The sequence below is a fragment of the Pontixanthobacter aquaemixtae genome (assembly GCF_009827395.1).
Taxonomy (GTDB): Bacteria; Pseudomonadota; Alphaproteobacteria; order Sphingomonadales; family Sphingomonadaceae; genus Pontixanthobacter; species Pontixanthobacter aquaemixtae.
Genome location: NZ_WTYX01000001.1, coordinates 1,796,626 through 1,854,296 on the forward strand (window position 1 = coordinate 1,796,626; position 57,671 = coordinate 1,854,296).

A 57,671-nucleotide genomic window follows, 5' to 3' on the forward strand; every position below is an offset into this window, starting at 1 on the left:
GCCTGTACAGCCTCGGTCTTGGATGTTTTCTTGTCCGCCAAACGCTGCTGATCGAGCATATTCATGAAGTCGGTATTGCCGCCGGTGTTGAGCTGGTATGTCCGTTCAACATCCACTCCGCGCGTCGTGAACAAGCTGGACAGAGCGCGGTGTATGATTGTCGCGCCGATTTGCGCTTTGATATCGTCGCCGACAATGGGCAGGCCGCGCTCGCGAAAGCGCGCTTCCCACTCCGGATCGCTCGCAATAAAGACAGGAATGCAATTGACGACCGCGACACCGGCTTCGAGCGCACACTCCATGTAAAACTCGGTCGCCTGCTGCGATCCTACCGGCAGGAAATTGACCAGAATCTGCGCTTTTGACGCCTGCAGTGCGGCAACAATATCTTCCTTTGTCGCGTCCGGACCATTGGCGATCTGAAACCCGCGTTCCCCTGCCACGGTCATGTGCTCTGCTACACCGTCAAGCACCCGCCCGCGGATCACTCGCGCACCACAAGCGGGTACATTATCACAAAAGACCTTAGTGTTATTAGGAGCCGCAAAGATTGCTTCGCTCAGGTCCTTGCCCACCTTGCGCGCATCAACATCAATGCCGAGTACAAATCGCACATCCCCGGGCGCATATCCGGCAATCCGGTGATGGATCAGTCCCTGGACCGTATCATTCTGCGAGTAGTGCGCAGCGCCTTGAACAAGCGAGCTTGCGCAGTTCCCGATGCCCAGAATGGCTACGCGGACAGGAGTCATATATTCGTAAGCCTCAATCTTGTTCAGCCCGCAGGTTACGGGAATGCCTGGTCAATAAACGCCGCTGCAAATGGCGGGTCACAGGATATATCCTCTGCCCCGCCATTGGAAGAGCCAAGCGGCCAATCTACAAATTATACAGATACCTAGCGGCCAATCAGAACAAACATGCTTTCAATTGGAGGAAGCTGGAAACTATATTACAGATTTCGGGTTCATGGCTGCCGTTTGCTCCGTCAAAGGTGACTTTCCCCATGAAGCTGGTTTTTGCACTCTGTCGGAGATACGAGTTGACCAGGCCATGAACAGGGGCCGCCAAAGTGAAGCAAAGCGCTGAGAGGCACCCAATATGCCAACCGTGTGTCTCGATTGCCGTTATATCAAGCCCAGGCCCAGCGGGATTGCTGGAGTGGTCAGCGCATTGGTGGACCATTTGCCGGCGCTGGCACCGGACTGGCGTTTCCTTTTCCTGCGACACGCATCGCTTAGGCGCGCGCTTTCCGACGCGCCGAATGTGACCGAGATCGAACTTGCGGCTGAGGTCAACGGGCCCGCCGGAATGTGGTTTTTGCCGCAGCTTGTCGATCTGCGAGGGATCGATTTGTTCCACGCTCCCGCCAATATTTTGCCGCGCGGGCTTGATATGCCGTGCGTTACGACCATTCACGATTTGATGTGGCTGACACATCCCAATCTTTGCAATGCGGGGCCGTGGGGACGGGTTGAGCGGTTTTTCTACCGCCATGGGATCAATCGCGCATTGGAACAGTCCGACGCAATCGTAACGGTTAGCCAATCCACGCGGGATTCGATTGTTGAGAGGAGCGCGGGGCTAGCAGGAAAAACCCGCGCAATTTTGCCCGGCGTTTCAGCCGGTTTTCAGCCGCAGGATGTGAGCCAAGCCATGCTCCAACACCTTAGCATCGGCGCAGCGCGATATGTGCTCGTGGTGGGACAAAATGCCCCCTATAAGAACCACGAAGGCGCCCTTCGCGGGTTTGCCCGCGCCTTTGCAAATGAGCCGGATATTGATCTGGTATTTGTGCAGCGCCGCAGCGGATCTTCGGGGCCAGTGCGGCGGCTAGCAAACACATTGAACCTGTCGGGCAGAGTCCACTTTCTGCCTTCTCTTGAAGAACGTGATCTGGCGACATTATACAGTGGCGCAATGGCCTTGCTGCATCCTTCCTTCCAAGAGGGATTCGGGATGCCACTGGCCGAAGCTATGGCGAGCGGCCTTCCTGTGATCACCAGCAAATGTTCTGCCATGCCCGAAGTAACGGGTGGGGCAGCATTGTTGGTTGATCCCGAAGATTCTTCTTCGATTGCGTTTGCTTTGAAACGCGTCGCAGACGAACCGGGTCTGGCGGACAAGCTCCGGAACGATGGTCTCGCCAGAGCCAAACAACTCGATTGGCACGATTTTGCGGTTGGCAATCTCGAAGTGTACAAGCATGTCCTTGGACAAAACTAAAGCGCGGCGCGCAGGGACCGCATCGTTTTGCGTGATCGCCAAATTGCATGGGCCAAAGCGAGATTTAGCACGGTTATTTCGTACAGGAAATACCAAACCGGCGATCCGGCCAACATCGATAATCCCAATGCTACTGTCCGATAGGTGGCACCAAGAAGCCCACTTCCTGCCAATGGAGAAGGGCCCAATTCAAGCAGTCGAGAGCGGAGCTGTTCGCGTTTCAGCGGGTCGACAGCGGCACCTTCAAGCTCTGCATCACCCGGCGCGAGTTTATCGGCTATGCCAATATAGAAACTGCCGATGGATCGCGCCCAAGCGGGGCTGGAAATACCCGCCGATCGAAGCCACGAAACACCATGCACCCAATCGAGATATTGCCTACGCTGTGCTTCATGAAAGCTTGCCTGCGCGATGCGGCTTACTGCCGCCGCCGCGGCAAGGAGCCACGCCAATGGACCGAAGGCGGCAAAGGCTGCGCCGGCTAATAGGCAGTATAGGATGAAGTGCGAGAAATAGTCACACAGCCCGTCGACAATCTCCCCTTTAGGGCTTGATTGACCCGTCAGCCGCGCCAAATCGCCATCTGCCCCATCGAACACATGCCAGGCCATATGTAAGGCAAGGCCCAACAGCACGGAGCCGGGCCATCCCGGCTGGAGGTAAGCGATGCCCGCAAACACCACCATCAATCCGCCCGCAACCGATACCATGTTGGGTGTTGCCCGCGTTTGCGCCAAAACCCGCGCCAGCCGCGCCGCTATGGGATGGAAAATGACGCGGTCCAATGGCGACTGCATCGACATCACTCGCCCCGCATCCGGTGCATTCTTGGCGCGGGAGGATTGGCCGGGAATTCGAGTGGTCACTTGGTCGCTCACTTTTGCGGAAGGCCCAGCGCAGGCTGGCCCGCCATCTTGTAATCATCCCTCATCCCTATAGACCTCACTGTGATCACCAGCCCTTTTTTGCAAGCCGCTTGAAAGCAATGCCCGCTTCATCACCTATTCCCATCCTGTTTGAGAGCGAAGCCGCAGCCAACTCCTTGGTGGCAGGCATTCCCGCCGCAGCGCGCGCAGCTAGGCATGCCAGTTCGCTAAAAGACCGGGCAGAAGAATCCGCTTCCATCCATATCGGCGTTCGCGGCGGATGGGTACCAAGCGCGCTTTGCGAGCGAGAGGTCGAGCGCCTTACGGCGGGATTGCAATGGAAAGCCGTCGATGCCGCGGCCTCGGACAATGCGGAGTGGATTCCCGGAGTGGACCTGCAGTGCGAAACAGAAGGCAATTGTCTGGAGCCATCCAAGCACCCTGGCTCGTCCGGCGCGGACGACATCGCCAATCTGAAGATTCAGGCGCGCCGTATAATTTCGTCAACGGGAAAGCCGGGTGACGGGGTTATCTCGCGCCACATCAACCGGCCCATCTCGCAGACAATATCGCGCTCGCTGCTCCATTGGCCCGGTATCCGGCCTTGGCATGCAACTATGGCCGCAGCGATCATCGGGCTGGGTATGTTTGCCGCCTTGGTTTTTGGTGGCTCTGCAGGATTGATCGTTGGGGCAATTTTGTTCCAGACTGCCTCGATTGTCGATGGCGCAGACGGCGAAATCGCCCGTGCCACCTTTCGCACCTCAGCGCGCGGCGCCATGATGGATAGTGTAACCGATGCAGCCACCAATCTGGGGTTTGTTGGCGGGGTGAGTTTCAATCTTTATATGGCCGGGCAGCAACACGCGGGAATTGCCGGCGCAATCGGTTTCGCGCTCCTGACCTTTGGCAGTGCCCTTCTGGCCATCCAGTCCAGACGCGACGGCGGGCCGTTCACCTTCGATGCCCTAAAAACCCGTTTCCGCGAGAAGCCATCACCGTTGAAGCAGTGGCTGACCTATATCACCATGCGCGATTTCTACGCTTTTGCGGCTTTTCTGGCCATTCTGGCCGGAGGGGCAACCTATTTGCTGTTCGCCTTCGCGACGATTGCAAGCGGATGGTTCGTGGTGCTTTGCTGGACATTGGCACAGACAAACACTGCCTCTGCACCACCGGATTGACGATTGCCTTGTGGCATCAATAGTGCCATTTTTGGCTCGCATTCAAGGGGATCGTTTGGTGAGGAAAATCCTAATCGGAACTGTCGTGCTGGCTGGAGTGCTGATTGCGTCTGGCATTCTATTGCAGACGCAAATTGGAACCGCCTTGTTCAAACGGGGATTCGAGCAGAATATCGACAATAACACGGTGGCCGGCTTGCCGGATGGATTGCATGTCGGACTATGCGGTACCGGATCGCCCATGCCCAATCCGCAGCGCGCTGGCCCTTGCAACATTGTGATCGCCGGAAATCAGGTTTTTGTCGTCGATATCGGTGAAGGCGGCGCGCGCAATATGGCGCTGATGGGCTTTGATGCATCGCGGATCTCCGCATTGCTGCTGACCCATTTTCATTCCGACCACATCGACGGAATGGGGCCTTTGATGCTCAATCATTGGGTGCGTGGGGCCAGAACTTCTCCTCTCCCGGTCTATGGCCCGACCGGCGTTGAAGCCATCACTGACGGGTTCAATGCCGCTTACTCAACCGACAACACCTATCGCACCGCACATCATGGTGAAGCTGTCGCGCCGCTCAGCGGTGGCGGAGCGCAGGCCATGCCCTTTGAGATGGAAGGCCAAAGCGCCGTTGTGCTGGAACGCGGCGAATTGAAAATCACCGCATTCAAGGTGCCACACAATCCTGCGGACCCCGCTGTCGGATATCGTTTCGACTATAAGGGCCGTTCGTTTTGCATCAGCGGCGACACCGCAAAATCACCCAGTCTCGAGCGGGTTTGCAAGAATGTCGATGTGCTGGTCCACGAAGCATTGCAGCCAGCCTTGGTGAAGGAAATGCAGAGCGTGCTGGAAGCGCGCGGAAATGCATCGGCGGCCAAGATCATGTTCGATATTCAGGATTACCACGCCTCTCCCGAAGAGGCCGCTGAAAGCGCGCAAACTGCGGGGGCCGAAATGCTGGTCCTGTCGCACCTCGTTCCGCCCTTGCCGCTATCCTATCTCTATCCGGCATTTTTGGGTGATGCGGCAAGTCGCTTTGACGGACCATTGATCGTAGGGGAAGACGGCATGCTCTTTAGCTTGCCCGCTGATAGTAACGCGATTGAACAATCCCGACTGATGTAGGGACAAACCGCGATGTACACTATTCACGGCGCGGTGGGCTCTTCCTGCTCGATGAAAGTGCGAGCATTACACCGCCATAGACGGAGGCAACAATCAAGTTGGCAATGGACGCATCGTTCAACGAATGCGGCAACGCTATGCCATGCTCAAAGCGGACACGCGAGCAAAACGCGGCCGTAAAGGCTTAGTCCGGCGCGGAGCGTTCATTGTCGACCAGACGGAAACCGATGTGATCTGTCCCCAAACCACGTTCCTGAAACTGGCGAGCCGCAGGGCGGTAGCGCGCGCAGTAATTGGCAGCGCATAAAAACGAACCACCCTTGATGACTTTCACCGGCTCAACAGCGTCCGCGCGTCCCGCATTTGTTGTGGTCCATTCCCAGACATTGCCAATCATATCATGCAAACCAAAACCGTTCGCCTCAAAGCAGCCAACCGGCGCGCGTGATGTAAATCCGTCTTCGCCCATATCCTGGGCAGGAAAAGCGCCTTGATAGGTATTCGCTAACGCTTTGCCGGAGGAATCGACCGGCTCGGGCAAAGCCGTTTCCCCTGCACGGGCTGCATATTCCCATTGCTCTTCGCTGGGCAAACTCATCCCTGCCCATTCGGCATAGGCCTGCGCATCCTGGTATGCGATCTGGACAACCGGGTCGTTGCCACGACCATCTATCGCGCTTTCTGGACCAGAGGGGGTTCGCCACATCGCCCCCGGCACCCATACCCACCAGTTTCGATCGTCCGGAGTGGGGACGCGAAAAACCGCGGATCCGGGCACCAACATGTCTGGCGGCGCGCCGGGCATAGGCGGAGGGTCCATTTCCGCAGCGGTTACATATCCGGTTTCTTCGACAAATCGCGCAAATTGCGAATTGGTGACTTCTGTCGTACCGATCCAGAAACCATCAACTTCGACCAAACGCATTGGTCCTTCCTCGGGATAATTCGGATTTTCCCCCATCGGGAAAGTCCCGCCATCAACCCAAATCATCCCGCCATCGGAAATCCCTCTGCATGATACGGCATCCGGCTCATCGTCTGCTGCGGTACAGCTCGCCAGCAACAGCGCCAGACCAATCACCCCTCGCATTGTCAGCTCTCGATCTGGTCCAGAATGTCGCGGAGCAATTGGGTGATCACTTCCACTGTTTTGGTTTTTGATAGTCCCTCGTCCTGCCGGAAATGGCGCCAGCAATCAAAGCTTGTGGCAAGAACGATGGCCCGGCCGCGTTCGCTGTCCCGCTCGATTGTTGGAGGCAAGATACCACGCAGCAGGTTGCGTTCTCCCTTGAGCAAACGATCGTAGTTCTTTTTCAGCATCGGTGACTGGAATCTCCGGATACTGGTCGAAAGCCTGTATGGCGCAGTATGCTCGTAAATCTTCGAGCGCCGTTCGATCAGCTCAACCAGCTGTTCACGCCAATCGTCCGACCGGAAGGGAGCGGTGATTCTCGGCTGATATGCGTTCCAGAGAATCTCATCCATCTCGCGATAGATCGATTCCTTGTCATCGAAATGCCGGAATACGGAGCGCAGGCCAACGCCTGCTTGCTCAGCCACTTTGGCTGCGCTCGGGTCAATATCGCCCTGTACGATCAGATCCATCATCGCCTGAATGATCTTCTTGCGGCTCGACCTGCTGCGTTCGCGGCGACCGTCCGCAAGCGGCCCTTCACCATCGATCACTTTCTCAACTGCAACGCTTTGGTCTGCCATTCTTACCCCGATTTCGTATCAAGCGAGACATTGCCAGCGAAAATCGATGAATTCCAGAGCGCCAAAGTATTGTGGCGGCAAACGCCTGCGCTCTTTATCAGCCGATGGAACGGATGACCCCTTCCGGGCGGCCCTCGGCTTAGGTGTCAAAGGCTTCGCGCACTTCCGCGGTCGAGCAGCCGAACCGGAACCCTGCGCTTTATGTTCGCCTCATCCTGTTTCTCAAGGACAGTTTGAACCAGCATAGCGCCTGCTACATCGAAATCAGGTTCGATCGTGCTGAGCGGCGGGCGGGTGTGATTACCAGCCATGATCCCGTCAAATCCGATAAGGGAGCATTGGGATGGAACGTCAACATTGCGATTGCGCAGTTCGTTCAACGCCCCCAAGGCAATCGAATCACACACGGCAAATATGCCGTCGAACGGTTGTTTGCGATCGAGCAAGTCCGAAACCGCTTTGCGCCCTTGCGCATCGCGGTCCAGCGCCCCGTCAATTTCGACGAAATGTGGCTCCAGCCCCGCTTCGTCCATTGCCGCGAGAAATCCTTCGTAGCGTTCATGGAATTGCAACTGCGGAGAGCCGGTGGCGCCGATATGAACGATATCGCGGCAACCGGCATCAATCAGCCTGCGCGTGGCCAATATTCCGCCTTCGTAATTGTCTGAACGGATCCAATCGAGATCCTCATAAGGTGACCCCCAGAACGCGGTGGCGTGATCATCGCTTAGCGCGCGAAAATGTTCCCACGCCGCATGATTGGATGTCGTACCGATGACGATCAATCCGTCGGCCTGGCCGCGATCCTCATATCGACCAAAGAATTCCTCTTCCTTCGACTGGAACGACACAATCGTTTCGATATCCTGTTTGGAAGCCGCCGCGCACACACTGCCCAACAGGGAAAAATAGAACGGGTTGATATCGCTGGCCATTTCGCCAGGGCGACAAATGACCACAACCGCGAGCGTTCCGGTCGATCCCTTGCGCAACCGGGCGGCCCGCGTGTCGACCATGTAATCGAGCTCCTTGGCGGCCGCCAACACACGGTCGCGGGTTGCAACCGTAATGGCTGTTGAGCCCGCAAGCGCTCTGGAAACAGTCGATTGGCTAACGCCTGCACGCTCTGCCACATCGAAGGAAGTCGCGCGTCTGCGCTCTACGGGGTCCGCCATTGTCACCTAGTCGTAAATCAATCTCCGGTCGGCAACGCTAACGCATTGCCGCGCCAAAGTACAACCGGGTGCCTACCAAAGCCAAAGATAGAGACCGACCAACATCGCGATGACAATCACCGACAAAGTGTTGAACAGCATGGTGGTGGCAAAGCCGATATCTTTGAGCTCGACAGTCTGATCTTCCGAAGGCGGCGCGGTCAATCGCGAGACAACGGCTGCTGCCACAAGCGAAACGAGGAAGACGATCCAGATGCGGATAATAAACGGAACATCGGGAGCCACGAATTTGAGTGTGATATTGATCGCCAGCGACCCCAGCAGCGCAACCAGCGCGCCTGCCGTGTTGGCCCGTTTGTCAAAGAAGCCCAGCAGGAATACGACGACGATGCCCGGCGCGATGAAACCGGTATATTCCTGAACCGTCTGGAACCCGCTTTCGAACCCACCGATAAAGGGTCGCGCCAGCAGCAATGCGATCAACATTGCAGCGAAGGCCGCTACTCGGCCAACCGTGACATAATGCCGCTCGGGCTGCTCGGGCTTCCATGCGCGATAGAGATCCATCGTAAAGATTGTCGAGATCGAATTCATCATTGACGCGAGCGAGCTGACGACTGCTGCGATCAATGCCGCGAAAACCAATCCGCGCAGGCCCGCGGGCGCGAAGCTCATCAATTCGCCGTAAGTGCGATCCGATTTTTCAGCCAGCGCTGCGCCATCCAGCATTCCCTGCTGAGCCAGTACGACGGCCGCGATCCCGGGGATCACGACGATAAAGGGCACAAGGATCTTGAGGAACGCGGCAAAGGCCAATCCCTTTTGCGCCTCTCCCAGATTTTCAGCGCCCAACGCTCTTTGAATGATATACTGATTGAAACCCCAATAGCTGAAATGCAGCACCCACAATCCGCCCAGCAAGGTCCAAATTCCCGGGAGATCGCCATAGGCCGGATTGCTTTCGTCCAAGATCATTTCGAAGTGACCCGGCATCTCTTGCATCAGATAGCCAAGCCCCCCGAACGCTCCATCAGCTGGAAGTGCGTTCAGTGCGATGTAGGTTATCGCCAAACCACCGATAATCAGGATCACAACCTGGATAATGTCGGTCAGCGCCACGGCTTTCAATCCGCCATATAGCGAATAGAGCGCCGCAAATCCGGCGAGCGCCATCATCGCAGTCATAACGCTCCAACCGGTTAATGATGTTACTGCCAGACCGCCTAGCCATAGCACCGTGGTCAGGTTCACTGCCGTGTACAACGCAACCCAGAACACGCTCATCAAGGTCTTTACGCCCTCGCCGTAACGCTGTTCAAGGAATTGCGGCATCGTATAGATGCGGCGCTTGAGAAAGATCGGCAGGAAGTATTTTGCCACGATAATGAGGACGATCGCTGCCTGCCATTCATAGGCCGCAATCGCGATACCCACGACAAACCCTTGGCCCGATTGGCCGATAATTTGTTCGGCAGAGATATTGGACGCGATAAGCGAGGCACCGATTGCCCACCACGGCAATGCGCGACCGGCAAGAAAGTAGTCCTCGGTATTCTTGTCATGCCCTTTGGGCTCGCGGCTCACCGCCAAGGCAATACCCAGCAAAGCCAGAGCGTAGCCAATAATGATGACGATATCGATCGTTTCGAGTGTCACGATTTTTCCTCCCTGCCGAACAGTGTTTCTTATTTTCTGCCCGGTCCACGTTTATCTGTTTACGCCCGCTTTAAAACGAGCATTGCGCACCCTCGGGCATGCTCTGCCTCTTTATCCGCGCGATCTTCATCTGCATTGGCGCGTCGCTGCTGATGGAGAACGACTCTCCAAGACCAGGCGCGCAGTTTTCGGTTATCACCATTTCGCGCCACCCCTTGCCCGCGCTGAGCCGCAGTTGCGGGGTGATATCGATTGCCGTTTCGCCCAGTGTCAACGTCACCGTTCCGGCGGGTTGATCTTCAAGATTGTACAGCACCAGATAATCGCCAGTGCCCGCACCGGCTTGCGACAATGTCAATTTGGCATTCGGGCCAAAGGTAATCTCACGCGCATCTTCTTGCCGCTGATAGTCAAAACCGCGCGCCGCAATACCGCCGGCTTCACCTCGCAGATTCGCCAGCTGCGTTTCGCCGGCAGTTGCGCTTATGCCCGGTGTGAGGCGGCCAAGATCATACCACATCGCCGATTTGCTCTCCGACAGATAGCCGCAGTTCTCGTCCAGCTTTGCAAGCGGTGATTTGTCCGTCAGCGAACGCCCATATCCCACAGCAAACAGCGCACCTTCGCCATTAACAGGAGCGCCGCCGCAATCGGCGGGCCAACTAAATGACAGGCGCCCGCTCGCATTGTTTTTGCCGTAAAGAACATCCGCAATACCCGCGCCTTCGCTGCCCGGAAGCCAAGAGGCAACAAACGCATCTGCCGCGTTTATTTCCCTGTTCATCCATAGCGGCCGGCCCGAAAGGAACAGCGCGACGGTAGGAACACCCTCTGCATCGAACTTCTTGAGCAGACCCAGACCTTCCTCATCGGGAAAGACCATCGTCTTTTGGTCACCGACAAATTCAGCGTAGGGTTGTTCGCCGAATACGACGATCGCGATGTCCGGCTTGGCGGAAAAGGAGCCATCTTCGGATAGAGTTGCAGAACCGCCCGCTTCTTCGGCTGCCTGTGACAGACCCGCCCAAATCGATGTCGCCCCGGGAAAATAGTCGTTGGTCAGCTCATTGCCGCCTTGCCATGTCAGGGTCCAGCCGCCTGCTGCTTGGGCGATACTATCGGCCGCTTTGCCCGCAACGAGTATCGAAGCACCATCCTTGATCGGAAGCACCCCGTCATTCTTCAGAATGACCTGCGATTTGGCCACCGCTTCGCGAGCAATCGCGCGATGCTCAGCCGAACCAAGCAGGTCATAGTCGCCTGCATTGGGTCGGGCAGATGGCTTGGCTGCATTGGGGTCAAGCATTCCAGCGTTCTGCTTCACGCGCAAGACACGCGCCACAGCCTCGTCGATCCGCGCCATCGGGATCGAGCCATTCTTTACTTGTGCGACCAGACTGGCGTGCAGCGCCTTCCAATCGTCGGGGACCATATAGATGTCGAGGCCTGCCAAGAGCGCTTGCGGACAGTTGGAAGTGGTGCAACCCTTGATCTGCCCGTGGGCGTTCCAGTCACCCACAACCAATCCCTCAAAGCCAAGCTCCTCGCGAAGCACGCCGGTCAACAAGTCCTTGCGACCGTGCATTTTTGTGCCGTTGATCGAATTGAAGCTGGCCATGATCGTTTCGACACCGGCTGATATCGTTGCCGGATAGGGGGCAACGTGGATCGCTTTCAGCTCTTCCAGATCGCCATTCACATCACCTTGATCGACACCCTGATCGGTGCCCCCGTCACCGAAGAAGTGCTTGGCCGTCGCAATGACGCGGCCTTTGCCCAAATAGTCTTGTGCGTCGCGCTGACCTTGAAGCCCTTCGACCAGCGCAGCGCCCAGCTCTGCAACCAGTCCGGGCTGTTCGGAATAGCTTTCATAGGTCCGCCCCCAGCGATCATCGCGCGCGACCGCCACTGTTGGCGAAAAATTCCAATCGATTCCCGTAACTTCAATTTCGGTTGCCGTCGCAGCGCCGATGCGGCGCACCAGATCAGGATCGCGCGTTGCACCAAGCGCGATGTTGTGCGGGAAGATCGTCGCGCGTTTTACATTGGTGTGGCCATGCACAGCGTCGGTTCCCCACATGGTCGGGATCGCCGGCTCACCCTTGGGCAGCGGCGCTGTTGAAGCATCCCACATTTCATCGGCCAGCTTCAGCCATTCGGAAGCGGGGGCAAATTCGTCACCGTAGGGGCCGCCATTGCCGCCGTTGAGATAACTTCCGAAGCGATAACGGCGCATGTCTTCCGCAGTGAACGAATTGATTTGCGGCTGGATAAGCTGCGCCACCTTACGCTCAAAGCTCATTGCGGCAAGAAGGTTGGCTATCTGCTCTTCCCCGTGCGCGGGGGTAACTGTCGGCCCTGTTCCGACCGCCGTCATCGGCGTAGGCGCACTTTGCACTGAGCCTTCTGTATAGCTACAGCCCGCAAGGATAGTTGCCCCAACCAATATCCCAAGAACAGACCGCATGATCAACCGTACCCCATCCCATTGTGAACGTTCTCAACGGAATTGCAGAGTGTGTGCTCAATTGCAAGTATTGATGCGATGATTACCTGGTTCTGCTGCTAGACCAGCTTACCCAACCGCCACAAAAGGCCCGCCGCCAGTGCCGCGAGTACTGCCAATGTAGCCAGCAGGGCCGGGAAACCAAAAAGCGGTACCAACGATAGAACCAGCCATGGCATGACCAGCGATGGCGCGGTGTTTGTCAGGTTGAAAATCCCAAGATCGCGTCCACGGTTTCGTGGTTTCGGCAAAACGCGAAGCGTTTGGCTGGTGTGAAGCGAGAGGAACACGGTTCCGGCGATTCCGAACACCGCATAGCTCGCGATTGCGGTCAGGGATGTAGAGGAAAATGCCATCAGAAGCAGCCCAATGCTGGCGAAAGCGGCACTGACCGATAGCGGGGTTATCGGCCGGTCGTGTCGGTCCGCCCAACGCCCGACCACCATCGCAATGGGGATCGCCACAACTACAACGATTGAGAGGATTTGCGCGGTATCATCGTCTCCCAAGGTCTTGTCGATAGAGCGAAACCAGAAAAGCACATTGGCAAACAATGCCGCTTCACAGATTTGAACAAGCAGTCTGGCAAACCACATGCGGATCACCACTTTGCGCGATCGCAACGCTGGTCCGGGAACATCAGACTCCGGCCCCGCTGCGGCTTCTAGTTCCGCAAATCGCCTTGGCTTGCCCAGCAACAACACGGGCAACACACATAGAGCGACGATCGTTGCCACGATCCACAAGCGTTCCTGGAAGTTTGCAAGCCCGGGTATGGTGACAATTGCAGCTGACAACGCCCCGACTGCGGGAGCGAAGGCTAGCAGACCGCCGAGCATGCCCTTTTGCTGATCCGGAACCGAATCGCCCGCCCATGCCGCCAGCGGGCCCAGCATCATATTCAGCGCCATTTGCCACAGAATGATAAACCCGATGAGCATCGCCAGAGTGGTCACGTAGGGAAAGCAGACCAACATCGCGCTGGAGGCAATCAAACCTCCCCATACCCAGATCCGCCTGTTCTGTATGCGATCGCTAAGCCATCCAAACAGGATGTTTGCCAGGCTGGCCACAATCGCACCGAAGAAGGTAGTGTAGGCGACCCATTCAACATCGACCGCCCCTGCCAATTCGCTGACTCGCGATGGCATGACGATTGTCAGAAAGGGGACATAAGCCACCGCTCCGCCTGCCACGGCAAGCGCGTAGAGCAAGAGGAACCGTGCGGATTGGCGGGTTGCGGGCTGTTCTTCTCTCAATTTGGCTGCTGGGGCTATGCGCTTGGCGGGGGCGCTGTCGATGCCCGGTCGACAAATCCCGCCGGGACATTGATCAGCCCCTCTGGCACAGCATTGCCGTTCTTGGCCGAGATTATCAGCTCGACCGCTTGCGATGTCGTTTCAGCGACAGGCTGATCGACAGCGGAGAGCGGCGGGTCGGCCAAAGCCGCAATGGGGGTATTATCGAAGCTGATGATCGAGAGATCATCCGGCACTGTAAGGCCGAGCCCCTTTGCAACCTGCAGGCACGCCATTGCCATATGATCATTGCTCGCAACAATTGCGGTAGGCCGATCCTGTAATCCAAGCAGCTTTTCCGTTGCCGCGAGACCCGATTCAAAACTGAAATCACCGGCCGCCAGCAATCCATCTGTCGGCAAGCCGGCATCCTGCATTGCTCTTTCCCAGCCCGACTGCCGCCAACCACTCAGGACATACTCGCCCGGCCCACTAATAAACCCGATTCTCTTGTGCCCCAGTTCGATCAAATGGCGCGTCGAATCCTCGCCCGCCTTTTCATCACCCATTGTCAGCGCAATTCCCGCATTGGATCCCGCCGAACCAATCCGCGCAAAGGGGATATTGTGCTTTTCCAGCAAGTTGACGATCAACATATTGTCCGAGTGCGGCGGCGTTAGAATCACACCATCGGGCTGCAAGGCAGTGATCGCCGCGGTCAGTTCCCGCTCGACATGATCGTTATGGGTATCGACGAGTTCAAACATCATCCGATAGCCAAATTCGGCGCATTTTAGCATACCGCCCAGCAACATCTGATCGACCCAGTCGCTTCCCTGCCGGGCGCGCCATTCGGCAATCGTCCGTTCGCGGTCATTCAGTGCAAGGATGAGATAGGATCGCGAGCCGCTCATCCGCTGTGCGGCAAGCGAGGGAACATAGCCTAGCTTGTCGATAGACGCCTGAACCCGCTCCTGCATTTGAGGGCGGACATTGGGTTCCTTGTTGATCACACGGCTGACAGTTTGCAGGGACACCCCCGCATCAGCCGCCACATGTTTAATCGTTACTGCCTGACGAATACGCGCCATTGCGTCATTTGGCTCCCTCAACCGGACAGGCCTTACCCGTAGCAGTGTCAGCCTCGCATTGCCAAACCCGAACCCAATCAATTTCCATTTCTTTGGGGAAGCCTGCCGGGGAGACTCCGCCCAACCCGCGTTCTTCGGGCAATTTACCACCCACTGCGAAATTAAGGATCAAGTGGAAGGGCTTGTCAAACGGAGCATTCACACCTGACGATCCGCTGCTGGACCATTCTTCGGCACTGCGCTCCGCATAGATTTTTCCGTCAACGAGCCAGGTAAACTTCCCTTCGCTCCAGACAACTGCATAGGTATGAAAATCATCGAGCGAGCCCGGTTGCGCAATTTCGGTGCTCGCAAATTTGTTATCCGGCCAAAGCCCGCCAAAATGCAAAGTGCCCAGAATTGTGTTCTCTTTGCCGCCGGCGCATTCGGCGCAGGGCACGCCGAGATTTACCGCTTCGAGAATGTCGATCTCGCCCGACGCAGCCCAGGTGCCATAGGCATTTTCTTCCGGAAGCATCCAGATCGCGGGCCAGGTGCCCTGCCCTTGGGGAAGTTTCGCGCGCACTTCGATCCAACCATATTTCCACGCAGCCTTGCCTTTGGTCACCATACGCGCGGAAGAATAGGGCTTGGTCGCTTCGGCATTTTGCCGCTGTTCACTGCTGCGCATATGCGGGGGAAATGCTGGACCGGTGGATTCTTCACGGCGCGCGGTGATTACCAGCTTTCCATCGTGGATCGATGCGTTGGCTGGACTATCGGTATAACATTGGCGTTCGTCATTGCCGCCACCCCAACAATCAATATCATAACCCCATTTGTCCGGATCGATCCCTGCCCCTTCAAATTCATCAGACCAGACCAAAGCCCAGCCATCAGCCGGCTTCGGCTTGTATTCAACCGAACCGACCGAGCCCTTATTGATGATACCGTTTTCCTTGATGATGGCATTGTCATCGCCGCTTACTCCACCAGTACAGGCAGCCAAGGCGAACGTTCCCCCAATTAGAGCGGCACGGCGGACAATTTGCATCATTGTGGATTCCCTAGTGATCTTGGGTCTGTCTGACAAAACGCAAAAGAAAAGCGGGTCCTTGCCATTCGACAAGAACCCGCTGTTTCCTAACGCAAAGTCTTGGCTGCTTTAGAAGTCGAAGCGAGCCAGGAATGTGAAGCGGCGGTCATTGCGGAACGCCGATCGGGTCACACGATTGCCTTGGAAGTCGAAAACTTGCGTCGTCTCGGTAACCGTGTCGAGCAAGTTCACGCCCTGCACGCCCAATTTCACCTGGTCGGTCAAGCTGAAGAAGATCGACGCGTCCAACTGCCCCGAAGCCTCCTGCCAGATGGGAGAGAACGGGAAGATATCATCCCGCGCGGTGATCAGGAAATCCGACCGCCAGTTATAGGCAGCACGAGCCGATACAGGCCCTTTCTCGTAGAAGACCGTCGCGTTGACGGTATGCTCGGAAATTCCCGCCAATGGCTGCGAGCCAGCGAACAGGCTGCCATTTCCGGCGAGATCGGAGTTGAAGAAGGATCCGCCATCAACATAGGTATATGTGAATTGCGAACCAAGTCCGCTCAATAGCCCCGGCAAGAAGTCGTAAGTTTGCTGGTAGGCAACTTCAAAGCCTTTCAGCGTTCCGCCATTGGCGTTGACCGGGCCGTTGACTTCAACATCGATCGCAGCGCCGGTGCTGTCTACGAAATTGACAACGTCCACACCGCTATTCACGATCCCTTCAATATCTTTGAGGAACAACGAAGCCGTTAGCGAGCCCACATCATCAAAGTACCATTCAGCGGAAAGGTCATAATTCCAGGATTCAACCGGCCTGATATTGCGGTTACCGGTTCCGAGCTGGAACAGCGGCCCGGTTTCAAGCGTACCTTCTTGCCTCAGGTCGTTTGTATTGTCACCGATTTGTCCGCCCGAAGTGAAAAGCTGCAGATCGGGACGGGATATCCCTTTGGATACCGCCGCTCGGAACAACAAACCGCCACCAACATCTAGTTTTGCGTTGAAGCTGGGAAGCCAGTGGTCGAATTCGATTTCCCGGTCATCGATCAGGAAGTCACCCGTATGACCGGCAGCAAAGTCAGCCTTGCGTGCTGCGGACAGACTACAATAGCCGGGCAATGTCTGTCCGGGTGGCGTCAGGCCGCAAGCATTGTCAATCTCTGCGACCTGCACTGTTCCATCTCCGTTGCCGCCCCTGCCGGGATCGTCAAAGAAGAACGGGCTCGGGAAACCGATCAGGCCGCCTGTGCGCACTTTCGTGCGAACGTAACGGACACCGAAATTGCCTTCCAGAGTCATGCCATTGTCGAAATCACTGCCGAAATCGATGCGGCCGTAAGCTGCCTTGGTGACCTCGCCGACGTCCGAAATTTCGGACGGGCAGAACGGATCACATGCGACAACGGTCCCGTCGATCTGAGTGAACGAACGGCCCTGTACGCCAAAGAACGGGTTTGGCGTTTGAGAGAACACATTGATCTCTCTCGCCTGACGGGCTGACTCGCCCGACAGATATTCGCCCAGGAAGTCATCTGCGCCAAAGAACCATGCCGCGCCGCCTTCGATCGGTGTCGGGGCATTGCCGCGTTGGAACCTGTCGCCAAACGGGTTGCGGTAATTTGAATAGCCGGGGAACTCATCGACAAAGGCACCACCAGCAATCGCGAATTCTTGACCAGGCAGGCCGGTGAAGAAGCGACCGGGCTGGAACCCGCCAGTGGCGGCGCAACCCGGACCTGCATTCCATGGGGCACAGCCCGCGCGGCCGGCCCATGGCGCTGACAAGTTGCCCCAAGTGCTAAAGTTGGTGTTTCGGGTCGTGCGCTCGCGGTCCGACCAGCGAGCGCCGAAACGTGCGCTTTTGAAAAACCCGTCATCGCTGATGTCATACTCGGCATCGAAGCGCAGGCTCTCAAGCTCGCCATCATTTTCTTCAATGCTGTCGAGCAGGAACCAGTAATAGGTGTAGAATCCGCTGGAGAAATAATCCGCTGGGGCGCCTTGCGGCGCAAGGAACTGGATCTGCGGCGTATCGCCAGTCGCATCAATCGCCACGTCAGCCCATGTGTTCATGGTCCCGATTACTGAGTCGCGAGTTAGATCGGATTTGATCGTCTGATATTCGAGATTAACCCGCAGTCGGTCAGTGACCTGATAGTCAATGTCGAACGAGAAATCTTCGGTCGTGGCATCGGTCCCGCGCTGGAACCGGAGCGATTCCATCGGAATACCGCCCCAACCAAACGGGTTGGCATAAGCATCGCCGACACGCTGGGTTAGAATGCCGCTTTGGAAAACACCATTGCTGTCAAACTGCCAACTTTCACCGGGCCGCGGCGTCGGGAAAAGAGCGTCATCGTTCACAAGAGCAAGAATTGCATTCTCGTCTGTGAAGAATTGCGTTTCTGCGCGCAGCCACTCGAACGTAAACAGAAAATCGCGGTTCGGGCTCTCATATTGAAGAACCGCCGACATCGCTTCACGATCGCGCGTCAACTCGGTCGTGCGGACACCTGCACCTTTAGGCGCAACCACCGTACCCGCAGGCGGGAAATTCGAAGCATCGAATGCCGGCGCCCCGCCGAAACCGCCGGAACCAACCGATTGTACACGGATGCAAGGTGCATCGAGCATGCTGGCACGATAACAAGGGTCGGTCAGCTGCGATGCATCGGTACGGCTGACAAGTTCAGAATTCGCATAACCCAACTGAAAACCGATGGAGCCTCCGTCGCCTTCATAGGTAGTCGAACCAAGGATCGAGAAACCAGGCGACCACTCCTCAGCCAGATCACCAACATTGCCTTCGATTGTGCCGGCGATGCGCGTGCCCGGATTATCCAGCGGCTTGCGCGTGACAAGATTCACCGTGCCAGCGATTCCACCCTCGACCATGTCGGATGTGACGTTCTTGAAGACCTCAACCCGGCCCAGAAGCTCGGGAGACACATCGTTGAAACTCAGCACCCGGCCGCCGGTCGCCGAAAAGATATCTCGGCCGTTCAATTCAGACCGTACGAATGGCAAGCCGCGAACGATCACCCCGGTCCCCTCGACCGAGAAGCGGTCGGGATCGGTGGTCTTTTCAAAGCGACCGATATTCACGCCCGGGACACGCTGCAATGCCTCCGCAACCGAGCGGTCTGGAAGCGCGCCGATGTCCTCAGCAGAGATAACGTCAACGAACGTATCTGCATTCTGCTTGATGTCCTGCGCCGTATCCAGAGCAGCCTTAAAGCCGCTGACGACGATCACGTCCTCGTCTTCGGTCGTATCGACTTCAGTTTCAGAAGAGTCCGGAGCGCCGGCATCCTGCGCCCATGCCGGAGTCACCATTGCCATGCAGAGCGCGAGGCTCGATGCGGTACCCAAAGCCTTCATGCGGCCCGAGACACCCCACACGGTCAGACGCCGATCATCAAAACGGTTTTCTTCAGACAAATTAGCCTCCCAAATGGTCGAGTCTGCTTAAAATATGCTCGACTTCACCCCTCACTAGTTCAAATTGTGAGCGTTCACAATAGCAAAAATGAACGTTCACAATTTTCGTCTTTGGTGCTAGCCTAAGGGCATTATCGGCAGTCAGAAAGGATGGCTACCACAAGCGGAACTGGACGTTAGATATTGTGGGGAAAGACTTTTCTCGCATATTCATTCGTCAATCGCGAAGGGACGAAAGTAAGAGAGCAGTTCACATTCGTAGCGTTTCGAATAATCAACATTCGGGGTTTGCCCGAGAACGTTGCAAGAAAGACACAATGACCGGGATTGGCGGAAAAACCGCCTCTCGAGAAACAGGGTGACAATCCAATGGCTATCAGCAAGATCGTGATTGTAGGTGGTGGGACAGCGGGCTGGATGACCGCCGCCGCACTGTCAAAGCTCAAATCGGGCCATAATGTCGAGATCACCCTGATCGAATCCGAACAGATCGGGACGGTCGGCGTTGGCGAAGCGACAATTCCGCCTTTCGTCGATTTCAACCAATTGCTCGAGATCGACGAGCGTGAGATGCTGGCGGCCGTGCAAGGCACTTTCAAGCTTGGCATCCAATTCGCCAATTGGGGGAAGATCGGGGAAAGCTACCTCCATCCGTTCGGCAATTATGGCTACGAGATCGATGGCTTGTCGTTTCACAGTATCTGGCACAGCTGCCAGCAGAGAGGTGACAAACGGCCTATCCAGGTTTTCAATATAGAGACCATGGCCGCTCATTTCGGCAAGTTCGCCCGCACCGCCGATTATCAGCGCGAAGATCTTCCGCCGATGAACTATGCCTATCACATTGACGCCACGCGCTATGCCGGATTCTTGCGCGCCTATGCCGAAGCGCGCGGCGTGGTCAGGCGCGAAGGCCGGGTGGCAGACGTCACGCTCAACAATGAAAGCGGTTTCGTCGAAACGGTGACGATGAATGATGGAGAGACTGTCGCCGGTGACCTGTTCGTCGACTGCTCCGGCTTCCGGGGCCTGCTGATCGAGCAGGCTCTTGAAACCGGCTATGATGACTGGACACGTTTCCTGCCGTGCGATCGTGCCGTGGCACTGCCATGCAACCGAGACGATGGCAGCCCGCCGCATCCCTACACCAAGGCCACAGCCCATTCCGCCGGTTGGCAGTGGCGGGTTCCGCTGCAGCATCGCAATGGCAACGGCCATGTCTATTGCAGCCAGTTTATGGAAGACGACGAGGCGCATGATATTCTTGTTGCAAACCTTGCCGGCAAGCCGACTGCTGAGCCGAATTTCCTCCGCTTTGTTACCGGTCGCCGCAAGAAATTCTGGAACAAGAATGTCGTCGCTTTGGGCCTTGCCGCCGGCTTTATGGAACCTCTCGAATCGACATCGATCCACCTGATCAACACCGGGATCAACAAACTGATCGCGCTTTTGTCGCTAGACGGTGTAACGCAGGCGCAAGAAGATGCCTTCAACCGGTTCACGACCAAAGAGTACGAGCGGATACGCGACTTTCTGGTCCTCCACTATAATGCGACCTCGCGCGATGACAGCGAGTTCTGGAATTATTGCCGGACGATGGAAGTGCCCGATAGTCTGACCGAAAAGGTCGAATTGTTCCGGCTCAACGGCCAGATATTCCGCGAAGAAGACGAGCTTTTCACGGAGACTAGCTGGGCTGCGGTTATGATGGGCCAGGGAATACAGATGGAGGGCCACAGTGTGATGGCCGATGCGTTGCCGTTCGAAAAAACCATACAAGAACTCGACGAAATCGAGAAATCGGTTCGCTTCCTCGTCGGCAAGATCCCAACTCATGAAGCCTATTTGAAAAATTACTGCCCCGCCGATCCCCTGGCAAATTGACATTTGCGCGGAGAGACAAATTTCACCGCTGGCAAATATGGCCGTTTATTCCGGGTCGGGGATATCGATCCAATTCGTCTGCGTAATGATCGAAAAACCAGCTGCCGGATGGCTCATTCTGACGAGCGTGACCTGCTGCTTATCAAGCCGCGTTTGCCTTTCGATCACAAACACCGGGCTATGCTGGGCAATTTGCAGATGGCGCGATTGTTTTGCATCGGCGGCTTCGGCTTTCAAAGTGGTGCATACCGATGAATAGGGCACTTTCTGCAGCAACCATTCATTGGGGCTGATCTCGCTAAAGTCCTGCACCTCTGCCTCGGGTACAACGGCCAGATTTATCAACCTGTCTTCAAGCTGGTACGGGCGCCCGTCCGACAAATGCAGGCAGCAAATGTGAAGCAACGGTGCGCCTGCAAAATAGCCGGACCTGTCGAGCGGCCTGCCCCCCTTGCGCGCAGACAATAACGAATAACCATACTCCGCGCCGCTATCGGTCACTTCGCGCCGGACAACGGGAATTGTCAGCGTAGAGGAATGCGCGTTGCGAGCGGCGACTTTGGTACCCGCTTTTCGTTTCCGTTCGAGCAACCCTTGGTCGACCAGCTGCTCCATTGCGCGGCGGACAGTGCCGCGAGCAACTCCGAATTCTTCAGCCAATTGTTCTTCATGTGGAAGGCTGCTGCCCGCCGGCCAGACCTGTTGCGATATACGCTGCAACATCTCGGTTCTGATCTTTTCGTATGCGTGCATCCTTTGCCTCACATTGGGCTGCCTTGGTGATTGACAACCTCTATTATGTATAGACATATTATGCATTCGCTCAACACCGCAAGAGGTCGAGATTCGCAATGGCCGAAAGCTATGTTCTGACAAATGCCCGACTGGCCCCGGTTGAGCACGAGGCTGGTTATTCAATGCCGGGAGCGATCGTGGTGGACAGCGGCATGATCGCCTTTGCCGGGCCAGACGACGAAACTCCCCAGCAGTATCAGGGCGCGCCCCGCCGATCGCTTGGCGGTCGCGTGGTCACGCCCGGCCTGATCGATTGCCACACGCATCTCGTCTATCACGGGTCGCGTGCGCGCGAGTTTGAAATGCGCCTGACCGGGGCAACTTACGAAGAAATCATGCGCGCCGGCGGCGGGATATTTTCCACGGTCGAGGCTACACGCGCCGCGTCGAACGAAGCTCTGCTATCGGGCGCATTGTCGCGTGTTGATCGGATGATCGGCGAAGGTGTGACCACGATCGAGATCAAATCGGGATATGGGCTGGATGTCGAAACCGAATTGCGGATGCTGCGAACCGCGCGCGCGATTGAGACTCACCGCCCGGTTCGAATCCGCACGACGTTTTTGGGGGCCCATGCGTTTCCCAAACAGATGAGCGCGGATGAGTATCTGACCCAAATCTGCCTGCCCGCGCTGGATGCTGCGGCGGATGAGGGGCTGGTCGATGCTGTCGACGGCTTTTGCGAAAACATCGCCTTTTCCGCCGCGCAGATCGAGCGGGTCTTCGAACACGCGGCAAAGCGCGGTCTGCCGGTCAAGCTCCATGCCGAGCAATTATCCGATCAGGGCGGGGCGAAATTGGCAGCGCGTTTTCAAGGGCTCTCCGCCGATCATCTGGAGTTTCTTAGCGATGAAGGTGTGTCCGCAATGGCTGAGGCGGGAACCGTCGCGGTTCTTTTGCCCGGTGCCTTTTATATGCTGAAAGAAACGCGCAAACCGCCAGTTGAAAGACTGCGTGCTGCAGGCGTACCAATGGCGCTCGCCACCGATTGCAATCCCGGCTCTTCGCCCATGACGTCGATACTTCTAGCCATGAATATGGGGGCAACCTTGTTTGGCCTGTCACCGCAGGAATGTCTGGAAGGTGTAACCTCAAACGCAGCCAAAGCGTTGGGATTGCCCGATGCCGGCCAGATCAAAGCCGGGATGCGGGCCGACCTCGCGATCTGGGATGTCGATGATCCGGCCGAGCTGACTTACCGCATCGGCGACGCCCCGCTCCACGAACGCATTTTCGGAGGCGTAGCATGCTGACTTTGTCCCCTGGCTCGGTCAGTCTGAACGACCTGGAACGCATCTGGCGCGAAGAGCTGTCCGTTTCGCTAGACGGCGCGGCGAAACCCCGCATTGCCGCATCGGCCGAACAAGTCGGAAGGGCCGCCGCCGGATCGGAAGCGGTATATGGCGTCAATACCGGTTTCGGAAAACTCGCTTCGATCCGGATCGCGCCAGAGGACACGGCAACGCTTCAACGGAATTTGATCCTGTCGCATTGTTCCGGCGTCGGGCCAGACACGCCGCGCCCTATCAAGCGCCTGATGATGGTGCTGAAGCTGATTTCGCTTGGCCGCGGCGCGTCGGGGATCAGGCTGGAAACGGTGGAACTGCTTGAGGCAATGCTCAAGCACAATGTCCATCCGATCATTCCTGCGCAAGGATCGGTCGGCGCCTCGGGCGATCTTGCGCCGCTTGCCCACATGGCGGCGGTGCTGATGGGCGAAGGACAAGCCGAATGGCAGGGCCAGACCATGCCGGGCAAAGACGCATTGGCCAAGGCCGGTCTGTCGCCGGTGACTTTGGGCCCCAAAGAAGGTCTCGCGCTGATAAACGGCACGCAGTTTTCGACTGCCTATGCGCTGGCCGGATTGTTCAGCGGCTGGCACGCGGCGCATATCTCTTTGCTCTCCTCTTCCATGTCGATCGACGCCGCAATGGCATCGACCGCGCCGCTGATTGAAGAGATCCACACTTTGCGCGGCCACCCCGGCCAAATCAAAGCCGCCGCGACCATGCGCGCGCTGCTTGAAGGTAGCGAAATTCGCGAGGCTCACCGCGATGATGATCCGCGCGTGCAAGACCCCTATTGCATGCGCTGCCAGCCGCAAGTCGTCGGCGCGGCAATGGATATGTTGGCGCATGCCGCTGTCACGTTGCAGCGCGAAGCCAATGCAGTGACGGACAATCCGTTGGTCCTGACATCGGAAAACCGCATTGTCTCAGGCGGCAATTTCCACGCAGAACCCGTTTCATTCGCGGCGGATATGATTGCCATAGCGCTCGCCGAAATCGGGGCGATTGCGCAGCGCCGTATAGCCCTGCTGGTGGACCCTACACTCAGCTTTGATCTCCCGCCCTTTTTGGCAGCCGACCCGGGGCTCAATTCCGGGCTGATGATCGCCGAGGTCACAAGCGCGGCTTTGATGAGCGAGAACAAGCATCTGGCCAATCCGTGCTCGACCGATTCAACCCCGACCAGCGCCAATCAGGAAGACCATGTCAGCATGGCAGCGCATGGCGCGCGCCGTCTGGAGGTGATGGCCGCTAATCTGTTCCGTATATTGGGCATCGAAATCTTCAGCGCCGCGGAAGGAATCCGGTTCCGCGCGCCGCTAAAGACCAGCCCCGCCCTGTCCGCAGTGGCTGATCGTTTTCACAAGCATGTACCACCGCTGACGCAGGATCGCTTCCTGAGCGCGGACCTTGAAGCCGCCGCTGAGCTGTCCACTGGCCCCGCCTTGCTGGAAACGGCAGCAATACCATTCCCAGAGATCGAGGAATTGCTCCATGACTGATCGCACGCATAACAGCCGTGCCGTGTTCCCCCCGACCGGCAGCGAGCTCAATACCAAAAGCTGGCTGACCGAAGCGCCGCTGCGCATGCTGATGAACAATCTGCACCCGGACGTTGCGGAAAATCCGGACGAGCTGGTTGTCTATGGCGGAATTGGCCGGGCGGCGCGCAACTGGGCTGCATTTGACGCGATTGTAGAGAGTTTGAAAACACTGGAAGAGGATCAAACGCTTCTTGTCCAGTCGGGCAAGCCTGTGGGCGTTTTCAGGACGCATAGCGACGCACCGCGCGTGCTGATCGCCAATTCGAACCTGGTGCCGCATTGGGCGAATTGGGATCACTTCAACGAGCTCGATAAAAAGGGCTTGGCAATGTACGGCCAGATGACGGCTGGATCGTGGATCTATATCGGCACGCAGGGGATCGTTCAGGGCACCTACGAGACTTTTGTCGAGGCAGGCCGCCAACATTATGGCGGCAATCTGCGCGGCAAATGGATTTTGACCGCAGGGCTTGGCGGAATGGGCGGTGCGCAGCCGCTGGCGGCAGTCATGGCGGGCGCGTGCTGCCTCGCGATCGAATGCGACGAAACCCGCGCGGATTTCCGGCTCCGCACCCGATATGTCGATGAGAAAACACGCGATCTGGATGAAGCATTGGCGATGATCGATCGCTGGACAAAGGCGGGTGAAGCCAAGTCAGTCGCCTTGATCGGCAATGCCGCGGAAATCGTGCCCGAATTGCTCAAACGCGGCGTCAGGCCCGACATTCTCACCGATCAGACCAGCGCGCATGATCCGGTGCACGGCTATCTTCCGATTGGCTGGAGCGTGGCCGAATGGCGCGCAAAACAGGAAAGCGATCCCAAGGCGGTCGAAAAGGCTGCGAGAGCTGCGATGAAAACGCATGTCCGCGCGATGGTGGACTATCACAATGCCGGCGTTCCGACCGTCGATTACGGCAACAATATCCGGCAAGTCGCGCTGGATGAGGGGCTTGAAGATGCGTTTGCCTTCCCGGGATTTGTGCCCGCCTATATCCGCCCGCTTTTTTGCCGCGGAATTGGCCCGTTTCGCTGGTGCGCGTTGTCGGGCGACCCGGAAGATATCTACAAAACCGACGCCAAGGTGAAAGAGATTATCGCCGATGACCCGCACCTGCATAATTGGCTGGATATGGCCCGCGAGCGGATCAGTTTTCAGGGTCTGCCGGCGCGGATTTGCTGGGTCGGTCTGGGCCAGCGTCACAAACTCGGTCTCGCGTTTAACGAAATGGTTCGTAACGGCGAATTGAGCGCGCCGGTGGTTATCGGCCGCGATCATCTGGACAGCGGATCGGTCGCATCACCAAACCGCGAAACAGAGGCAATGAAGGACGGTAGCGACGCAGTTTCCGACTGGCCTCTGCTCAACGCGCTGCTCAACACCGCAAGCGGCGCGACATGGGTCAGCCTGCACCATGGCGGCGGCGTCGGCATGGGATTTTCGCAGCACAGCGGGATGGTCATTTGCTGCGACGGCACAGAGGATGCCGACCGGCGCATTGCCAATGTTTTGTGGAATGATCCAGCAACCGGTGTGATGCGCCATGCCGATGCGGGATATGAAGACGCCCTTGCCTGCGCGCGCGATCACGGGCTCGATTTGCCCGGAATTGCGGGGATGCGATAGAGCCGCGAAATGGCTGTTGAGTTCATTCCTGCTGCGCCTTGGAATGGCCGCTCCGACCCCGAAGACGGGGCCGATGCCGTTCGCTTGCACCACCTGATCGCTGACGATGCAAGCCGCGCGGTGTTGGGCTTTGCGAGCGAAGCCGGTGTCATCCGCAACAAGGGACGAAAAGGCGCAGCTGCCGGCCCGGCATCACTACGAAATGCGCTGGCGAATATGGCCGCGCCAAGCGGTGCAGAGCCCTTCAGCGACCTTGGCAATATCGTCATCACCGACGATGATCTGGAAGAGGGCCAGGCTGCACTGAGCGCCCGCATATCCGACGCTTTGGAGAGACATGACCGGCTGGTTGTTTTGGGCGGCGGGCACGAGACTGCATTTGGCAGCTATTGCGGAATTGCCGCGCAGTTTGTCAGCAAAAGAATCGGGATCATCAATCTCGATGCGCATCTCGACCTGCGCCTTGTCGGTGACAACGGGCCATCATCCGGAACGCCCTTCGCGCAAATTCGCGCGCTGCGCCCTGAGCATTTCGATTATCTATGTTTGGGCGTCGCGGAAGAATCGAACACCCAAGCTTTGATGAATCGCGCGCAAGAATGGGGCGTGGCAATGGTCAGCGATCACGCGCTGATTGCAGACAAACACGCTGCCGACGGCGCAATTCGTGAGATCATCTCGCGGTCCGAGATCGTCTATCTAACCATCGATATTGATGTTCTGCCGCACTATCAGGCGCCCGGCGTCAGCGCGCCCGCAGCCCGAGGGGTCGATCTCTCAACAATCGAACATCTGGTTGATCATGTCTTGGTAACTTGCCGGGAGTTGGACTGCCCTTGCCCTCTGGCGGATATCGTCGAACTATCGCCCCCGCATGATCCACAAAATGTCACCGCCAAGAGCGCCGCATTATTGGCGCGGCGGTTACTGTTCGCGGATCTCTAAAGACGCTGCGCAACTATTTCAGCAGCGCCAATTCGACATAGTCTGACGCCCTATTGAATGTATAGCTCACCCGCCGGGCCGGAATTCGTCTTGGTTAATCCCTTGCCAGCACACGCGATTCTATTGCAGGGTGGTCGTGATGAGGGGTTTTCGAATCGATGAGTGATGGGCTGCGACGCGATACGCTGTTCGTAGCACTAACACGGCCGCAAATGTTTGCGGGCGTGACATTCACGTTTTTTGTAATCAATCTGATTGTCTCGGCCGAACTGTTCCTCATATTCAGAAGCCTTTGGGTGCTTCTTGCTGCGTTGGTTCTGCACGGTGTCGGAATGCTGTTCTGCTTGCACGAACCGCGCTTCTTTGACCTGTGGATCACCCGCGTACGCAATTGCCCCAGAGTCAAAAACTTCCGGATGTGGCGATGCAATTCCTATCGTCCCTGATCAAACCACCGGTTACGCGCGACCCGAATGTGATTGCGCGCGAAACGCCAGCCGGCGTCCATTTGCCCTATGCCCGCCATATAGATGACATAACCATCGAAACGCGCGATGGTTTGTTGATGCAAACGATCCGGCTGGGCGGATTGCTTTTTGAAACTGCCGACAGTGACGAGCTAAATTATCGTGCCGAATTGCGCGATGCGATGCTGCGCACTTTGGGTACGTCACGCTTTGCCCTGTATCACCACGTTGTCCGGCGCCGGGCCGATGTGGCGTTGGACGGCGAATATATTAACGATTTTTCCCAGCGCCTCGATCAACGTTGGAAGAAACGGCTTGGCGCCAAACATCTTTACGTGAACGAGCTGTTCGTGACGATCGTCAGGCGCCCCTTGCAAGGACAGATCGGCCTGGCTGATCGGCTGCGCGGCTGGTTTGCCCGGTCGACGCAAAACAATGCCGCACTGATGGCCGCAGAAAAGCACGCGCTGGACAATGCGCGCGAGGCACTGGTCGCATCGCTTGGCGTATACGATCCGCATGTGCTGTCGCGTTATGAAAGCGATACGGGTGAGCGATCCGAACCGTTGGAATTTCTTTCCTATCTGTTCAACGCCGAAATGCGTCCCATGGCGCTGCCGCATGGGGAACTGGGGCATCACATTCCGGCGCGCCGGATCAGCTTTGGGCAAGATACGGTCGAACTCGCCCCTAACGGGCCGAATGACCGCAAGTTCATCGCACTTGTTTCTATCAAGGACTATCCGGGCCAGACAATGCCGGGGATGTTCGATGAGCTGTACCGGTTGCCTTTCGAACTCAATGTCAGCCAGAGCTTCGCATTCGTCGAACGTCAGCAAGCGCTTGGGCGAATGAATCTGGCATTGCGGCGGATGCGCTCCGCCGAAGACGAGGCCTTGTCCCTTCGCGAAGAACTGACCGAGGCGAAGGACGAAGTCGCCGCCGGCAGAGCGGGTTTTGGAGAGCATCACACCACCATCGCCATCCATGCGGGCGATCTGAAAACGCTCAATCTGCAAGTTGCCGAAATCATTGCGTTGCTGGCAGACCTTGGCATCAATGCAGTCCGCGAAGATATTGCGCTGGAACCGACATTCTGGGCGCAGTTCCCCGCCAATTTCCGCTATCTCCCGCGCCGCGGATTGGTTTCCACGACCAATTTTGCCGGCCTTGCCAGCCTGCACAATTTCCCCGTCGGGCAAGTGCATGGCAACCATTGGGGCGAAGCGGTTACGCTGTTCGAAACCACCGCTGCGGGCCCGTATTTCTTCAATTTCCATCAAAAGGACCTGGGCAATTTTACCGTGATCGGTCCGTCCGGTTCGGGCAAAACCGTGGTGCTCAATTTCCTGCTGGCGCAGGCACAGAAGTTCAAACCGCGCACGATCTTCTTTGACAAGGATCGCGGGGCAGAGCTGTTTATCCGCGCGATTGGCGGACAGTATGACCGGCTCGATCCCTCGATGGCGTCCGGGCTGAACCCGCTCCAGCTCAGCAATACACCGATCAATGCGGCGTTCTTGCAGGATTGGCTGACGCTTCTGGTTGGCGAAGTGAGCAGCGAAGAACGCGAACAGCTAAGGGACGCTCTGGCAGCCAATTTTGAGCAGCCTAAAGAGATGCGCCGCCTGCGGCATTTTGCCGAATTGTGCCGGGGTCATGATCGTCCGCAACCCGGCGATCTTTATTCCCGCTTGCAGCCCTGGTTCGGTAACGGCGAGCATGCATGGCTATTCGACAACGAGAAAGACACGACCGATCTGACATCGCAGACCGTTGGTTTCGATATGACCGCGATCCTCGATCATCCGGTCGCGCGGACGCCTGCAATGTTGTATTTCTTCCACCGCGTGGAACAGCGACTGGATGGCAACCCAACCATCCTGGTCGTCGATGAAGGGTGGAAAGCGCTCGATGATCCGGTCTTCGTGCGCAAGATCAAGGATTGGGAAAAGACCATCCGCAAACGCAACGGGATCGTCGGTTTCGCAACGCAGAGTGCGCAGGACGCGTTGGAGAGCCAGATCGCCAGCGCCATCATCGAACAGGCGGCCACACAAATCTTCATGATTAATCCAAAGGCCCGGGCCGAGGATTACATTCAGGGCTTTGGCCTTAGCCCGCACGAATTCGAACTTGTCCGTTCACTACCCGACAATTCGCACTGCTTCCTGATCAAGCACGGCAAGGAAAGCGTAGTTGCACGGCTGAACCTGTCCAACGAACAAGAGTTGCTGACAATTCTGTCGGGCCGCGAAAGCACGGTCCGCATCTTTGACGAGCTCGTTGGCAAGACCGGGGCCGACCCGCAAAACTGGATGCATCTGCTGTTGGAGCGCGCTGCTTGATGGCCTGCCCCGCGATCCTGACCGGCGACCGTTTTCTGTTGCGCGTAATCGAGCATATCGATTGTCAGGCCCAATTTCTGGGCAGTTACGGCTATCAGGCGTTGAGCCAGCCGGGATCGCTCGCATCCAACATCATGACCGGGCTGCTGACTCTGTTCGTGGCCCTGTTTGCGCTGCGGCTATTGTTCGGCCCCACACCCGGTGCGCGCGATGTTATCTACGATCTGCTCAAAGTCGGGATCGTTCTTACTCTGGCATTCTCATGGCCTGCTTTTCGCACGGTTGTGCATGACGTGGTGGTGGATGGCCCGGCTGAAGTGGTTACAGCAGTCGTTTCTCCATCGCTCAATCAGGAAAATGGGCGGCTGGCGGTCCGCTTGCAGCAGGCAGACGCCGCCATTGTTCAATTGACCGAGATGGGAACCGGGCGAAATACCGGAGCTGCTCTCGAAGGCAGCACTACGGGAGCGTCCTTTGCCGGAACTTCGCTTCAAGACGACACGGCGTTTGGCTATGGAAGGATGTTCTACCTTTCGGGAATAATGGGTTCCCTTGTCATAATCCGGATCATTGCTGCCTTGCTGCTTGCGCTGGCACCGCTGGCCGCGGGCATGTTGCTGTTTGAAGCCACGCGCGGGCTCTTTGCGGGATGGATTAAAGGGCTGACTCTCTCGATGCTGGGATCGATTGCTATTTCGGTCGTGTTGCTGATAGAGCTATCGATATTGGAGCCGTGGCTGGCGGACGCAACGCGAGTCCGCGAACTGGGTTATGCCATACCGTCAGCGCCCATCGAATTATTTGCAATTTCAGCTGCTTTTGCGGTTGCCCAGCTCGCCATGATCTGGCTGCTCGCCAAAGTCGCTTTCGCGCGCGGCTGGATTTCGCTCCCCGCTCGGCCGCGCGGCTGGCAGACCAATCCTTTCGATTCGTATAGAATGCCCAGCCCGAATGTGGACGTCCAGATCCGCCCTTCGCGTGCGCAACTTATTGCTGACAATGTCGAGACAATCATGCGCCGCGAAGAATACAGAGACGCCTCGCGCACCTCCATCCGATCAATCACTGGCGATGGTCCCAACAGGCAAGACAGCGCAAAACCGGCGGCGCAAAACGCTGCCGAACAACAGGCCCCTCGTCTCGGCAGCTCCTTCAGGCGCACAGTAAAGCGCAACAGATTTGATATAATGCGAAAGGATCGACCATCGTGAGCGAACTGGATGATTTTGATCCAGCGTCAGAGATGTCCGATAGCTGGACGCAAAGCGTAACCGGTGATCTGGAGCGCTCGACGCGCAGAGCATGGTGGGTCGCAGCGGCGTTCGGCATTATCGCGATACTCGAAGCCATCGCATTGGTAATCCTGACCCCGCTCAAGACGGTAGAGCCCTATACAATTCTGGTGGACCGGCAGACGGGCAATGTAGAGACCCTGTCTTCGCTGGACCCGCAAACCGTCGCCCCCGACGCTGCGCTGACCAAGGCGTTTCTGGTGCAATATGTCAGCACAAGAGAACACTTCGATTACGACTCGGTTCAGGATGATTACCGCAAGGTCACACTGTGGACGGGCGGAAACGAGCGTCAGCGATATATCGATCTGATGGAAGACGGAAATCCGCAAAACCCGCTTTCCTTTGTGCCGCGTGGGGGAACGATCAAAGCGGATGTCCGCAGCATTTCGTCGCTCGCCGCCAATCGTTCTCTGGTCCGCTTTACCACGACGCAAACCGATCAAACGGGCCGCGCTCTGGCTCCTGAATATTGGGCCGCAGTCATTGACTACCAGTTCTCGACCGCGGAAATGAGCGAGGCAGACCGGTTCATCAATCCGCTCGGCTTTCAGGTTTTGCGTTACCGCCGCAGCGCGGAAACATTGCCCGAAGTCGAAGCCGCACGCGAAGATGCAATGCCGGTTACTTCGGAAGAGAACACCGCTCCATGATCAGCTGGCGCGCCTTTGCGGTCATCGTGGGACTGTTTACCGGTGTGGGCTTGGCGGGCGCAACGACCGCACAGATTTTGCCCCAGCCAAGCGCGGAGAACCCGCGTATCCAATCCATCGAATGGGCTCCAGGGCAGGAAGTGATCCTGACCTCTTTGCCCAATACGGCTCTCACCGTTCTGCTTGAACCGGGCGAACAAATCCGCCGTGTTTCGCTGGACCGGCAGGACCAGTTGGATGTGCGTGTTTCGGCAGAGGGTGACAGTTTGTTGATCATGCCGCGCGTCGCAGATGTTGCTGCAAACTTGGCTGTCCAATCGGACCGCCGTGACTATAACTTCACCGTGCAATCGGCGCGCAGTCTCACTGCCGCCTATCTGGTCAAATTCATCTATGGCGGCGCGGTTCCAGAGCCCGCGCTTCCGGTGCTTGCAGAGCCAACCGGTGAAGTCTGGCATTATCGCCTAAAGGGGGACCGCGAGGTGCGCCCCCAAACCATCGAAGATGATGGTGTCAGAACGCGCATTACATACGGGGCAGAGCAAGCGCTTCCGGCTGTCTTTGCCATCGGCCCCACCGGCGATGAGCAAGTAATCAACGGCTATATGCGCGGGAATGTCTTTGTAATCGACCGTGTGCACCGCGAACTGGTCTTCCGGATCGACAAGAAGAAGGCCACCGCCAAACGCAACAGGGAGGCAAGCGATGACGGCGCACGCTGAAGAAGCCGATGACATCTATCCCGTCGTTGCTCCCAAAAAAATCAGCAGTATCGGGCCATGGTTATTCGGGCTTGCCCTGATCGCCGGTGGCGCTTGGCTGTTTTCGATGATGAATGCCGGCAGATTGGAAATGCAAGGCAAAGCCGATGCAATCAATCCTGTCGCAACCGGACAACGCATTGCAGCCGCCCCGCCTTTGGTGATCTCTGGGCCCTCACCGGATCTGCGGGATACGCGTGACCTGCTCCCGCAATCGCGCACTTTGACACCTGCCCCGGTTTCCTTGGCAAGGGCCGCCCCACCACCGGCGGCTGTCCGTCAAGCACCGACTCTGCCCGACAATCGGCTGCCAGCCCCGCCACCGGTCTACCCGGAGCCGCCGCTGCCTGCTCAACCGGCAATCATATTTGACAACAATGCCAATACCGGCACTTCGACTGCGGCGGCTGAAGTTGCTGCCGCTGGAAGCCGGGTAACAGCAAAGCGATTTGTCAGGCCTTCCTACACCGTTCCTCAGGGAACGGTGATCCCGGCGGTGCTCGAAACCGCGCTCGACTCGACCCGCCCGGGTGCCGCACGGGCACTGGTCCAGCGCAATGTGTACGGATTTGACGGAACGCGCATACTCGTCCCGCGCGGTAGCCGGCTTTACGGTGAATATGATTCCGGGCTCGAAGCAGGGCAAAACCGTGCGCTCGTCCAATGGACCCGGCTGATCCGGCCGGATGGGGTGACAATCGCTTTGGATTCGCCCTCTTCCGATCCGCTTGGCCGCGCGGGGATTAGGGGCAGCGTCGACAGCAAATTCCTCCAGCGTTTTGGCGGCGCGATCCTGCAGTCGGTGCTTGATATCGGTGTGGGCCTCGCAACGCAGGAAGTTGGTAACGGTGTTGTGGTCGCGCTTCCGGGGAGCACCCAGAATGTGCAAATCCGCGACGGCAACCGTGTTCAAAGGACGCTCAAGATCAAGCACGGCACCAGCGTTTCGGTGTTTGTTGCACGCGATCTCGATTTCTCGACCGTCGATTCCTGACCATGCAAACCGGCTATTATCTCGATAGCTTTCTCGCGCCGCTTGCGCCGATCTTGGCGCGCGATGACGTTACCGACATTTTCGTCAATCGGCCGGGCGAGGTTTGGGTGGAATCGCTCGGCGGGGGGATCACGACTGAACGGATCGAGGCGCTTGATGAAGAAATGCTCGGCCGGTTATCGAGACAGATTGCGGCTGCCAATTCGCAAGGCATCAATCGCAGACAGCCGCTGCTCGCGGCCTCATTGCCCGATGGATCGCGCGTGCAAGTGGTTGCTCCGCCGGCCACGCGCGCCGGTCATGTGATCGCCATTCGCCGGCATGTCGCCTCCACCATGTCGCTTTCTGACTGGCAGGATGGCGATGCTTTCTCGCGAATGCAGGGCGGCGATGCAGCAATTGACCAGAGCCGGAAATACCGCAGGCTCGACGGCAGTCAGGCGGTTGAGTTTCTTCGCAAAGCGGTTGCGGACAGGCGCAACATCCTCATTTCCGGCGGAACCTCGACCGGCAAAACAACATTCCTCAACGGACTGCTCGCCGAAATCCCCCAGGATGAACGATTGATCCTGATTGAGGACACCGAAGAACTCAGGCTGACTCACCAAAACGCGGTCGGGCTGTTGGCCGCACGCGGAGAGATGGGAGAAGCTGATGTCAGCGCGGAGGATTTGCTCATCGCCGCGCTGCGGATGCGCCCCGACCGGATAATTTTGGGGGAGCTGCGCGGAAGCGAGGCATTTACCTTCCTGCGCGCCGTGAACACCGGCCATCCAGGTTCGATAACAACGATCCACGCCGACACCCCGCAACGCGCGATCGAGCAGCTGGCGCTGCTGGTCCTGCAGACCGGGTCACGGCTTTCACGCGACGATGTAAGGCATTACGTCCGCGAGAGCATTGATGTGTTTGTCCAGCTGGAACGCCGCGCGGGCAAGCGCCGCGTGTCAGAGATTCTGGTGGCAGAGTAAGCAATGCTGGCAGCACAATCGGCTTCACTGTTCGAACCGGCAGGCGGAAATGCGCTTCAGAACGCGATAGATTGGATAACCGGGACATTGCTTGGCAGCATAGCCATCGGCCTGTGCGTGCTTGGGGTAGCATATGTCGGGCTGCTTCTGCTGACCGGGCGCTTGGCCGTACGCGAAGGATTGCGCGTGGTGCTGGGGTGCTTCCTGTTGCTGGGCGCACCCGTGATCGCTGCGGCAATGATGGGCCTGACATAGCTGGGCCAGAATGACCGGTCGTCCGCCTCTGGGTCGAGCCTGCCAGACCGGCGACAAACAGCTTGCGACTTGCAAACCAGTTGCAACGTAAGGCTAGGTTCCGTGCCGCGAGCGCTTCAGCTTGCGCTTGCTCCAAACATAGAGTCCGCTCACGCTCAAGAACGCGAGAAAAATGCCGCTCAGAAATGTCAGCCACTGCCAGATCGGGCCACCGATCGAGGCAGCATGAATTCCGTCCATGACATGAGCGACCTTGGTCGCGCGGCCAGCGGATTGGGCACGGTAGCCAATCTCGATTTCGCCGGTGCCGGGGACGGCAGGGACGTGCATTTCAGCCGGTCCTTTGGCTCCGATCATCATAAACGTCCATTCGCCATCGGCCGTCGCCGGCGCCTGAATGGAAGCGGGGCGGCCGGGATAGGCCGATTGTGCCTGATCCAGGGTACGCTCCCATTCTGCCCCGGAGAAAGACACAGGAGGTGCAGCCGCGCCCTTCTGTTCCCCAGCCGGTCGCGGTCCATGGCTGTGTCCTTCGGCCGCTTCGGCACCGGGCTCGACTATCATCGTAAAGAAGGCGGGAAAGGATATCCATGCGCCCGTAAATGCTTCCACGATCAGGACGAGCGACAATAGCACGCCTGACTGGCGGTGAATGTTGAGCATTTTTCCTTCCCACCGCCTCCATCGCATTGCAGCGATGATTTTCTTGCGCCCCGGCCACCACACCACCAACCCGGTTACCGCCGAAATGATCAGAAACAGGCCCATGAAACCAACCACCGGGCGCCCTACCCCGCTCAGCAGCAAGTGGCCGTGAATGGCATGCATATACCACATGAAGTCGCCGGTGCTGCGCTTCGAATCGAGAAATTCAGCGTTGTCAGGGTCAATATAGGCCGCCATCCGGGTTGGCGGCCCCAAACCCATAAATGGTCCCGCGACCGGATTGGTTCCCAGCATCAAGGGATAGCCGGGCTCACCAATAAGCGCCGCGGTGATCGGGCCGTGCGCCTCCATTGCTTCGCTCGCGGCATCAATATGGGCCGCCGTGATGTTCGCCGGATCTGCGCTGGCGGCAACCGACCTTTGCGGGTTAACAAGCAGCTCGGTTTCAGCAGGCCAGACCAACGCTGATCCCGTCAGGCCCAGCAATGCCATCGGGATCAAGAGCGCTATTCCCAGCCACCGATGGACGAACAACCATACCTGCTGCACCTTGGCCTTGGGAGAAAGGTAGGGGTTCGCACCAGCCTTAACGGTCGCCATTTTTTGCAATTCCTAGAAGCGGAATGCCGCGGTGAGCTTGAAATTGCGCCCCGGCTCGACATCGTTCAGTACCAATGGCCCGAATACAGGGTGGAAAGTGTTCCCGCTACGCGAGGCGTGACTGGTGTAAGTCTCGTCGAACAGATTGTCGACGCCAGCGGTGAGTGACATGCCTTCGATCGCAAGGGCGTTTTCCCAGCGGCCCGAAAGATTTACCACAGTATAGGCAGGCTTGTTGTCGCCGGCGGCCGTGGTCTGATCAAAAGTGTGCTGGATGTTGGTGCCGATCTGGATCGCGCTGTTATCGCTGTTCCACACCAGTTCACCCGATAGTTTGTCACCGATTTCGCGCAAGCTCTCGGTAAGATCAGCATTGGTGAGCCGCGAGGCATCCAGTTCCGACGAAGAGAACCCGGCGAAGGCATCGAAATTCGAGGTCCGCAGATTGGCGCCAAGTTCAAATCCGTCGATCTTGGCTGTACCAAGATTGGCATCCCAAACCGCACCGGCCACCGTGCCGCTTGGCACCTCGCCAATATAGTCGTCGATCGTCGTCTCGAAGAAGCGCGCAGTCAGCCCAAACGCCCCGCCATCGAAGGGCTGACGCAGCTCTGCACCCGCTTCGAAATTGTCGCCGGTCTCTGGTTGCAAATCCGGATTGATGATCTTGACGACTGCGTTCCCTCCAAATGGTTCAGCCAGTTCGGGGCCCCGGAACAATGTTGTGTAGCTGGCAAAAATGCGCAGGCCGTCCACCGGTTCCACGCCCCCTGCAAGGCCCCATGTCAGCTTGTCCCATTTATCGCCCTGGCCAGAGGTGAGATAATCGACGCTGTGGGTATTATACCGAATGCCCGGGCGGATGTTGACGACACCGTCAGCTAGCCAGATATCGTCCTCGACAAAGAAGGCGAGGCTTTCCGACTCCTGCCCCTGCGACGGCGCACCACCGGTTACGTCAGAGACATAGTCGAAAGTTTGATCGAAATATTCGAACCCATAGTTGAAACTATGATCGAGCCCGCCAGTGGATAGCCGCGACTGCGCAAGTAGGTTGGCGCCCCAATTGTCGGCGGTCACCTGACGATCGGTAAGAATTCCGCGGGGGATGCCCGGATTGCTCTCGTCGCGATACAGCTTTAGATCGTTGGTATAGACTGTCAGCGAGACGTCCAGCGCATCACCGAAGTCGCCATCATATCCGAAATTCAGCGTTTCGCGTGTATATTCGGTCGGTAGCAAAATGTCGCCGGTGATCGCGGCGTTGGTCAATACGCCCATATCGGGGCGCTGGGTGTAGTCGCCCTTGTCCCAATAGCGGTCATAACTTGCGCGGATCGAATGCTCATCGGAGAAGTTGTAGCGCGCCTTTACCAATGCGTTTTGGGTCACCCCATCGCTGCCAATAGTTGCGCGACCCGAACCATCTTCAAAATTGCCACGATCGACACGGTTGTAATAGGCGAGCAGATCAAGGCCTCCGGCTTGCCCGTAAAGCGTCGCCGATCCTGACCACAATTCGTTGCTCGCCCAGCCACCCGCGATACGCCCGCCAATATTGCGGCCTTCGCGGAGTACGTCGGCCGCATCCAGCGTGTCGAAACGGATCGCTCCCCCAAGACCGCCATGGGTCACGCTATTGGTTCCGAGCTGGATCTCTGCCGATCGCAAGATGTCGGGGTTGATCAGCAGATTGCCAATGTGGTGGTAGATATAGTTCGTCTGAAGCGCGCCATCGATGTAGACATTGAGATCGCGGTCATCGAGGCCGCGGAAGTTTATGCGGGTGTTGACTGAGTGGGTGCCACCAACGTCCACACCCGGAATGGGGCGCAAAAGATCGCTAAGGTGATCAGCCTGGCGGATTGAGATATCTTCCTCTCCGAGAGCCAGGCCATCGGCTACTACCTGCGTTCCCCAAACCACGATCGCGTCGTCTCCACTGGGTTCGCTTTCTTGCGCATGCGCAGCGGAGACCGCGAACATTGAGGCACAGAGGATCGAAACGGAGGCAAGACACTGGGTACGGATGGACAAGATACGGCTCCTTAATTGCGAATCATTCGCAGACAACAGCCCATTAATGCGACTAATTATCATTCGCAAGAAGGTTGTTGGCAATTTTTTGAAATGATTGTTGGTGCTCTATGGACGGCTGACAGGCTCTAGCTATTGGAGCTCAATCTTGCTGTTTCTCTCGCGCGTATTTAGTCAAAATGCCAGAAGCTATGACGCTGTAAAATCGCCCTCTTTTCGAACAGCTCCGCACACGTGAAAATAAAGTCGCAACAAGTCCCGTGACAGCAACAGCCAAATTTATCTGATCTCTATTTTCCTATTCTTGCGCTTCTTTGATTGAAGCACTGCGTCATGCGGTGCTGCATCAGGAGGGATTGCATGAGCACCGGTTTCACGAAATATTACCAACGCGCGCTTCGCCACGGGACTTCGATTACCGTGATCGGTCTGGCTATTTTTTCTGCCTCTCCAGCCAGGGCAGAGTGCGACGACAACACGCCCAATAGCGGGGTGACAGTCACTTGTGATGCGAATGGCGACAATCCTGACCCTGATGGTGTGCGCAATGGCACTGCGGCTGACGTAGCGGTCAATATCCTCACCGATGCGGATATTCGCACCGATGGCCTGTTGCAGGACGGAATTCGGCTGGGCGATGGCGCGCGGATCAATATGGGCGCCGGCTCTAGTATTCTGACGACCGCCGATGGCAGTTACGGCATCCGTGTTGGCAACAATGCAATTGTCGATCTCGACAATGCATCCGTAACTGCGGAAGGCGGTTTCGGACGAAGCGGAAGTGCTGCGATCCCCTCTGCCTTAACGGTTGGCGAGAACGCCGATATCCGGTTGCGCAATGGATCGGTGGTGACGGCTTTCAACAACGCAATAGAGCTGGGCGACAATTCGTCGGTTCTTGTGGGCGAGAATTCGCAGATCATCACCACTGGCGGAGCAGATCTTACTGGCGAGCGCGGCGTCGCAATCGATGGTGGCAGGTTCCCGGCCGATGGGGTCACCGTCGATATGCGACTGGGCTCGCTAATCAGCGTGCAAGGCAATGGCGGCGGCGCGATGTTCCTTGGTGACGATGCGATGATCACGATCGATGGCGGAGCTATCGATATTGTGCAGGATTTCACCGGCCTCGGCTCAAGGAACGGAATTCTGGGCGGGATACAGGTTCGCGACGACGCGACGATCAGCCTGACAGACGCTACAATCACGACATTTGACCAGATCGCGATCAGCGCGATCGACAATCTCACGCTTGATATCGGCGACGGCACCGTGATTTCTGCGGAAAATCCGGTGGGTGGACAAGGTTTCATCGAATTTCTCGACAATGCGAACATAACAATGCAGTCCGGTTCTCTGGTGCGCGTTGTTGGAACGTCCGCCTTTGCCAATGCCCGGAGCGTAAATGATGATCGGGGCGGCCGCCTATCGCGCGGGCTCTCCTTCATTTTGGAAGAAGGCGCACGCATCGAACAATCTGGCGTTGGCTTCGCAATCGATGCGGCTTCGAATGCGGACATCACCATCGACGGCGAAATCGAGGCTAGATCAGGCGTTTCGGTACGCCAGTTGGAGGCGGGGACCGTTAATATCGATGTCAGTGGTTCTATTGTCGCACAAGACAATGCGATCCTTATAAGCGACAATTATTTTGACGGTGCCGTCACTGGTGATCGCTTCGGCTTTATCAACGTCGCTGAGGGCGCGCGCGTCATATCGAGTGATTTCCACGCGATCCAGCATAGCCAAGGCAATGATAGCGAAGACTTCCGCGATCCGGCGATCAACCCGTGGATGGAACTGACAGTGACAATCGCTGGCGAGGTGCGGAGCGAAAGAGAAAACGGCTTCGCTTTTAGGGGGTCAAGTGGCAACGATATTATTGTCCTGCTCCCGACCGCGCAGATTTCCGGCACTTTGGCCGGAAGCTTCTTTGTCGGGGAACGGTCGGAAGATACCGATCAGATTTTCTTCAACGGCGTAGCTGGCACCAATGGACTTCTTGACCTAGGTGTCTCGCCAATTGCCCTTTTCGAGGAACTGATCAAAGAGGGTGAAGGTACATGGACTATCCGCGGAACATCGCTAGCTGCAGATAGTTTCACAGAAGATCGCGATGATGGCCCGATCATCAATGTCATCGCGCTGGAGAACAATCCAGTCTTCGATATTCGCGAAGGCACAATGATCTTCGACGATATCGATCTCGACACGGTTGCCGTCACCATCCGCCCCGGTGCCTTTCTGGAAGGCTTCGGCACGTTCGGCTCCCTCGACGTTCAGGGGCAAGCCACAATCTCTCCAACCGGTGCCAATGGTGGACCAGGCCTGTTTGAAATCGGCGATCTGACGCTGACCGATCAGGCGGTGTTCGTTGTCGACGCCAATGATCAGGGAGAAGCCGATCGGATCAATGTCACCGGCACGGTCACGCTCGGCGGAGCGACGTTGAACGTACGCGATATGGCAGGCGGCAATTTCGATGGAACCGACCCGTTCAACTATATCATTATCGGCAATGATGCGGCGGATGCGATCAATGGCACATTCGGTGCGATAACCAATGAACTGGCGTTTCTGACGCCAACTGTCAGCTATAGTGGAGGCGACGGCAACGATGTGGTGCTGACATTGACTCCCAACAATGTCACGCCGCCCCCGCCTCCTCCGCCGCCGCCCCCGACACCACCACCGCCTCCCCCACCAACCGGTGGCACAGGACCAGACCCGATTCCTGGCGGATTGTTCCAGACCGCAGCGCTGACATTTAACCAATTGAACTCAGCAAATCGGTTGGACCGTCTCGATCAGACAGCGGGAACCGATGCCGCGGACATTTACACGCAGATCCTGTTTATGGATGCGGTATCGGCACGCGACGCTTTTGATCAGGCGTCGGGCGAAGTCTACGCAACGCTGCAAGCCGATGGTGCCGAACGCGCGATGATGGCGACCGGCAGATTGACCGCGCGAGCGCATGAACAAAGCGGAACGGGCTGGGGAATTTGGGGCGGAGTGGGCGGCCGCGCGGGCACTGTTGACGAAGACGGCAATGCCGCGGACGTCAATAATGACTCGCTCCGTTTCGATCTGGGAATGGACTATAGAGGCCCGGACAATAAGTGGGCCTTTGGCGCAGCTGTAGGCTATTTCCGGGGCGGGCTGGAGATCGACCACCGCAATTCCAACCTTATGTATAATGGTTGGAGCATTGGCGGATATGGCCGATACGGCAGCGGCAATACCGGGCCAACGGTGACCGGCGCTGTCAGCTATGGTGACGGCGAGGCCGATGTCGTCCGTGAGGTAGCTTTCGGCACAATTGCACGCGTTGCGCGGGCGACTGTCGATATCGAAACTATCGGGCTGGCAGGCGAGATCCGCTATGGCTTTCCAGTCGGTTCCAATTGGGCGGCCGGGCCGGTGGCATCGATAAGCTATGTCGATGCTGACCTCGGTCGATATTCTGAAACAGGCGCCGAAAGCCTGAACCTGTCCGGCAGCGGCGATGCTGATAGCATCACCCGCTATGGCGCAGGCGTTTTTGCCAACTGGCAAGCTGCAGGTGGCAATTTCGACGTGAGCGCACAGTATGTCGACCGCCGTTCGAGATTCAGCCAGGTTTCGATGGCCCTGGAGGGCGCCCCGGCCGAACTGTTCCCGGTGCGCAGTCCGCGTACCAATGGATCAGCGGCGTTGATTTCCGCGGGGGGTCGATATGACCTTGGGAACGGCTGGGCGATCGGCGGAGACTTGCGCGGCCTCTTCGGGGGCGACGAACGCGCTGTTACTGGGTCAATCGTGCTCGGCTGGCGTTTTTAGCCTCACGCAGATTTTGCTGTACAAATACTGCCTTCAGCGCAGGTCATAGCACATATCCGCTAGGCAATGGACTGGCGGGGCTGAATAAACCCGGGCGCGATCACTCGGTCAGCTCCCAAGATTGCAATGTGAGCGCCGCTCTCTATGCTAGTTCGCCCATCGCGGGCTGCGTGCCGGCATATTAATAAGATTCACAACAATCGCCGGGCTACCAGCAGAGAAGCGTATTCCTCCCAATGACTAACGACAGCGACGCATCCATCGCGCCACCTTTAGTCGAACTGCCCATCAACACACATGATCAGGGTTTTTACGACGGATTGAGCCGGGCGGTAACCGTCCCTTCCAAAATCATAGTTTCGTTGCTTATCATTTGGGCGGTTGTTTTGCCGATTGAGGCTGGTGAAACGCTGAATTTTGCCAAGACTACAATCATCAGCCAATTTTCCGGTTGGTACATATACCTCGTTGCATTTTTGAGCGTGGTTGCATTTGCCCTTGCGGTGATTCCGATGTCGGGAAAGCTGAGACTTGGCGCTCATGAGGAGAGCCCTGAGTTTTCACGGTTTTCGTGGTTCGCTATGCTGTTCGGCGCAGGCATCGGGATCGGAATGCTCACCTACTCAACGGGTGAACCGCTGTCCCATTTCGCAAACAATCCCGACATAATCCGGGGCGCAATAGAGCCGGTTTCGCAAGAGGCTGTTCGCTCCGCCAGTTCCGAGCAAGTGCGCCAGCCGATCAACCGCAGCGGCCAGAACGCATGGCTACCCTTCGAACCATGGCTCGATCCCCTAAAGCACGCTCTAGGGCGCCGATAGCTATTGCAGCATTATCGAAATCTGGGCAGCGCTCGAGCGCCAGAACTTCAAACTCACTCCCCTGATTTGACCGACCAATCTTCAAGGTGCATTCACGGCCTAGGGGGACTCAGAATATGGCCATCTCGCTTGCGAACATAAAACTCGGTGCAGGAGTGGTTGCGGTGGCAATCGCGGTTGCGGGCCTCCAAGCCTATGCGCAGTCTTCCGGGGCGGAGACCCGCTATGAACTGAACGTTTCCGGCGAAAACATCACGCAAGCGTGGAGCGAGGACTATTATTTCGAGAAAACGCCAACAGACGCAAAGAGCTGGCGCATGCGGCGCGCGAGTGCCTCTGACTGGGTCGATCTCCGCCAGCTAAGCCGTAGCGCTACGGCGGTTTATCTGGAGCATCCTGACAAGCGCATCTTCATCCTCTACGCCCCGCTAGGCTCCGCCGTTAAGGAGCTGCGTGTGATCGAGCCGCAAAGCGGACAGCGCACTCTCGGGACGCTTTCGGCATATTCCCGTCGACCTGTCGCACTTGCTGGCTCTGGCGGCGCGCAGAATTTGCGCCGGATTTGTTTCGACGGCGGCACATTCGTACAGACCGGCCCGACGACATGGGTCGAAAGGAATTCCGGCGGGCAGACGACTTTCACCTTTGAAGAAACCGCACGCACGGGCGAGATGATCAGTCTGAATGACCGGTCGCGCAATGTTCAGATCTATTTCAGACCGGCCAGCGCAGAGATTCTGCTCGGTCAGAATGGCGGGCCGGCGCAACACCAATGGAAGATCACCTGCACCGGGCTTGGCCCCCAGCCAGTGGCCCGGCAGACGCCAGCGCCACGGCCGCAGATCGCGGCTCGCCCGACAACGCCGCAACTGCCCGCCAGCCGGCCCACCGCGCCCCCAAGGACGGTAAACGTGCCTCCTACAGCGCCCGCAACCGCGCCAACCCCCACCTCGCCGCCTTCGCCCGCCGGAGAGGAACCCAACCCAATCGGCCCGATGGACTACGCAGGCTTCGCTTGCCCGGGCAACCCCGGGTACCGGATCCAGGAAACCACCGATGGCACTTGGCAGCAACTGGGTGCGAACGGCCGGGCGATTGCTACGCTGCTATTGCAAGGTCGCAACGAACAAATGCTGCATCTGTTCGACGGATCTTCATCCAAGTTTCACTTTGTGCAAATTGGCTCTCGAACCGTGAGTATTCGGGATCTTGCCACGGGACGAAACACCGTGATCTGCAGCAACCTTGCCGGTACGACTGTTGCCGCCTCGCCTCCGCAGCCACTGCCCACCCATAGTCGACCCGAGCCCCGCATAGAATTGGCAGGCGGGACAGCACTTGGGAACGTCAAAGCATTCGCAGATCAGATCTCAGGAAGAGAATGTAACATCCATGAGGTGGTGATACCGCCATTTGATACCGCCTCGCAAAGAGCCGTCGCCAAACATGTTCAGGGGGTTGCCCAAACCTACAGAGGACTGCTCGCTTTCAATCACGATGTCGTCGGTTCTGACAATTCTCCGGGAATTTTCGTTTCTCACTCGGGTTCCGGGAGCAACCGCACCTGGCATTCGCGTAAGATCACAAATGCTTTGAAAGCGAACATTCCCGGCTGGCGGCATCCCAGTGCGATGCAGGCAATCCGCGATTACGTGGTCGTGCCAAACGGTGATTATGCCGCCTTCTACCATCTCACACCCAATGCGCCCCCGCGAAGTCTGGACCGGCTGTGGTTTTCCCAATCGGGCGCATATAATGGTCTCGACGCAGCGGGCATCGGTTGGAATCCAAAGGACGGACGCTTCTATGTCGGCGTCGTTCAGGTGGAAGAACATGCTGATGGCGATATATGGCTTTGGCGGACCGAACCGGTCGTTTCGGCAAAGCTAGAGGAAGCACGCGGCTTTGAATTCTACGGTAAAATCAAAAACACCAAGATTTCCTCCATGGGCACAAACCTGCTGTTCGACCGAACCGGCAAGCTGTTCGTTTTGTCGACCTTCGCCGGCACTACCTTGTACGATTACATAAATTTGGCCGAAGTTGAATTGCCATCGCAGGATGCACAGGCTCCATCCGGTGGATTTTCGATTCCTGCCAAAACCATAATCAGTTCGAAGAGCGTTGGCGTTACCCAGCGGGGCGAAGTGACCACCATCAGGCCGTCATTCCGCTGGGCAGGAAGCGTCGTAATCCACGAGGAGAACGACGGAGCGACGATTGTTTGGGCCGGCCGCGACGTCTCGCAGAATTTTGGCAGGTTCAACTACTCGTGGGAATTTTGCCACCAGTCGATCAAGCTGAACTAGGCGGGGCGCTGTCCGATCAACACCAGCTCGTGTCCGGCACCGCCCAATGGCCGCCCTACCTCTGCACGCGGCCGGAACCGTCGCCAGACATCAGCTTCTCCACCTCGGGCACAGTGACACGATTGAAGTCGCCCATGATCGTGTGTTTGAGCGCGCTCGCAGCAACCGCGAATTCGAGGCTCTGCTGGCGATCTTCATAGGCGTTGAGGCCATAGATCAATGCAGAGGCAAAGCTGTCACCGCCGCCAACGCGGTCGACAATATCGGTTAGCTCGTATTTCTTCGACAGCATAAACCCGTCTTCGCGCGTGCGAAGGCAGGCTGACCAATTGTTGCGATCCGCGCTCAGGCTTTCGCGCAAAGTAATCGCGATGGTGTGCATATCGGGATAGATATCGAGCACTTTCTGGCCCAGCGCTTCATACTTGGCGGTATCGAGCTCGCCACTTTCCACGTCCACATCGACGGTGATGTCGAGCGACTTCTGGCAGTCTTCCTCATTGGCTATGCCGACATCGACATATTTGACCAGCTCGCGCATCACTTCGGGCGCTGTCTTGCCGTATTTCCACAGCTTGCCGCGGAAATTGAAATCGCAAGACACTGTCACGCCAGCTTCCTTCGCTGCTTTGACGCAGGCCATGGAAAGATCCGCAGCCGACTGGCTAAGCGCCGGAGTGATACCAGTTATGTGCAACCACTTCGCGCCCCTGAAAATGGTAGGCCAATCGAACTCGTCCGCGCTGGCATTGCAGATCGAGGAGTTTGCCCGGTCATAGACAACTTTTGACGGGCGCTGGTTCGATCCGGTTTCCAGAAAATAGATACCGACTCTGTCACCCGAACGGCTGATATGCGCGGTATCGACCCCGAATTTGCGAAGCTCCATAATCGCATTTTCGCCAATGTCATTGTCGGGCAGCGCGCTGACAAAGCCCGCGTCGAGCCCGTAATTGCTCAGCGCAACCGCGACATTGGCCTCGCCGCCGCCAAAGGTCGCTTCAAACTGCGGGGACTGGAAAAAGCGTTCATGGCCCGGCGTTTTCAAACGCAGCATGATCTCGCCGAAAGAAAGAAACTCAGACATTATATCGCTCCAATTGGCTCGTCGAAATCAGACAAGAGCGGAAAAAAGACACCGGTGTCAACCTTGCGCTTCTGCCCGAAGACGTATTCAGGCCGAAAGCCGGATCAAGAAAACGCAAGCCCGCCATTGATATCAATATTGGCGCCGGTGACGAACGAAGCTTCGTCCGATGCCAGATAGGCCACAAGATCAGCAGCCTCCTCTGCTCGCCCTTGTCGTTTGAGCGGAGTGGAATTTGCCACATTCTCGCGCGCCGCATCGGGCGTAAACTTGTCATGAAACGCCGTTGCGATCATTCCCGGGCAAAGAGCGTTTACACGGATGCCCTTGGGGCCAAGTTCCTTGGCCATGGCACGGGTAAATGTGCTCACTGCACCTTTTGAGGTTGCGTATGCAGAGGCCCCGCCCCCGCCACCATCGCGGCCTGCAAGCGAAGCGAGGTTCACGATAGCGCTGCCTTCACCCATATGCGGAGCGACGGCCTGCGTTGCGAGGAAAGTAGAAGTAACGTTGAGCTGCATGACATAGTTGAAGAACTCTTCATCCATCTCGCTCAAAGTCTTGCGCGCGACCAATCCACCGGCATTGTTGACAAGGATATGGATCGCATCGCCAAAGGCATCCCGAGCTGCAGCGACAAGTGCCGCGACTTCGCCCGCTTTGGTGACATCGGCTTTGACCTTTACAGCCTTGCCACCGCCGGCAGCGGCAATCGCTTCAAGTGTCGCATCGGCGTCCCCTTCATTGCTGAAGTAGTTGACCACCACATTTGCGCCCTCGCTCGCGAGTTTGACCGAGATCGCCCGGCCAATATCCCGGCTGCCACCGGTTACAATCGCTGTTTTGCCTGCAAATTTCATTGTGTAGTCCCTGTTGATTTAAGAGGTTGCTTTGGAATCCCGCCCATCATGCGGATTTTGGTTTGAGTGGTTTGATTTCGCCGCACAGCACCCAGACACTGGCAATGGCTGTCAGCGCCAGAACTGCGCCCAGGACGAAAACGGAATAGTAATTGGCGCCGGCAGTCATGATCGGAACCACGAATGTTAGCCCTGCGGCGCTTAATTTCGCCGCCATGCCGGCTATCCCGGACAATGTTCCGACAGTATCCTTGCCGTAGAGGTCACTTGGCAAAGTCTGGACATTGCCGATCGCAACCTGAAATCCGAAAAGGATCGCGAACATCAGCCACAGCGCAACCCAAGGCGACGATGCCGCCGACAGGGCCAGCAGCGCTGGCAACATGATAAGACAGCCGAGTGTGATAACGAATTTGCGAGTCCTGTTTACACTCCAACCCGCATTGATCCGGTTGCCGGCCAGCAAGCCTCCTGCCCAGGCGCCAAGCATCGCGCCGACAAATGGCAACCACGCTGACGCGGCCACATCCTTGATCGCAAAATTATGGACTTCGAAGAAGTAAGTCGGGATCCAGATGATAAACAACCACCAGATGGGATCGATCACAGCCGTGGCGATAATCACGCCCCAGCTTTCCTTGCGTGCCAAAAGCTCGCCCGTGGTCGGGTTATAACCTTCGTCGCCAGCGCCATCTGTACTCTCGACCTTCTGGCCGGTTAGAATGTACTCGCGTTCATCGTCGCTCAGCCAATCATGGCTTTTTGGCGGTCCTTTGACGATGAACCACCACGGCACCAGCCAGACCAGGCCAACCAAGCCGACGAGTATGAAGATCAGTTTCCAATCCAGAAGCACGGCCATAAAACCGATTAGCGGGATCGAGATGATTCCGCCGATAGCCGCGCCGGAGTTGAAGATGCCTTGCGCCAGCGCGCGCTCTTTGGTTGGAAACCACTCTGCATTCGCTTTCGTCGCGCCTGGCCAGTTGCCCGCTTCGGCCACACCAAGCACCGCGCGGAAGAAACTGAAGCTAAGCACACCTTGCGCAAAGGCATGCGCCGCGGTTGCGAGCGACCATACCCCGATTGACAGCACGAAGCCCAAGCGCGTCCCGATCCAATCGAAGATCTTCCCGAAGATCGCTTGGCCAGCGGCGTAAGCGAAAATGAATACAGTGCTGATGATACCCAGAATGTATTTGTGGCCGTCAGCATCCATGTCCGGAAACAAGTCCGGCGCAATATGCTCTGGCCAGAGGACGTTGATTGTCTGGCGATCGATATAATTGATGATCGTCGCAATCGCGACAAGTCCAACCACCCACCAGCGTAGTCCCTGCATTTTCATGATCAGTTCCCCTCACTCAGAAAGTCTTCGCGAGCAGGGCTGAACGTATCGATCAGCACTCCGGGCTCGAGACAAACAGCACCGTGATCGAGATGCGGAGCGATATAGAAACTGTCGCCTGCACCGAGCACTTGCTTTTCTCCATCGACGAAGACTTCGAATTTCCCGCTTTCAACCAAAGTTGATTGGCTGTGATGATGCGAATGGACTTCGCCCACAGCACCTTCTTCAAACCAAACACGAACGATCATCAGATCGGGACCGTAACCCAGTATCTGCCGCGAGATGCCGCCGCCAAGGTCCTCCTTGGGAACCGACTGCGCTGACAGAAATGCAGCGCTTTGATCTTGCACCTTGGTTGCCATCCTTAGTTTCCTTCTCCGCCCATTTCGATCCGCCCCGCAAAGCCGGCCCACGAGACTTCACGCCCGTCGATTTCGACTTTGTGCACCGCATCCGGGTCGTCATTGTAAGAGATTGCCAATGCGGTTCTTGCGCCGCCTTTTGTCTCGACGATCACGACGTCGTATTTCGGGTGCTCAACGTGCCGCAGCGACGCAACCAGACTTCTGCTGCCGATGGTCTGCTCTGTAGCGCCGTCATACAGACCGTGCGTTTCGATCATGCTGACAAACGTCATGCTATCTGTGTCACTGGCACGCTGGATAACGATGGGCTCGCGGCGCAGATTAAAATCCGGATCATTCGCGCCGCTCTCCGCCAGGATCACCTGCATCTTGTCACGCGGCACAAAGCGGTAGGTGTAAAACCTTCCGTCCAGTATCCATGTCATGAAAGCGTCGTCGGCTTTTGGCGATCCAATTCCATCAACCCAGATGTGCTGATAGCCATCACTTTCGCCCAATACAGGACGCGGACCGACGTTGCGATCGGGTTCAAATCCGGTTTCCATGATATGGCCGGAATAATGCAGCGGCAGATCGAACTGCAGTTGGCCTTTGCCGGTTGCACGCATGACGTCGACCGTCACAGGCGCATTCAGGCCCGCAACATCCATCAGCGCCAATGTCCGCGTCATGGTGACGTTGACTTCGGGATAGGCTGAATCGATGGTTGCAGTGCTGACCTGCAACTCCGGTTGCGCCGAAAAATAAAGCTGCTCAGGTGCAAATGTGTCCGCAACTTTTACATCGCCGCCAAAATGAGTGGTTTCGTTCACCACCAATGCGTTGTGTGCGATGCTTTGCTTGGCCCAGCTTTCGTTCTCGGGGAGATAACGCCCCCCTTCTTTCGCCTCGATATTGAGGAAACGCGCCGCGCCATAGTCGCGGACGATCTCGTTGCCATTGTCGTACAGCTGCCAGCTGAGCTTGTCGAAATGGCCATGCCCCATTCCCTGAGAGCTGTTTTTTGCAACGAGCGCGGTATGGCGCGGGCCCGTGCCGTGGCGAAAAACCGCAACTGCGCCCTCATCGCCGTCTGGTCCGTCACTCAGCAAAATCGATTTGAAATTGAACGGCGATGGCTTTCCCGCCTCCAGATCGCGCGAAACTTTCAATCCGTTTTCGCTCAAAACAGTGCGGCCTTGAAATTTGGCAATGGACAGCAGCCCGGGATCACCAGTTTCTGCATATGCGATCGCCACACCCTCATACAGCTCGGCCGTGTTGAGGCTTTTGTCGCGGATGGCATCGTTAAACGGGAAGAAATAACCGCCATAGGTGAGCTGGATTGTCGTGGTCAGCGCCTTTTTCAGAATACCGTCGCGGTGCTCGAAAATGCGGCGTTCGGGTTCATTCTTGGCGATCGCATCGGCAAAAACCATGAAAGGAAGCAAAGCAAAGCGCTGATAATATGGCCCTTCGGTGTAGTAACCGTCAGGCGAAAACAACAGCTCGGTCTGGCGCAAGAATCCCGTCTCTCCGCTCTTGTCCGAACCAAGCAGCGCCCGATCCACCATGTCCCGATCGCCGAGAAGATACCCTGTCATGCCAACGCCGGCAGTTGCCCAGGTCGCGTGGTTATGGATCAGATTGAATGTCCGCTCCGAATCAACCGACAGGAACCGTGCCGCGGGACGAAAGACGTTATTGTCGATTATTTCGCGCTCTTCATCGGTCAGAGTATCGCGAATATTTGCGTAGCCCTGCACCGAATGGACCAGCCACATTGCGTCATTCAGAACCTGCCAGAACAGCCGCCCAACATTCTGGTTTGCCTTTGCCGGGTGATCACCCAGCGTTGGATACAGCTCTGCATATTCGAGCAACATATCGCGCACGAAGTCACGATACTTCAGGTCACCTGTGATACGGTACAAATCGCCCGCCAGATACATGGCGCGGAAATTCCGTTTGTGCTGTTCATGCGTGTATCCGCCGCCGGGATCCTTCGGAACCGGGACAGTGATACCTTGCTCCATCATGCCCGCAACAAACGCGTCGGCACGCTCCACTTCGGCTGCGAACAAAGGCGGAAGATCGCTGGTATCTTCCGCAGCCTGCACCGGAAAAACCAGTCCACACGCGGCAAGCATCAATGCCGAGAACACTAAGAGCAGATGCCTCATTTTGCCGGCTCCCCATCAAAGGAATTCCCGGAGGCGGCAACCCGCGGTTCACCATCAAAAACCAATTCTTCAAATACCGGCGCTGGCGTTGCTGCGAAGCTGTTGTCGGCAACGGTGGTCTTGGGTGTACCAACAGTATGGACAATTTTGAGTGGGGCCGAACTTGAGAGCGCATTGCGTGCAATCATGGCGGTTTGGACACCATGCAGGTTGATCGCTGCGCCAGAACCGTTTGTTGCGGCCCTGCCCACATCAGACAGAGCATTTTGGCTGATGTTCACATAGGGGCCGAAAGTGCTTTCATCACGGCCGCCGCGATAGATGTCTGCGATCGGGCCTCCGACATTGGCGAAGCTGCTATCGACGATATCGAGATACTCTACATTATACTGCCCGTAATCCTCCGTCTCGGCAGCTGCAGACACCACGGCTCCCGAAATATCGGCGAAAGCGCTGTTCCTGATCGAAACGCGATCTGCCATCGAGCTTTTACCCAGCGTCAGGACGTTGAAGGACTTGTTCACGGTCAGGTTGCGAACCGCAACGCCGTCAAACTCGATCTGCATATTTGACTGGATCGGGAAAGTGGTGGTGCGAATTACCGAATTCCCAACCGAGTCCGGCGCGAGCTCGCCATCAACCACCAGGTCGAATAGCTGCAAGTCCGCACCCTCGCGCAGTTCGATCAGGGAAGGCCGCGCAAATTTGATGACCGGTGCAGGTTTACCGGGCGCGGCCATCCCTTTGATCGTTAGCGGCTTGTCCAGCAGGATTGTGCGTTCCACAATGTATTCGCCGCCCGAGAGCATAAGCACATCGCCCGGCTGCGCCGAAGCGATTGCCAGAACGAGCGTGTCGTCACCCGGACCAACCTGTGTGACCGTGCCGCTGGTTCCAAATGGCCCGTCATCCGACGGCTTAGGGTACCAGGAAACGCCAACCTGATCGAGCGTTACCGGGGCAAGATCGCGCGGGGCACCGACCCCGGCTAGCGATGCTTCCGCCGGATAGAGCAATCCGTTGTCGGCACGCACCAGTTCAACCGGCGCAATTTCGATCGCAGGCAAAGCGCTGTCCAGTTCGCCTGCAATCACCCGATTGCCACTAAAGCTGATCCCCGAAATGTCGGCATCCACCTCGATGAATGGCTCGTCCGACGTCCCGCTAAGCAGGTTGTCAGCAAATGTGGTGTTGGTCGGAATCGCGGATCGTTCGGCATCTGCCCCAAGGCCAAGCGTGATACGCGCGCTGTCGACAACCGTGTTTCGCTCGATAGTGGCATTCTCGACTTCAACATAGCGGTTAACCGGCGAATTGGGCACGCCATTCATGACCGCAATCGCGCTTGAGAAAGCCTTGCCTCGCAGCCCCTCCATGTAATTGCCGCGGATGGTCTGATCGCGGTTTATGATCCGGACGCCGCCGGTATAATCTTTGCCGCCACCAAGGAAGACATTGCGTTCGACCAGATTCCCATCACCATGGCGCAGGGTCAGCGTGCCCCGCGAGCGCAGGAAGAGATTCCCGCGAAAAATGTTTCCGCCGGATTTCGATGAAATGATCTCGACCTCTCCATCGGTCCGGTCAAACACGTTGTTTTCAACCAGCGTGTTGGAATCGAACATCGAATAGTGGCTGGTTCCGAGGCGCAAGGTCTCCCCGCCATTGGAACCCAGAACCGGGCGCGGACCGAAATAATTGTGATCGATCCGGTGTCCGTTTTCGCGGCTTTCTTCGCTATCGAGCCTTACCGCAAATGTAACACCCTTGTTGGTCTTCCCGACCAGATGATTGTGATCGAACCTATTGTTTTTTCCGTAAACTCCGACCCAATAGTCGGATTCATACCGATCAGGCTTGCTGAAATGATCGATTACCGTCTGGGTGACCCGGCTATGCCGCGCCAAATCCTGTTTGTTGCGGCGGAAGGAAATCACTTCGCCGCGCGGGCTGAAACCATCCTTAAAGACCAGTCCCGACACGACGATATACTCACCGCCGATCCGCAGGCTGGACTGGCCGGTGAGCAGAACACTGCCGGGGGTTTCGGATCGGACTGTGATCGGATCGCCAGCAGCACCCTTTCCGGTAATGACCATTTCGAAATCGCGCCATTCGCCATTAGCCAGAACGATTTCATCACCCGCCTTCACATGCTTGGCAGCCGCGGAAAATTCGCTTTGATTGTGGACCAGAAATTGTTCGGCAGCGGCAGGCGCCCCCAATGCGAGAAGGAGCGCCAAACAGGCAATCAATCTGACCATTTCCCTCTCCTTTGCGTCTTATCGCGCCGCGAAGGGGATAACGGACGATATTATCGTCTGTCAATCACTTTGGACTTATATTTTTTATATGTTTGTAATGCCAGTTTGGTCAGGCAATTTTTGAGGCAGCTGCAAAGCGCTCACGGCTGGCGGAGGAACGTTGCTGCAGCTCCTCAAGCGCCTGCCTTTCGGTTGCGTCCAGCATTGCTTCGATCAACCGATGGAAATGTTCTCGCATGGCAGCTCTTGCGCCTGCAGGGTCACGCTCTTTCAGGGCGTCGTAGACTGCCTTGTGTTCCTCTGTTCGCGAATCCGCATCGTGCACACAGACAGCTTCATAGGTCGCCTTAACTTCGGGAAGCTCTTCACGCATCCGCCAGAGAGTTTTGATCGTATGCACCATCGCTAGGTTGTTGGAGGCTTCTGCAATGGTCAGATGGAATTCCTGATCTGCTTCATTCGCCGCACCTTCGTCCCCCGTCCGCATCTGGTTGATCAACTGCCCCAAGCGAAGGATGCCTTCGTCGGTGATATTATGCGCCGCCAGTGCCGCAGCTTCGGATTCCACCAGCAATCGCGCTTCGGTCACTTCGAATGCACTTGCACCCGGCAAAGCCTCGGCGAGCTCGGGCTTGTTCTCACTTACGTAAACACCAGAACCGGTCTTGATTTCCAGCCGGCCAACGGCTTGCAAGGCAATCTCGGCTTCGCGGATCGTCACACGGCTGACGCCCAGTTTCTCCGCAAGCTCTCTTTCCCCGGGCAGCCTTGTACCAGGAGGGTAAGCCCCATCGTCGATAAGCGTTGCAATTTGCTCTGCTACAGATTGGAAAAGTCGCTTGGTGCTCATTCTGCACTCTACCCCGTAAGAAAAGTTACTATGTGGTCTATACCAATATCCTAGTTGAAGAGGCCCGATTTAGCCAGCCGTGAGGCTGACCGGCGGCAATCGGTGGATTTGCCGCCGGCCAAAACTTAAAATTTGAAGCGAACGCCGGCAAAGTAACGCGGCCCGTAGACCAGCACCTGGCCGAGATCGTCCGGCGCACCGCGGAAGTCTGTCCGCGGCTCGTTGAACAGGTTCAAGCCCTCGACCGTTACCTTGATATTGTCTGTAACCGCTAAAGACGCGCGCGCTTCAAACACATTCACATCATCAGTGTAGCGAATACGACCGGGCGTTCCGACAAATTGCTGGAAGTAGTTGCTACGGTATTTGTAAACCCCCTGAAGATCGAGGGGGCCAAGCTGGTAGTACACCTGCGCAGACAAAACATGCTTGGAGAAGCCGAACAAGTTTGCGGGCGGAATAATGCCGGGCGTCGTTGTAATTGAACCGTCATCATTAACCGTTCGGATCGCCCCCAGAGTGTCGTCTTCAAACTCGAAGTTAGAGTCGGCGTAGTTGTAGCTCAGCTTGAATCCCAGACCATCAAGCGGAGCGGGCAGATAGCTTAGACGGTGCGCAGCGGTAACCTCCAGACCGTAGATCGTGCTGGTCTCTTCACTCACATTCGCTGTTGTGACTAGAACATTGAGATCCTGGCCATCGACCTGGAAAGTCTCGAACTGGCCGACCGTCTCAAACCCACCGTCAAAGCTTTTGTAGTATGCATTGAAAGCGAGAATAGTGTCATCGTTAGGATACCACTCTAGACCAAAATCGACATTCCAAGACAGCAACGGATCTGTAAACGGATTGCCCGTTGCATTTGCTGTTCCCACGATTTCACTGATGCTGGTTGCACCATCACTGTCGTCCGTAGACCCAGTAAACGTCCGCCCCGAACTCAGATCCGATGGATCGGGTCGCGAGAGTGCACGATAGACCGCGAAACGGCCCAGTAGATCAGGCTGGAAGTCAGCAACCAAGTTCAAGCTTGGCAGGAACTCCGTATACGAGTTCTTTGACGTGACAGGCAAAAGGGTGCCGTTATCCTCAACGATCGAAACCGTTCCATCTGGCGCCGTTACCGAAGACAGAGAGCCGCGGAAGCCATCGGAGATAACCTTAGTTCCTACCACTCTTAGCCCGACGTTGCCCCGTAGAGGCATGCTGCCGAGATCAGTAGCAAAATTGGCCTGTCCGTAGAGCGCCCAAGAGCGCTCCTCAACTTGCGAATTCTGGATTGAGTCAAAGTCGCCTGTCGGAAAAATGACATTGCCGTCTTCATCAAAATTGATCAAATCCGATGGATCTTCACGATCAAGCACACGAACGATGCATCGAGCATCGAAAGTAGCATAGGTGTTGGTAGTTCCAATCACATTGCCGTTCTCGTCAATGTTGGTGACGAGCGGGTTCCCGTTGGAAATTGCGTCCAGGAACCCGGTCTGCGGGAACGCAGTGCGACACTCCTGGTTTGCAACGGCAAGCGCGCCAGTGCCATCAGTATCGTTGAAATTCACCTCGAACCGGCTTGATCCGTTCACAGCCCCCGGGACATCCCGGTAGGTGAGCTGCTGGTAGCGTGCACCAGCCAGCAACGTGTTGAAGAAGCCATCGCCGAGGTCGTATTCGACATCACCGCGAAGAGCCCAGACTTCATTGAAACGGTCTTGCTCCAAATCGGCACGAACACGTGGATCGTTCGCGAAGAGCGAATGGTCAGTTACGTCAAAATTCTGGACAATGAAATTGAGCCCGCCCGAACCGTTCTGAAATATCTGAGTCAGGGTCTCAACCCGGTCATCGTTAGATGTGTTTCCGTCATCTTCGACAACATTGGGGAAAAAGTCATCGCCGTTGGCATCAGTGTTGCCAAAAATTGATTCCCCATCTTCTGTACGGAAACGGACCTGTACGGCCTCCTCGATACGCTGAGTGCGTGAATAGGATGCGTCGAGCGAGATTTTCACACGGTCCGAAACTTGCGCGTCAAGCGACAAACCACCGCCGTAATACTCTTCATCGCGCTCCAGATATTCGCTGACCGCTTCAATCCGGGTTTCGTTGGTAAACAGACGAAGCGCACCGGAGTCGGTAGCCACCAAGGTTTGCGGCAAGCCAAGGAGCGCCGCAATGTTGTTCTGATCGCCCTCTGGCGTAATCCGGCGACCTTCAGAAAAGTTTAGATCGCTGCGCTGCTCGGCAAACTTGCGCTTTGAATATTGAAAATCCGCATTGATATCGACATCGGGCGACGGTTTATACTGGACCGCACCAAAGAAGGCGTCGCGATTGTCGCTAGTGATGTTGTTTCTAAAGGCATAGCCGTTGCGCGCAATCACAAACGGCTCTTGTCCGGCAAAAATAGAGCCTAGCGCATTAATACCGCTGGTGTCAGTGTCACAGTTGTCCTCATCCGCAACACCGTCATTCTCAGCCACAAGAGCCGGATTGAGCGAGCAAGCCCTGATAGTATTCGAAACCTGAACCTCTTGTTCTGGATTGTTCGAATCACGGCGCTCATAGCCAAGCGAAATACCCAGCTCGCCATCGCCGAGATTGAACTGATCAACATAGCTGAGCGAACCGCGATAACCGAATTTGTTGAAGCGCTGATCCGCCGCGATATCGAGATTGTCGGGATTGATTTCAGCTTTGATCTGGCCTTGCAGACGGCGCTTGCCATAGTCGAGCGGGCGAAGCGTTTCGAGCACAATTTGCCCGGCAACACCGCCCTCAATGTAGCTCGCCGCCTGCGTCTTATAGATACCGATCTTGTTGAACAGTTCCGACGGAAACTGGCTGAAATTGACCGAGCGATCACCGCTGCCGTTGGAAGCAATACGGCCGTTAATTACTGTCGATCCAAGGAATGGCCCGAGGCCGCGAATCGAGATTTCAGTCGCGCCGCCTTGCTCGCGGTGCGAACCTGCGCCTGTCAGAGTTTCAAGCGCTTCGCCGATCGACAATGCGGGGATGTCGCCAATTTCTTCGGCCGACAGCGCGTCGAAAACCTCGGTCGATTCGCGCTTCTCGGCAATCGAGCCCTGAATTGTCTGGCGAATACCGCTTACAACGATAACATCATCACCGCCTGCTGCTGGCTCTTCCGATTCTGCATCTTGCGCAGCCGCCATTGACGGCACAGCCAAAGCAGAAATTGCGGCCCCCACCAACAGCGCCCGGCCAAAAGCCGCACGGCGATTCATTGAGTCAAACTGACGAAAATTCTTGGACATAAATCCCTCCCAACGGGTTTGTGTTTGAGTCCGGCATATAGAACAGGCCGATTAAGTCAACCGTTTGGCTATACCTATTTTGAGTTATTGGTCATACCAATAGAGCGGTCGGCTATCCGTTGCCA

Annotated in this window: 41 protein-coding genes (1 of these 41 running past the window's edge); 19 read left to right on the forward strand and 22 right to left on the reverse strand. The window is 56.9% G+C overall.

Features of this window, described 5'->3' with window-relative positions:
* Positions 1-752, reverse strand: the 5' portion of a protein-coding gene (locus tag GRI41_RS08515) for an inositol-3-phosphate synthase (protein WP_160604451.1). The gene continues 349 nt to the left of window position 1, outside the view; 752 of the gene's 1,101 nt are visible here — the first part of the coding sequence; its start codon is at positions 750-752; its stop codon lies off the left edge, out of view.
* A gap of 349 nt (positions 753-1,101) precedes the next feature.
* Between GRI41_RS08515 and GRI41_RS08520 the strand changes: the two genes are divergently transcribed.
* Entirely contained in the window at positions 1,102-2,226 is a 1,125-nt protein-coding gene (locus tag GRI41_RS08520) for a glycosyltransferase family 4 protein (RefSeq protein WP_160604452.1), read from the forward strand.
* On the opposite strand, the gene GRI41_RS08525 is transcribed toward GRI41_RS08520, so the two are convergent.
* Positions 2,223-3,092 (reverse strand): CDP-alcohol phosphatidyltransferase family protein, encoded by an 870-nt coding sequence (locus GRI41_RS08525; RefSeq protein ID WP_160604453.1) that lies wholly within the window; start codon positions 3,090-3,092, stop codon positions 2,223-2,225. The genes GRI41_RS08520 and GRI41_RS08525 overlap by 4 nt on opposite strands.
* Positions 3,093-3,211: 119 nt before the next feature.
* On the opposite strand from GRI41_RS08525, the gene GRI41_RS08530 reads away from it, so the two are divergent.
* Together GRI41_RS08530 and GRI41_RS08535 are read left to right on the forward strand one after the other, a co-directional pair.
* A complete protein-coding gene (locus GRI41_RS08530) occupies positions 3,212-4,276 on the forward strand; it encodes a CDP-alcohol phosphatidyltransferase family protein (RefSeq protein WP_160604454.1) in 1,065 nt (354 codons plus the stop codon).
* 58 nt (positions 4,277-4,334) lie between these two features.
* The gene (locus GRI41_RS08535) at positions 4,335-5,402 is read left to right on the forward strand and encodes an MBL fold metallo-hydrolase (RefSeq protein ID WP_328600534.1); all 1,068 of its coding nucleotides are present in this window, start codon (positions 4,335-4,337) and stop codon (positions 5,400-5,402) included.
* Positions 5,403-5,586: 184 nt separating this feature from the next.
* Here GRI41_RS08535 and GRI41_RS08540 read toward each other — a convergent pair whose 3' ends face one another.
* The 9 genes from GRI41_RS08540 to GRI41_RS08580 form a co-directional block, all read right to left on the reverse strand.
* Positions 5,587-6,492: a formylglycine-generating enzyme family protein gene (locus GRI41_RS08540; protein ID WP_160604455.1), complete on the reverse strand. Its 906-nt coding sequence runs from the start codon at positions 6,490-6,492 to the stop codon at positions 5,587-5,589.
* Between the two features lie 2 nt (positions 6,493-6,494).
* A complete protein-coding gene (locus GRI41_RS08545; protein WP_160604456.1) occupies positions 6,495-7,118 on the reverse strand; it encodes a TetR/AcrR family transcriptional regulator in 624 nt (207 codons plus the stop codon).
* A gap of 146 nt (positions 7,119-7,264) precedes the next feature.
* Complete coding sequence (locus tag GRI41_RS08550) at positions 7,265-8,293, reverse strand: LacI family DNA-binding transcriptional regulator (RefSeq protein WP_202388684.1); 1,029 nt, start codon at positions 8,291-8,293, stop codon at positions 7,265-7,267.
* Positions 8,294-8,365: 72 nt separating this feature from the next.
* The gene (locus GRI41_RS08555; RefSeq protein ID WP_160604457.1) at positions 8,366-9,949 is read right to left on the reverse strand and encodes a sodium:solute symporter family transporter; all 1,584 of its coding nucleotides are present in this window, start codon (positions 9,947-9,949) and stop codon (positions 8,366-8,368) included.
* 70 nt (positions 9,950-10,019) lie between these two features.
* The gene (locus tag GRI41_RS08560; RefSeq protein ID WP_235901102.1) at positions 10,020-12,251 is read right to left on the reverse strand and encodes a glycoside hydrolase family 3 protein; all 2,232 of its coding nucleotides are present in this window, start codon (positions 12,249-12,251) and stop codon (positions 10,020-10,022) included.
* A 263-nt stretch (positions 12,252-12,514) separates the two neighbouring features.
* Positions 12,515-13,714, reverse strand: coding sequence for an MFS transporter (locus GRI41_RS08565; RefSeq protein ID WP_235901103.1), 1,200 nt, complete (start codon positions 13,712-13,714; stop codon positions 12,515-12,517).
* A gap of 14 nt (positions 13,715-13,728) precedes the next feature.
* Positions 13,729-14,784 carry a LacI family DNA-binding transcriptional regulator gene (locus tag GRI41_RS08570; protein WP_160604458.1) on the reverse strand — a complete coding sequence of 352 codons (1,056 nt, stop codon included), beginning with the start codon at positions 14,782-14,784 and terminating at the stop codon, positions 13,729-13,731.
* 4 nt (positions 14,785-14,788) lie between these two features.
* Positions 14,789-15,772 carry a glycoside hydrolase family 16 protein gene (locus GRI41_RS08575; RefSeq protein WP_235901104.1) on the reverse strand — a complete coding sequence of 328 codons (984 nt, stop codon included), beginning with the start codon at positions 15,770-15,772 and terminating at the stop codon, positions 14,789-14,791.
* Positions 15,773-15,928: 156 nt separating this feature from the next.
* Positions 15,929-19,249 carry a TonB-dependent receptor gene (locus GRI41_RS08580; RefSeq protein WP_235901105.1) on the reverse strand — a complete coding sequence of 1,107 codons (3,321 nt, stop codon included), beginning with the start codon at positions 19,247-19,249 and terminating at the stop codon, positions 15,929-15,931.
* A 369-nt stretch (positions 19,250-19,618) separates the two neighbouring features.
* Here GRI41_RS08580 and GRI41_RS08585 point away from each other — a divergent pair, with 369 nt between their 5' ends.
* Positions 19,619-21,133, forward strand: a complete 1,515-nt coding sequence (locus tag GRI41_RS08585) for a tryptophan halogenase family protein (protein ID WP_160604459.1) — start codon at positions 19,619-19,621, stop codon at positions 21,131-21,133.
* A gap of 45 nt (positions 21,134-21,178) precedes the next feature.
* On the opposite strand, the gene GRI41_RS08590 is transcribed toward GRI41_RS08585, so the two are convergent.
* Complete coding sequence (locus GRI41_RS08590; protein ID WP_160604460.1) at positions 21,179-21,886, reverse strand: GntR family transcriptional regulator; 708 nt, start codon at positions 21,884-21,886, stop codon at positions 21,179-21,181.
* Positions 21,887-21,984: 98 nt separating this feature from the next.
* On the opposite strand from GRI41_RS08590, the gene hutI reads away from it, so the two are divergent.
* The 12 genes from hutI to GRI41_RS08650 all read left to right on the forward strand — a co-directional run bounded on the left by hutI (position 21,985) and on the right by GRI41_RS08650 (position 35,074).
* A complete protein-coding gene (gene hutI, locus GRI41_RS08595) occupies positions 21,985-23,181 on the forward strand; it encodes an imidazolonepropionase (RefSeq protein ID WP_160604461.1) in 1,197 nt (398 codons plus the stop codon).
* On the forward strand, positions 23,175-24,719 hold the full coding sequence (hutH, locus tag GRI41_RS08600; protein WP_160604462.1) for a histidine ammonia-lyase: 1,545 nt from the start codon (positions 23,175-23,177) through the stop codon (positions 24,717-24,719). The genes hutI and hutH overlap by 7 nt, the downstream gene beginning before the upstream one ends.
* Positions 24,712-26,388 (forward strand): urocanate hydratase, encoded by a 1,677-nt coding sequence (gene hutU, locus GRI41_RS08605; RefSeq protein ID WP_160604463.1) that lies wholly within the window; start codon positions 24,712-24,714, stop codon positions 26,386-26,388. Before hutH ends, hutU begins: the two co-directional genes overlap by 8 nt.
* Before the next feature lie 9 nt (positions 26,389-26,397).
* Positions 26,398-27,333 (forward strand): formimidoylglutamase, encoded by a 936-nt coding sequence (gene hutG, locus GRI41_RS08610; RefSeq protein WP_160604464.1) that lies wholly within the window; start codon positions 26,398-26,400, stop codon positions 27,331-27,333.
* 158 nt (positions 27,334-27,491) lie between these two features.
* Positions 27,492-27,779 carry a type IV secretion system protein VirB3 gene (locus GRI41_RS08615; RefSeq protein WP_160604465.1) on the forward strand — a complete coding sequence of 96 codons (288 nt, stop codon included), beginning with the start codon at positions 27,492-27,494 and terminating at the stop codon, positions 27,777-27,779.
* Positions 27,758-30,148 carry a VirB4 family type IV secretion/conjugal transfer ATPase gene (locus tag GRI41_RS08620; protein ID WP_160604466.1) on the forward strand — a complete coding sequence of 797 codons (2,391 nt, stop codon included), beginning with the start codon at positions 27,758-27,760 and terminating at the stop codon, positions 30,146-30,148. The genes GRI41_RS08615 and GRI41_RS08620 overlap by 22 nt, the downstream gene beginning before the upstream one ends.
* Complete coding sequence (locus tag GRI41_RS08625) at positions 30,148-31,359, forward strand: type IV secretion system protein (protein WP_235901180.1); 1,212 nt, start codon at positions 30,148-30,150, stop codon at positions 31,357-31,359. Before GRI41_RS08620 ends, GRI41_RS08625 begins: the two co-directional genes overlap by 1 nt.
* Positions 31,356-32,093 (forward strand): virB8 family protein, encoded by a 738-nt coding sequence (locus tag GRI41_RS08630; protein ID WP_160604468.1) that lies wholly within the window; start codon positions 31,356-31,358, stop codon positions 32,091-32,093. The genes GRI41_RS08625 and GRI41_RS08630 overlap by 4 nt, the downstream gene beginning before the upstream one ends.
* Positions 32,090-32,815 carry a TrbG/VirB9 family P-type conjugative transfer protein gene (locus GRI41_RS08635; RefSeq protein ID WP_160604469.1) on the forward strand — a complete coding sequence of 242 codons (726 nt, stop codon included), beginning with the start codon at positions 32,090-32,092 and terminating at the stop codon, positions 32,813-32,815. Before GRI41_RS08630 ends, GRI41_RS08635 begins: the two co-directional genes overlap by 4 nt.
* The gene (locus tag GRI41_RS08640) at positions 32,799-33,848 is read left to right on the forward strand and encodes a TrbI/VirB10 family protein (protein ID WP_235901106.1); all 1,050 of its coding nucleotides are present in this window, start codon (positions 32,799-32,801) and stop codon (positions 33,846-33,848) included. Before GRI41_RS08635 ends, GRI41_RS08640 begins: the two co-directional genes overlap by 17 nt.
* Before the next feature lie 2 nt (positions 33,849-33,850).
* Positions 33,851-34,819, forward strand: coding sequence for a P-type DNA transfer ATPase VirB11 (gene virB11, locus GRI41_RS08645; protein ID WP_160604470.1), 969 nt, complete (start codon positions 33,851-33,853; stop codon positions 34,817-34,819).
* Between the two features lie 3 nt (positions 34,820-34,822).
* Positions 34,823-35,074 (forward strand): TrbC/VirB2 family protein, encoded by a 252-nt coding sequence (locus GRI41_RS08650; protein WP_160604471.1) that lies wholly within the window; start codon positions 34,823-34,825, stop codon positions 35,072-35,074.
* A 93-nt stretch (positions 35,075-35,167) separates the two neighbouring features.
* Here the strand turns inward: GRI41_RS08650 and GRI41_RS08655 are convergent, their stop codons facing one another.
* Both GRI41_RS08655 and GRI41_RS08660 read right to left on the reverse strand, forming a co-directional pair.
* On the reverse strand, positions 35,168-36,340 hold the full coding sequence (locus GRI41_RS08655; RefSeq protein ID WP_160604472.1) for a PepSY-associated TM helix domain-containing protein: 1,173 nt from the start codon (positions 36,338-36,340) through the stop codon (positions 35,168-35,170).
* Positions 36,341-36,352: 12 nt separating this feature from the next.
* Positions 36,353-38,377 (reverse strand): TonB-dependent receptor plug domain-containing protein, encoded by a 2,025-nt coding sequence (locus GRI41_RS08660; protein ID WP_202388685.1) that lies wholly within the window; start codon positions 38,375-38,377, stop codon positions 36,353-36,355.
* A 360-nt stretch (positions 38,378-38,737) separates the two neighbouring features.
* Here GRI41_RS08660 and GRI41_RS08665 point away from each other — a divergent pair, with 360 nt between their 5' ends.
* The 3 genes from GRI41_RS08665 (at position 38,738) to GRI41_RS08675 (ending at position 45,329) form a co-directional block, all read left to right on the forward strand.
* The gene (locus tag GRI41_RS08665) at positions 38,738-42,199 is read left to right on the forward strand and encodes an autotransporter outer membrane beta-barrel domain-containing protein (RefSeq protein ID WP_160604474.1); all 3,462 of its coding nucleotides are present in this window, start codon (positions 38,738-38,740) and stop codon (positions 42,197-42,199) included.
* 236 nt (positions 42,200-42,435) lie between these two features.
* The gene (locus tag GRI41_RS08670; protein WP_160604475.1) at positions 42,436-43,020 is read left to right on the forward strand and encodes a BCCT family transporter; all 585 of its coding nucleotides are present in this window, start codon (positions 42,436-42,438) and stop codon (positions 43,018-43,020) included.
* A gap of 116 nt (positions 43,021-43,136) precedes the next feature.
* Positions 43,137-45,329: a hypothetical protein gene (locus GRI41_RS08675; RefSeq protein ID WP_160604476.1), complete on the forward strand. Its 2,193-nt coding sequence runs from the start codon at positions 43,137-43,139 to the stop codon at positions 45,327-45,329.
* 55 nt (positions 45,330-45,384) lie between these two features.
* Here the strand turns inward: GRI41_RS08675 and GRI41_RS08680 are convergent, their stop codons facing one another.
* The 8 genes from GRI41_RS08680 to GRI41_RS08715 form a co-directional block, all read right to left on the reverse strand.
* On the reverse strand, positions 45,385-46,416 hold the full coding sequence (locus tag GRI41_RS08680) for a sugar kinase (protein ID WP_160604477.1): 1,032 nt from the start codon (positions 46,414-46,416) through the stop codon (positions 45,385-45,387).
* Between the two features lie 104 nt (positions 46,417-46,520).
* Positions 46,521-47,276, reverse strand: a complete 756-nt coding sequence (locus GRI41_RS08685) for an SDR family NAD(P)-dependent oxidoreductase (RefSeq protein ID WP_160604478.1) — start codon at positions 47,274-47,276, stop codon at positions 46,521-46,523.
* Positions 47,277-47,322: 46 nt separating this feature from the next.
* Complete coding sequence (locus tag GRI41_RS08690) at positions 47,323-48,624, reverse strand: MFS transporter (protein WP_160604479.1); 1,302 nt, start codon at positions 48,622-48,624, stop codon at positions 47,323-47,325.
* A gap of 2 nt (positions 48,625-48,626) precedes the next feature.
* Positions 48,627-48,989: a cupin domain-containing protein gene (locus GRI41_RS08695; RefSeq protein WP_160604480.1), complete on the reverse strand. Its 363-nt coding sequence runs from the start codon at positions 48,987-48,989 to the stop codon at positions 48,627-48,629.
* A 2-nt stretch (positions 48,990-48,991) separates the two neighbouring features.
* Entirely contained in the window at positions 48,992-51,154 is a 2,163-nt protein-coding gene (locus tag GRI41_RS08700) for a heparinase II/III domain-containing protein (RefSeq protein ID WP_202388686.1), read from the reverse strand.
* On the reverse strand, positions 51,151-53,418 hold the full coding sequence (locus GRI41_RS08705) for a polysaccharide lyase 6 family protein (RefSeq protein ID WP_160604481.1): 2,268 nt from the start codon (positions 53,416-53,418) through the stop codon (positions 51,151-51,153). Before GRI41_RS08705 ends, GRI41_RS08700 begins: the two co-directional genes overlap by 4 nt.
* Before the next feature lie 109 nt (positions 53,419-53,527).
* Positions 53,528-54,268, reverse strand: coding sequence for a FadR/GntR family transcriptional regulator (locus GRI41_RS08710; protein WP_160604482.1), 741 nt, complete (start codon positions 54,266-54,268; stop codon positions 53,528-53,530).
* A 125-nt stretch (positions 54,269-54,393) separates the two neighbouring features.
* Positions 54,394-57,546 carry a TonB-dependent receptor gene (locus tag GRI41_RS08715; RefSeq protein WP_160604483.1) on the reverse strand — a complete coding sequence of 1,051 codons (3,153 nt, stop codon included), beginning with the start codon at positions 57,544-57,546 and terminating at the stop codon, positions 54,394-54,396.
* Positions 57,547-57,671 lie beyond the last annotated feature (125 nt).

Coding starts and splice junctions, on each gene's coding strand:
- GRI41_RS08520 (WP_160604452.1), top strand. CDS start 1,102: ATGCCAACCGTGTGTCTCGATTGCCGTTATATCAAGCCCAGGCCCAGC.
- GRI41_RS08530 (WP_160604454.1), top strand. CDS start 3,212: ATGCCCGCTTCATCACCTATTCCCATCCTGTTTGAGAGCGAAGCCGCA.
- GRI41_RS08540 (WP_160604455.1), bottom strand. CDS start 6,492: ATGCGAGGGGTGATTGGTCTGGCGCTGTTGCTGGCGAGCTGTACCGCA.
- GRI41_RS08545 (WP_160604456.1), bottom strand. CDS start 7,118: ATGGCAGACCAAAGCGTTGCAGTTGAGAAAGTGATCGATGGTGAAGGG.
- GRI41_RS08550 (WP_202388684.1), bottom strand. CDS start 8,293: ATGGCGGACCCCGTAGAGCGCAGACGCGCGACTTCCTTCGATGTGGCA.
- GRI41_RS08560 (WP_235901102.1), bottom strand. CDS start 12,251: ATGAGCTTTGAGCGTAAGGTGGCGCAGCTTATCCAGCCGCAAATCAAT.
- GRI41_RS08570 (WP_160604458.1), bottom strand. CDS start 14,784: ATGGCGCGTATTCGTCAGGCAGTAACGATTAAACATGTGGCGGCTGAT.
- GRI41_RS08585 (WP_160604459.1), top strand. CDS start 19,619: ATGGCTATCAGCAAGATCGTGATTGTAGGTGGTGGGACAGCGGGCTGG.
- GRI41_RS08590 (WP_160604460.1), bottom strand. CDS start 21,886: ATGCACGCATACGAAAAGATCAGAACCGAGATGTTGCAGCGTATATCG.
- hutI (WP_160604461.1), top strand. CDS start 21,985: ATGGCCGAAAGCTATGTTCTGACAAATGCCCGACTGGCCCCGGTTGAG.
- hutH (WP_160604462.1), top strand. CDS start 23,175: ATGCTGACTTTGTCCCCTGGCTCGGTCAGTCTGAACGACCTGGAACGC.
- hutU (WP_160604463.1), top strand. CDS start 24,712: ATGACTGATCGCACGCATAACAGCCGTGCCGTGTTCCCCCCGACCGGC.
- hutG (WP_160604464.1), top strand. CDS start 26,398: ATGGCTGTTGAGTTCATTCCTGCTGCGCCTTGGAATGGCCGCTCCGAC.
- GRI41_RS08615 (WP_160604465.1), top strand. CDS start 27,492: ATGAGTGATGGGCTGCGACGCGATACGCTGTTCGTAGCACTAACACGG.
- GRI41_RS08620 (WP_160604466.1), top strand. CDS start 27,758: ATGCAATTCCTATCGTCCCTGATCAAACCACCGGTTACGCGCGACCCG.
- GRI41_RS08625 (WP_235901180.1), top strand. CDS start 30,148: ATGGCCTGCCCCGCGATCCTGACCGGCGACCGTTTTCTGTTGCGCGTA.
- GRI41_RS08635 (WP_160604469.1), top strand. CDS start 32,090: ATGATCAGCTGGCGCGCCTTTGCGGTCATCGTGGGACTGTTTACCGGT.
- GRI41_RS08640 (WP_235901106.1), top strand. CDS start 32,799: ATGACGGCGCACGCTGAAGAAGCCGATGACATCTATCCCGTCGTTGCT.
- virB11 (WP_160604470.1), top strand. CDS start 33,851: ATGCAAACCGGCTATTATCTCGATAGCTTTCTCGCGCCGCTTGCGCCG.
- GRI41_RS08650 (WP_160604471.1), top strand. CDS start 34,823: ATGCTGGCAGCACAATCGGCTTCACTGTTCGAACCGGCAGGCGGAAAT.
- GRI41_RS08655 (WP_160604472.1), bottom strand. CDS start 36,340: ATGGCGACCGTTAAGGCTGGTGCGAACCCCTACCTTTCTCCCAAGGCC.
- GRI41_RS08665 (WP_160604474.1), top strand. CDS start 38,738: ATGAGCACCGGTTTCACGAAATATTACCAACGCGCGCTTCGCCACGGG.
- GRI41_RS08670 (WP_160604475.1), top strand. CDS start 42,436: ATGACTAACGACAGCGACGCATCCATCGCGCCACCTTTAGTCGAACTG.
- GRI41_RS08675 (WP_160604476.1), top strand. CDS start 43,137: ATGGCCATCTCGCTTGCGAACATAAAACTCGGTGCAGGAGTGGTTGCG.
- GRI41_RS08680 (WP_160604477.1), bottom strand. CDS start 46,416: ATGTCTGAGTTTCTTTCTTTCGGCGAGATCATGCTGCGTTTGAAAACG.
- GRI41_RS08685 (WP_160604478.1), bottom strand. CDS start 47,276: ATGAAATTTGCAGGCAAAACAGCGATTGTAACCGGTGGCAGCCGGGAT.
- GRI41_RS08690 (WP_160604479.1), bottom strand. CDS start 48,624: ATGAAAATGCAGGGACTACGCTGGTGGGTGGTTGGACTTGTCGCGATT.
- GRI41_RS08695 (WP_160604480.1), bottom strand. CDS start 48,989: ATGGCAACCAAGGTGCAAGATCAAAGCGCTGCATTTCTGTCAGCGCAG.
- GRI41_RS08700 (WP_202388686.1), bottom strand. CDS start 51,154: ATGAGGCATCTGCTCTTAGTGTTCTCGGCATTGATGCTTGCCGCGTGT.
- GRI41_RS08705 (WP_160604481.1), bottom strand. CDS start 53,418: ATGGTCAGATTGATTGCCTGTTTGGCGCTCCTTCTCGCATTGGGGGCG.
- GRI41_RS08710 (WP_160604482.1), bottom strand. CDS start 54,268: ATGAGCACCAAGCGACTTTTCCAATCTGTAGCAGAGCAAATTGCAACG.
- GRI41_RS08715 (WP_160604483.1), bottom strand. CDS start 57,546: ATGTCCAAGAATTTTCGTCAGTTTGACTCAATGAATCGCCGTGCGGCT.